The following is a 57,671-nucleotide window of genomic DNA, read 5'->3' as shown; positions in this document are numbered from 1 at the left end:
ATCGTACAGACATCCGCTCTGTACTTTGCTCACAAGGTGACCTGGTACAACTTTCCTGGTCGTCATTATTTCCCTATTTTGGAAACATGTTTTGAGTGTCACAGCACCTCATCCTTTAGCGAATACCACTGGTAAAGGAATCGCTGTCCTACTCGTCGAAATGGTGCAAACATCTCTGACTCCACCACTTCCCTCACGTTTGGAAACGGAAGTTTTGATTCGAATATGGGTAGATCCAGTTTGTGTCCTTCTCCGCCAATCCATTGAGCCAGACGTTTGCCGGCTTGTGCGGAATACATCACACCATTACCGCCGTAACCTAAGGCGTAGAATATGGATTGCGATGGATTGGGCTGATAGATCCTTGGCATCATGTCGTGGCTTACATCCACCCATCCCCACCATGAGTAATCGATTTTGATCTGATCTAGGGCTGGGAATTTACGCGTGAGATCGGCGCGCAACATATCTTCATATTTCTTCTCTGGCGCATTTTTACCTGTAATAGCACTGCGAGTTCCTATCTGAACTCGATTGTCTGGTAGTAAGCGATAGTAATGACGAAGAACACGCGTATCGGTAATCACCTGATTGGTTTTGAAATTACACGCGGCAATCTCCTGTTGCGTCAAAGGGCGCGTAACCATTGAATTGGACAGCACTGGCAACAAACGGTTTTTTAGCTCAGAGTGCAGACCTTGACTGGTGTAGCCACCAGTGCAAACCCCAACTGAACGAGCCTTTACCACACCACCTGGTGTTTTAAGGTAGTGCACGCCACCGCGAGTTTCCCATCCCATAACAGGGCTTGACGGGTGAACTTTCACACCCAATGCTCGTGCTTTTCTCAAGTAGCCAAACGCTAGTTTACCTGCGTGAATGCCGATGCCTTCTGGCTCGTGCATTGCACCTGCGGCTTCTTGATCGCCGACGTAATCGCGTTTTACTGTCTCAGCGTCCAAAATTTGCGCATCGTAATTGAAGGTGTCACGCAGCAGTTTTGCTTCTTTCTCTAAACCTGGCATCATTTTGGGTCGGTGCGCCACATAGAGGTGACCACCAGGCTGTGGGTCGCAGTCGATATCTTTGATTAACTCTTTGAATGTGTTCATACCATCAACGCATTCGCGGTGCATTTTCAAAGCCGTTTCTAGACCCCAGCGTTCAATCCACTGAGAGCGCTTTAGCCTCCCTGAAGCACATTGAGCCTGACCACCATTTCGAGTACTGCAGCCCCAACTTAAGCGATTCGCCTCAATAACGGTTGCTTTAATACCGTACATTTCGGCAAGGTGTATAGCCGTACTCAGCCCAGTAAATCCAGAGCCAATAATGGCAACATCAACGTCCATATCGGACATTATTGGCCCATCATCTTCTGGTGGTGCACCTGCCGTATCAACCCAGTATGTTGGCGCATACTCTTTACCGTGACCTGGCGTTTTGTCTTTTAGAGGATCATATTTCGGGTCGTATTTATCTTTGGCTTGGGTACTTTTCGCTTTAGCTTCTACAGCATCTACTGCTGGTTGTTCCATTACTAAACTCATAATTCGACTCTCCTAGTCATAACACGTGAACGAAAAATGGTTGCCGCGTTTACTTATTGGGAGTGATTACTGGTCGAGTTTTTCTAAAGGCGTTCTTAACACTGATCTTCCCTTCACGTAGCGTGAAAACGTCCACCATACGAGCTTCGATAACAGTGCCATCTGGGTTAGTTGCGGAGAATGTAGATTCTGTTACTGCTCTATCGCCGCAAACAAAGTGCACAGGGTCGCTCCAAGCTGCATCTGGAAAGTTTTGCCATACCAACTCAAAACTATTGCGAACCGCTTCGTACCCTTCAATGGTGTTTCCTAGCAAGCCATCACCTGCAACAGTGTGGAACACACAATCATCGGTCATAAATGACATTAAGGCTTCGATATCGTGGTTATTCCACGCATCACTAAAGGACTGTAAAAATGTCGTATCGACTTGGTTTTCCTGCACTAATGTCGCGGCATTGGTTTGCATATTCATATTCCAGGGTCCTTTTATGTTTTCGTTATTGGTTTAATACAAAGCAGTTTTAGACTGCCGTTTTATTAGAGTATTTAAACTAGAACTATAGTAAGTTAACAAGTTTGCAACATAACTCCAACTCTAACTTTGAGTTATGGCATGTACAAACTTTAAGCTCACAGATTTAGTTTTTTTTATAATTTAATTATTGACCTCGTTAGATTTAAAAGCATTTATCACTCACTGATAATTCAAACGCTCGTTTGTTTTATCTGCTTATTTGTTTCTAGTCGAAATCAAAATCTTGATGATACTTACGTCCATATTGTTCCAGTTTTCTATCATGAACAATTACTTCAAGGTCGTTATTTATTTCACCCTTATTAGTCTTACCGTTATTATCTACATTATGTTTGGAATCTATATTCGTCATTTTTTCTTCAACTGTTATTGAAGTTTTGTTTAATGCACTCATGGATATTAGCTCCTTTAATAAGTTATTTTTTACCGATGGCGATATGTAAATAGATATCAAATCCGTTACATACCGCTGATCATCATAAAGAGAAAGAAGGCTGCCATTTCTTTCCTTTTCAAAAGGATGAATTGAGTACCATTCATCGTTTTTCGTCGTTCTAAAATCGCAGTCGGTCTCTTTAAATATTTTCGTATTTTCAATGTCATGGGGAGATTTTATAAAATTCACCTTATGACAGTCCCGGACCTTAAGGATATTTACACAGTCCTCTGTTGAGCTATTACAAACCGACCACATTACGTTAAACAGACTGTCAGTCCATTCAAGTAAACGCGTTGGAAACCCTTGCTGATTGGATAAACACATTAATAGCCATTCATTGATGTCTCGAGAGTCCAACATCGGTACACCGTAAACTTTCATAGTTGAAAGAAGCTCTTGCTCTACCCGCCTTAGATTATTACTATTTACTTTACCCAAGCTTGGAATTAGTCCGCCTTTTGAGCATTCTTCCACTCGATATATCAAAGGGTCATTATTATTGCATTCAGAAAATAAATTCACCACTTCATATAGTTCTTCTATTGTATTTATATAATGCTTATCATTCATAATGAACACTCTTGCTATCGAAATATGAATTAGCTAATTAAATAATTCTCTGGGTGTAAATTACCGCCAACATATACCCGGCAATGAACATTGCATTTAGTAAAAGCAATATAATTGGTTTCCACCCTAATGAGAAAAGCTTCTCAAATGATGTTTTTACGCCTAAAGCTGCAATTGAAATAACCAAGCACCACTTAGATATTTCTGACATACCTTCCGAGACAGAATCAGGGACAAGGTTAAAGCTATTAACAACAATCAGAGCAATAAACACCAATAGGAAAAAAGGGATTATTGGCGCATTAATATGGTTTTCCTGTCCGTCACTTTGTTTTTGCACTCGAAATGACAACGCGATTATCAGTATCACTGGCATTAGCATGGCTACTCGAAACATTTTCGCCAACGTTGATGCGTCACCGATCTCTGTCGACAGCATAAAACCTGCACCAACAACCTGAGCGACATCATGAATTGAACCACCTAAGAACATGCCTGCTTCACTTGGTGATAGTTGCAATGAGGTCACCACTAATGGGTAAAGCACCATAGCAATCGTTGAAAACGCGGCCACACCAATTGCAGTCATTAACGTGTACTGCTCATTCTCTTTGTTTTGCGGTATCGTAGATGAAATGGCCATCGCCGCAGAAATACCACAGATTCCCGTTGCGCCACCTGCAAGTAATCCAAATGTGCCAGAAACATTCAATAGCTTGGCAAAAAGTAGGCTGAACATGATGGTCAACACCACCGCACCAGCAAGAATACCAACGCCATCTAATCCGATAGTGCTGACATCGCTGTATGCAATGCGTACCCCTAATAAAGCAACACCTATGCGCACCAATTTTTTAGCTGCAAACTCGATACCTGCACCACATTTTTCATGGTCAGAAAGAAAATGCAGAGAAATACCAAGCAACAATGCATAAAGAAATTTGGGACCACCATAATGGTCGGAGACGAACGTCGCGGCCGCAGCTATTACTATGCTGAGTAATAAGCCAGGTGCGATACCCGTCGCTTCTCCATACAGCGTTCTCGGCATTTTCATGGTTTTCGAAATCATCGCGCTCACCTTTCCGTGTGTTCGTATTGTCCGGCCAAACATTGGCCGGACAGTCTTCCCGTGACCTATACGTAGTCTTTGTATTTATCTAGGAAGCGAACCGGTTTTGATAGCGCATCACGACGGAACGGGTCGCCCAGTTCTTGTGTACACATGATTTCAATAACCGTCGTTTTGCCTTCGTTCATCTGCATGTCGATGGCTTTTTGAAGAGTAGGGCCGACATCTTCTAGTTTATCAACCGTGATCCCTTCAGCGCCCATCGCACGTGCAATTTCCGCGAAACTTTGGTTATCTAACTCGCCTGCAACGAATCGGCGGTTGTAGAAATCCACTTGGTTTTTCTTCTCTGCGCCCCACTGACGGTTGTGGAATACTACTGCAGTCACTGGAATGTTGTGACGAACACATGTCATGGTTTCCATCAGGCTCATCCCCCACGCGCCGTCACCGGCATAAGAAATAGCGGGACGATGTGGTGCAGCAGCCTTCGCACCAATAATGGTTGGGAACGCGTAACCACAGTTACCAAAACTCATTGCTGCAAAGAAGCTACGTGGCTTTTCAAAACGCAGATAGCTGTTAGCAACCGAGTTGATGTTACCAATGTCGGTAGAGACCATGACATCTTCTGGCATCGCCTTTTCCAACTCACGAAGCACTTGGCGAGGGTGGAGATATTCACCACCAGAGAACGGCGTTTCTTGCGCGTTTTCTTCAATCATATCTAGGCTGAATGGGTCACGTTCGTGCGTCCACTCATCCAATTCCTTCTCCCAGAGTGCTTTTTCTGTTGCGACTGTGTCTTGGCGAGACGCTTTATTTTCGTCACATAGCAGTTCGCGACCTTCCAGACGCTCTGTTAATGCAACTGCTGCCGCTTTAGCATCGCCACAGATGCCCACGGAGATTTTCTTAACCAACCCAAGCATCTTGTTGTCGGCATCGATTTGGATGATCTTCGCGTTCTTCGGCCAGTAATCCATACCATGCTGAGGTAAAGTACCAAATGGACCAAGACGGGTACCAAGAGCAATAACAACGTCTGCTTGCGCCATCAACTTCATGGCTGCTTTTGAGCCTTGATATCCAAGAGGACCACACCATAATGGGTGACTTGCTGGGAAGGAATCGTTGTGCAGGTAGCTGTTTACAACTGGTGCACCAAGTCTTTCTGCTAATGCAGCACATTCTTCGACAGCATCTGCCATCACCACACCACCACCAGAAATGATGACTGGGAACTTCGCTTCAGCAATAAGGTCTGCAGCTTCATTCAGAGATTTTTCGCCACCTGGCCCTCTATCTAAACGTGCAGGTTTTGGAATTTCCGTTTGAATCTCACCATAAAAGTAGTCACGCGGAATGTTCAATTGCGTTGGACCCATCTCACTCATCGCGCGGTCAAAACAACGACCCGTGTATTCCGCCATACGGTCTGGGTGCGTCACATGACCTTGATATTTAGTGAACTCTTGGAACATAGGAAGCTGGTTACACTCTTGGAAACCACCTAATCCCATTGTTTTTGTTCCGGTTTCTGGCGTGACGATAACCACTGGACTATGTGCCCAATAAGCTGCTGCAATCGCAGTAACACAGTTACTGATACCCGGACCGTTTTGTCCGATAACCACACCATGACGACCAGATACTCGTGAGTAACCATCCGCCATATGAGCAGCGCCCTGCTCGTGAACCACTGGAATTAATCGAATGCCAGCAGGAGCAAAGATGTCCATTGCGTCCATAAATGCTGACCCCATGATGCCGAACATGTCAGTAACATCATTGGCGACCATAGTTTCAACAAACGCTTCTGATGGTGTCATCGTTGTATTGCCGGAAACAACCGTGCGTTTTTCTTGCTCGCTCATCCTTCCCTTCTCCTTGAGTTGAACTAAAATTTCATTTTTCGGAATGAATTGTCTCTTTTTTAAATTCACATTCACCTTAGTAGTAGAATTTTTGCGCGTCAATTTTTTATCTTAAATTGGAATATTTCATTCCAATTAATAAAACTAGATCACATTATTGATAGTTTTTTGTACAAAAAGTATCGTTAACTCAAGCTACGCTGTTCATAATCGATGAACATCACCAACCGTTAGCGGAAATTTGCACGCTATATAGAGGGAATGAGCAATGAAAGAAAAGGAATGGGTACCGACGAAACAGGTTAGCGTTAGAGAGTACTTCGGTATTGATAGTGACTTAACCGTGTGGGCGTTTGAGGAAGCTGGAGAATACGTTCCACAAATCGACCCCAACTACTGTTTTGATCCCGAAGTAACGTTGGCCATCCTAGCTGGCTTCTCATCTAATCGCCGAACTTTGATTCAAGGTACGCACGGTACCGGTAAGTCTTCGCATATAGAACAAGTTGCTGCCCGACTCAATTGGCCTTGTTTGAGGATCAACCTTGACGGTCATCTAAGTCGATTAGATTTCATCGGCAAAGACAGCATAGTTATAAAAGATGGAATGCAAGTGACCGAATTTAAAGAAGGGATTCTGCCACAAAGTATCCAACAACCTATCGCTTTGGTATTGGACGAGTACGATGCAGGGCGACCAGACGTGATGTTTGTGATTCAACAGTTACTTGAGCAAGATGGCAAATACACGTCTCTGGAGCAAAACCGTGTCATCACTCCGCATCCTTATTTCCGGTTGTTCGCTACCTGTAACACCCTAGGTCTTGGCAACTTCTCGGGTTTATATTCCGGTACTCAAGTACTCAATCATAGCCAACTAGACCGATGGAATATCATTGCGACTCTGAACTATCTCGACCCTAAACACGAAGCTAATATCGTGTTATCCAAGAATCCGGAACTTAATAATGAGCTTGGCTTAGCACTCATCGAGCAAATGATTGCGACAGCAGGAATGACACGCAATGGATTTATGGCAGGCGATCTTTCTACCGTTATGTCCCCAAGGACCGTGCTGACTTGGGCAGAGAACATTCGAATCTTTAATGATGTCGCAACAGCGTTCCGGCTGTCCTTCCTAAATCGATGTGAAGAAGAAGAAAAGCAACTTGTTAGCGAGTACTACTTCCGATGCTTCGGCGAACCTTTGATTGCGAGCACTTCCTCCTCGACTATGGAGCAGACAAGCCATGGCTAATGTGTCGTCTCGACAGAAGAAGATTCTTGACCTAAGCGTTTCTGTTGCCCGCGCAATCAGCGGTGATGCCACGCTAAACTACCGTGGTGAGCGATTGTATAAAGGCGACCAACCTTGCTACTGTCTCTCAGCGCATGCTAACGATCTCACGTTTGTTTCTCGACATGAGTTAACAAAAAGTAAACTGGCGATGCAGGGAAAGATAGACTCTTCAGCATTCCGACTATTGATTTCTGACGCAGAATTACATTATTCGCTGCGTCCAAGTCATGAAGTAGAACGGCTCCTATTCGACTTTTGCGAACAAGTACGTATCGAGTCGCAAATCCCGCATTACTTAGCTGGTATTCAGACCAGCACTCGATTTAATTTCAGTTATTGGAGTGAGCAGTATCATCAAAACGGCTTTACCGAGTCTCGTCTCGGGATGCTTCTTTTCACTCTTATGCAAGTCATTTACACACGTATGATTGGCATGCCGGTTTCAGAGCCTATAGCCGAAGTGATAGAATCTACTCGCGCAGGGATCGTGCCGATAATCGGCACCTGTTTAGTTCAGCTTAAAAAACACCGTTGCGATCAACAACTATATGCTGCTTACGCTAAGGAGCTTGCCGCGCTAGCCAGTGAACTCATAAAGCAAGAGCAGGAACAATCCAACAACCAGCCCACACCAACAGTAGAGGAAGACATTAAAATCCTCGCGCAACTTGCCTTGATTGTAGACGGCGATATTGAAGATCATGACGTCGAAGCAGACATCACTGGCAACAGTAAAGCTTTTCAATTGGCTGGATCAAATTACCAAGTGTTTAGTCGGGAGTTTGACAAAGAGGTTAGAGCCGACACTTTGGTTAGACGAGCATTACTACTGGATCTGCGGCAAAAACTCACAGATGACATGATGGCTAGGCAAGTGAACACTCGCCGGTTGGCCGCTATCTTGTCTAGTATTGTACAAACTCCTCAGCACAATAAGCGCCAAGACCATCTCGAAGAGGGGGTAGTCAACGCCGACACTCTCACGAAGCTGGTTACGTCACCTCTTGAACGCAGCATCTTTTCACAGCCAGAACTAGGCATCTCCCACCAATGTGCAATTACCTTTCTAATGGACTGCTCTGGTTCTATGCAAAAGCACAGTCACAAAATGAGCTTGTTGATGGATACTTTACTTAAATCGGTAGGGTTAGCCGATATCCCTTTCGAAATCCTTGGTTTCACGACCGGTAACTGGAATGGTGGAAGAGTATATCGACAGTGGCTTCAGCAAGGCCAGCCAAAACACCCTGGCCGTCTGAACGAGCTTAGACATATCGTCTTCAAAGACTTTGAGACACATTGGCGACGCGCTCGACTCGGCATCGCCAGCTTACGAAAGGCTGATATTTTTAAAGAGGGCATCGATGGAGAAGCCGTCCAGTTCGCCACCCAACGTTTAACATCGCAAGGGGCGCAACGAAAAATCCTCATCATCTTCTCAGATGGTTGCCCTATGGACACCGCCACCAGCACCGCCAACGATCAGTTTTATCTAGACAATCACCTGAAGCAAACCATAGAGCGAGAATCCCACCGTAATAACATCGAGATCTACGGCGTCGGCATGGGCGTCGACCTGAGCCCCTACTATCGCAACAACATCACCCTAGATGTGCAAGAAAGTTGTTTGTTTAGTTTATGCCGAGAGCTGTTTGGGATGTTGAGAAAGTACACAGGTTAGAGTAACACTGTGGCAACTAAACATAGCTTATTTGAGGGTTTATGGGACTGTAACTAGATGGGGGACTTTTCATACCAACGCCGAAGCAGATACCCCCATTAAATACCCTCCAATAACCATCAAGACACCGAACACCGTCTTTCTCAACTGATCGTTTGATAATGGAGGCGGATAACGCCTAGCGATTAGAGTGACCAAAGCCACCAGCGGTACGGCAATGACAGATAACCAAAGGATACTGACACTCAAGCTACCGTCGAAATACACGTAAGCGGTGCGCGAAGCCGAGGTACAAGCGAAAACCATCAACAGCGTGCTGCGCACTAATTCAATAGAAAAAGGTTGGCGATAAAGATGGTAAACAATTGGTGGGCCCGCCATACCAAATAGGCCGCCAGTAAGCCCCGAACCAAAGCCAGAAAATAGAAAAGACGCAGAAGCAGAACGCCGTGTTAACGTTTTCGGTTTAAACATGAAATTGAGCCCAGCCGCTAAAATCATGACACCAAGAAGACCACGCAATATATTGGTTGCCGATTCACTGAGTTGATCAAGCAAAAATACTCCAGCAACCACACCTGGTATGATGCCAATTACCAGAACCAACATGGTTTTAAGATCACCAGATAATGGTTTACCGACCAATGCCACCAAACAATTGAACAAGGTAACAATACTCACCACCGCCGCAATCACAGGTAAAGCGACTAGATTTAAGCTCACCGTCAAACCAATGACAATGATGCCAAGACCAAAGCCAGTTACTGTCTGAAAATAGGTGCCAATGACTATAGTGGCAAGAATGGCAAGTAACGTCGGTAATTCCATTTGTTTCCCTAGTTAGTTATCCCTTCTTTTATTGAAGCGAGTGGAGTGTGTTTGATGTTTCGATCTTGTTGGGCTTGCACTGCAGTAACCGCAATAACATGAAGAATATCCTCGGCGCTGCATCCCCTAGATAGGTCATTCGCAGGCTGATTTAACCCTTGCAACAACGGCCCTATAGCTACTGCACCACCTAATCGCTCCGCCAACTTGTAACCTATGTTTCCGGCTTCCAAATTGGGGAATATCAGTACATTTGATTTGCCCTTGACTTGTGAGTCTGGCAGCTTCTTTGCAGCAATTTCAGTAACAATTGCCGCATCCAACTGTACATCTTGATCAACAGCGATGTCAGGGCAGCGCTGCTTTACAAGTTGTGCGGCATTACGAACTTTGTCAACGGACTCATGTTTAGCGCTGCCGTTGGTGGAAAACGACAACATGGCAACTTTAGGTTCTTCCATTAATAGCGATTTGGCGCTGGCTGAAGCTGAAATCGCAATAGACGCCAGCTCTGCTTCATTCGGATCAATGACTAATCCGCAATCACTAAAAATCAGACCACCTTTGAGGTTATGAAAAGGCTCACATAACATCATTAAAAAGAAACTCGATACTAGCTCGCTATCTGGAGCAGGACCGATGATTTGAAGCGCTGCACGAACCACATCAGAAGTAGTGTACACAGCACCATTTACAGTACCGTCGCCTAGCCCTTCTCTGACCATTAGGTTGGCGAAAATAAGCGGGGTTTGCACTTGTTCGAGCGCGTCGTTGTAAGACATACCTTTTGCTTTACGCAGCAGATATAACCGCTCTGCTAATACTTCTTTAAGCGGTGAACTCTGTGGTGAAACAATATGAATGCCAGCGAGACTCACATGATGTTGCTCTGCAGCCTCTGCAATGGTTTGTTCGTCGCCAACTAAGGTAATGTATGCCAATTGCTTATCGACAGCCATGCGAGCAGCGGTAAGCACACGAGGGTCTTCTGCTTCACTCAACACCACCCGCTTACGATCTAAGTGAGCTTTGTTGATAATCCTTTCTATCGCCTTCATATAACAAACTCCATTTATCGAGACATATTGTTCCATAATTTTATTTAATGTTAATGACACTAATACAAAAGATCAAATTTTATTCAGAAAATGGATATATACTAAATTGGAATGTACAATCTTAGACTTCGACGTATCGCAAGGATGAATGACTCTATGCCAACAGAAACACCACAAGTTCAAGGAGATACTCCTACGCTCAGACTTTTTGCACTATTAGAGGTGATAGCGCAAAAAGACGAGTTCATATCTCTACAAGGATTAGTAGAAGAAACGGGATTACCAAAGCCAACCCTACATCGTATGCTGCAGCAGTTAGAAGCCGCAGGCATCATTCAAAAAGATGGGGATGAAAAGCACTATAGCTCTGGAATTCGTTTGAGAAAGCTAGCCGAGAATTTGTTGCTAAATAGCACCATGCACAGTGCCCGCCGCACGATTCTTGAGAATCTAAGAGCCGAAGTGGGCGAAAGCTGTAACCTGACGGCGCTATCTAGTGGCGAAATCATTTACCTCGATAGAGCAGAGACTGAAGCCCCGCTTCGCTTCCACTTACATCCAGGTTCGCGTGTTCCTGTTCACTGCTCTGCAACAGGCAAACTGTTTCTCGCACATATGTCGAAGTCACAGCGTAGACGCCTGATTGAAAACGTTCCGCTTACTCAATATACCGTGAACACCATCACCGAATACTCAGAATTGGAAAAAGACATTGAGGAAGCAAAGATTCAAGGTTTCGCTATCGATGATGAGGAATTCTTACCTGGCTTGGTGTGTATTGCGGTTCTGGTACCCTCTCCAACCGGGCAATCTAACCTCGGTTTAGCGATACAGGCTCCGGTTATTCGCGTTAAACCGGATGAAGCCATCAAGTTCTTGCCTGCACTACAAAAAGCAGCGAAGGCACTGGCAAAAATAGAAGCCGATAATTGGGGTAATGATTAACCCCAAACCTGATGAAAAGGCACCGAGAGCACTTAGCCCGGTAGAACTACCAAACCCAGTGGCTCTAAAAGCTGCTCTTGTTGCCAGTCGCAAATTTTTACCCCGGTGAGATCCACTCTTCTGGGATCCAGCCCCTCAAGATCTACATGACACAAATCCGCTCCTTGAAACCGAAACTGCGACCAAGCGTCCGCTGAGAATACCCCACGGCTGAGATCTGATTCTTTTAATGACGCTCCCATTAAGTTAGCCCCAATCCAACGGTTCTCAAACAGCTCGCACTTTTCTAAAACCTGTCGCTCTAGGTTGGCATAAGACAAGTTACAACCCGTGATATACGCAGAACAAAAATACATAGTGTGACTGACTTGATTGGCAAATCTTGCACGCTGGAAATTCGCCCCTTTCAAGTCACATTCACGTAGCTCTATGCCAAAACAATCAGCTCCTTCAAAATTACACATGGCTAACTGGCAATTATTAAAACTGGCATCCTTCAGATTGGCATAGTCAAAATGACATCCTTCTAGGTCCGAGGTTTCGATGAATTTACAACGCTCAAACCTTGCATCCGTGAGATCTGCCCGAGCAAAGTCACAGTGAAAAAACTGACAGTTTTCAAAAACGGCTCCAGAAAGATCTTGCCGAGAAAAGTCATGGTGTTGGAATACTTTATCTTTCAGATTCATAGTGTTGCTCCTCATTATGCTGCGAGACTAACACTCATAACGCACAGTTCCTAGAAAAATAAACCTTTAAAATACAGTACATTACCACCCCTATAAATCGACAATTTAAGGCCTCTAGAAACGCTCCTAAGCTTATTAAAACTTTCTCATCGGATGCTCGTACTCGAAAAAAAGTTTAGTGACTCTTCTGGGCGATTAGGAGTTCTTTATGATCGTTCCGTACACGTGAGCTCACGAAATACTTCAATCACTTTAACTGAACGATCGTTCCAAATTATTTTGAACGAATGCTCAAAATAAAATTAATAGCGAAGAACATCATATTTCATTGTTTTTAGTGTTTTTTAAACTGTTGTTTTCTCCCATCGGTGTCTGATTATGGACAGAGACGAGACAATGGCATGCTCACCTTACAACAACTACGTGAGGTGGAAAAATGAAAAATAAGTTAAGCGAAACCAGAAAATCTGATATTTGGGTCGGGTCAGAATGGGGGGCTCTGAAAGAGGTCATCATTGGACGCGCCGACCAACTCGCCTACCCGGTTATCGGCAAGACTTTAGCCAGTCGCATGGGCATCTTTAATAAAGAAGACCGAGACAAAATAATGGTTAGTGGCGGTAAGTCCTTTGCTGACGCCGATCCGGTTCGTTTTAAGAAAATTAAACAAGAAGTCGAAGATTGGGTCAAACTGCTTGAAACTAGAGGTATTAAAGTACACCGTCCAAGATTGCTAACCGAACAAGAACTACTCTACAAAGAATCCGGTGTAGGCTCGTTGTTTGTGAAAGATCCACTCTCAGTAGTTGGTAACATTGTCATCGAAGGTGCTAATCGCTTCCCAATGCGCCATAAAGATGTGTTCACATATCGCCATATTCTTAATGAACGTGTCGCAGGGACCGATGCTAAATGGGTCAATATACCAATGCCGGAAACAGATATGGGGTGTTCGGAGGGCGGCCAAGGTCCATTTTTAACCGGTGGTGACATATTCGTTATGGGCAATAATAACGTGTTGCTGGGCTACAACGGTATTGACTCCAATATGAAAGGGTTACAATGGGCGGCAGATCTCCTGCATTCGCAAGGTTGGACCGTTCACTTTGTCGAATATAGTCCAGAGGTAATGCACCTTGACTGTTGCTTGTCCTTACCTCGAGAAGGCTTAGCATTAGTCTGTCTAGATGCCTTCCCGCACGGCTTGCCAGATCTGATTAAAGACTGGGATATTGTCAATTGCACATTGGAAGAAGCTCGAATAGACGCCTGTAATGGTCTCCCATTAGGAAAAGGGGTTTATGCCATGTCGAGCGAGTTCAAGCATATTGGTGATCAGCTTGAAGCTAAAGGGATCGAAGTCCTCTACACAGATATGACTGAAACCAATCACGCCACTGGTGGTGGAATGCGTTGCAGTCATGCCGCATTGGTACGTGAAGACTAACCCATTAGCACACAAGAACAAGCACCTAGGGTTAGCCCGTTTTAAGGCTAACCCTGCGTTGACTAACGCTTTTCATACAGCGGGACATTCTCTCCCACAATGTATTTCTGTCTCAGAATACTCGATACCTTATCCAGACCCATGATGATGGCGACAAGAACTAGCGTAATAAACGTCACTACATCCCAATTCCACAAGCGCATGTTCTCCGCATAAACTAAGCCGATACCGGCAGCACCAACAAAACCTAATACCGCTGCAGAACGAGTATTTGATTCCAGTTGATACAAGGTTAATGCAAGAAAAGTCGGAAATGACTGAGTAAAGATGGCAAAGCGATGTTTCTGCAGATTATTCGCTCCCAACGCGGTTAAGCCACGTGACGGTTTCTTATCTGCTGACTCGTGACTCTCTGCATACAGTTTCCCGAATAGCCCTAGATCTTGAACGAATACCGCCATTACACCAGCAAGAGGCCCTAACCCCACGGCACGCACAAAGATCATGCCCCAAATCGCCATATCAATTCCGCGTAAAACATCGAACACACGGCGCATGAAGGTAGCAATAAAGCGAAATGGTCCCGTCATCACGTTACGAGCAGCCATAAATGACAAAGGCAACGCCACAAGAGATGCCGTTAACGTCCCGCCAAATACAATCGCCAGTGTTATCGCTATTTGCTTAAAGTAATAGGCAAACGGCCAATCCCAAAAGTCTCTCCATACAAACATATGCAGGAAATAGCTCATAATTTTGCTATTGCCCATTTCAAACTGCTTTGAAGACACGCCAAAAAACGTAAAGAACAAGAAGTAATACACCAAAACGCTGCTCGCAAGCACTGCAACAATGGTTAAATATCGTTTTTGTTGCGAGAAAATCGCTTTATTTTCTTGTTTGATTTGCTCTAACGTTAGTTCCGTCATTTTACATCTCCACTGATGACTTTTTTGCGTAGCACACCAGACGTCATGTCTATGAGCGCGACGACAATGATGATCAACAACAGCGTGATGCTGACCTGATCATGTCGACCCAAGCTAATGTTCGTCATCAACTCTTGACCAATACCACCCGCCCCAACTAAGCCAAGAATGGTCGATGAGCGAAAATTGATTTCAAATCGAAGAAATATATACGACAGAACTGTTGGCTTAATCTGCGGCCAAAAGGCAAAACGTAGTCGTTGGACTGGTGTTGAACCACACGCCGTTAAACCTCGAACTGGCTTATCAGAAATGGTCTCGATGGATTCATAAAACAACTTGGTCAAGCTGCCTATCGTATGCAGTGTCAGTGCAACGAACCCTGGGAACGTTCCGACACCATAAGCCATCACAAACATCACCGCCCAAGCAAGCTCCGGCATGGTGCGCAAGAAGGCAACAAAAGAACGCACTGCCACTCTGACAGATGCAGGCGCATAACCATTACTGGCGGCTAAAAATGCCAAGATAATCGCAATAACTGATGAGACTAGAGTCGCGGCGATCGCAACATTAATGGTTTCCCACAATAGAGGGATTTGAATCGGTAGTCGGTAGCCCCAATAGATGAGTGAACCCGGAACCGCACGGCCAGTCTCATCACGACTGGCGAATAAGACATCCCATGACAACTGAGGAAGTGTGTCGTAGATATAATCAAAAAGTGCAGGCGCGTTATGTAAAATGGTTGAAAGGCTAAACTCTGCATAGTGCCCAGAAAGCAAATAAAGCAGCATAAACATGGATGACCACATAAGTGCATCCATCTTCTGCTTACGACGAGCCTGTTGGTAATATTGTTCAAACTGCATGAAATTGACCGTAGAAGTAATAAGCTGGCAGCGCCTGCCAGCTTTTAATTGGAGGGGGGATTAACGCTGAGCGAATTTGGTCGCTTTAACTAAGTCGATGATTGACTGGTATTCAGCAACACTGGTCTCTTCTAGGTGAAGCGATCCACCCGCCGCTTTGCTAAAGCAAGCGTTGTCTTCACGGTCCAGTTTCTTCACAGCAGCAACAAGCTTATCTTTGAAATCGGGGTCTAGGCGGTTGCTAACAATAGTTGGGCCATTAGCGATAAGTGGCGATTCCCAAATAATGCGGATTTTTTTCATTAGGTCAGCGTCGTGGTCCATATAACGTAGCAACGCCCCAGCGCTATACCCTTTATCTGCATCGCCCACCATTGATGACCAAGTTACCGCAGCATCAAACTGACCGTTAAGAACACCAACGATATCTTGCTCATGTCCACCAGAGAAGTTGACCGATTTGAAAAAACCATCAAATTGATTATCCATATTTCCACCCAGAGTGTTTTCTAACTGGTTGTTTGGAATAAGGAAACCTGACGTTGAATTTGGATCAGCGAAGGAGAACACTTTACCTTTCAAATCTTCAATGGACTGATAAGGGCTATCTTCTTTAACTAAAATAACCGAATGATAGCCGCGAGAGTTGTCAGTGTTATCTACTGTGATACCTACCAAATCTACCGCTTTAGGGTCGCTCAGATATATTTCAGCATAAGATTTTGGTGACATGTTGATAACCAGATCAATCTTCTCACCTAACAAACCTTGAATCACAGCATTGTAGTCACTTGAGTTGCGGATATTAGTTTTTACACCAAGCTCGGCATTGAGAAAATCAGCAACACACTGGTTATCACCAATTTGGTCTGCTGCATTTTGACCACCTAGAATACCTAGATTGATTTCACTTGGAGCAGCCGCACTTGCGTTAAAAGTCATAGCAGACGCAACAGCGATACCAATAGATAGAAGCTTTTTCATCACTTGTCCTTAAAATTTATTGTGTCCAGTTTTCCGGTTGGATTAGTTGATTTGGTCGATCTCATCGCCATAGAGACGATGTAAAACATCATCATTGAGGCCAGAAGGATGTCCGTCGTAAATCACCTTACCTTTGGCAAGACCGATTACGCGGGAACAATACTCCTGAACCAGTTCGATTGAGTGAAGATTTACCATTACCGCCACACCGTCACGGCTGACTTTTTGCAGCGCTTCCATAATGCGAACGGTATTTTTTGGGTCTAACGAGGCCACTGGCTCGTCGGCAAGCAGGATCTTGGGGTTTTGCATCATCGCACGGCAAATTGCCACACGTTGTTGTTGTCCCCCTGAGAGGTTTTCTGCTCGTTGTAGTGCGTACGGCAACATGTTGAGCCATTTAAGCAGTTGGATAGCTTGAGCTTTGTCTTGGTCGCTGAAGATTTTAAGCAGCGATTTAAGCGTCGAGGTATGGCTCAAACGTCCAAGTAAGACATTGGAAATCACATCCAAACGAGGCACTAAGCAAAAATCTTGGAAAATCATGCCACAGTGAGTACGCCACTCACGGATTTCTTTTCTCGACATCGATAGTACATTGTCAGTCGATAAGTCTTTATGCACATTAAGAATTTCGCCGCTGGTCGCGGGTATGGTGCCATTCAACGTATGCAGCAACGTAGACTTTCCTGCTCCAGAACGGCCTACCACCGCAACAAATTCACCAGCGTGAAGATCAAAGCTGATTCCATCTAGAACCACTTTTCCTTGTTGGTAAGACTTAGTCAAAGCGCGAGTTTCAAGAACTTTTCTACCCAGTTGCGGCGATGCAAACTCTTCTGCATCCGATACAACCGTCAGTTCAGGCATGGTCATGGCCATAAGTTTCATTCCAGTCAATAGTAGTTATTGATTGAATATTAGAGCGTGGATTTTTGACGAATTCGGGATAGTTTTGTGACTAATTTATGAACAAACAAAGTGCACCATTCAATAGAACCACACCAATAACTACTTTTAATTCAATATATTAAAGAGCAAAAACTGAGCATCTATGATTTTTGTTCTTAGAACAAAAACTCAAAACTGTGACTAATTAGTTGATCTAATCAACTAATTAGCTAAAATGGTTGACTAGATCAACTAATTGGCCTTCATTGATGACAATAGACTATCGAGCAATTAATCACGCCTTACGTGAAATTCGAATGAAAACCCGCGGCAAGATGGTGGCGGAGATCACCCGTCAAAAAGTCGAGTTTTCCCCCCTTGAGCATAAAGCTATGAGTGATATTCGTGCCTTCGGCGGCGCCTCTCAGCAGAAGTTAGTCGAGTCAATGAACCGAGATAAAGCCCAAATTGCGAGAATTATCGCAAGGCTTCATCGTCAAGATCTCATCATCAAACAAAGTTGTCCTAACGACCGACGCTCCGTTGCACTATACCTCAGCCAAAAAGGGGAAAAGCTGCTAGAACGCCTCGACCAAGTCGAAATGGAAATGATAACGGAAATGCTAACTGGGTTTTCTCAGGCCGAAGCAAGCACACTGAAGCAGCTATTAGAACGCGTTAACGACAACTTGAGTTACTAATTTCACCCACAGGAGAATCATTTGAAATCAACACAACCCATCCTTGGGCAAAAAGGCACTCTATTTTTTCTCGTTATTATCAGTGCATTTCCACCATTAACGATTGACCTTTATCTGCCAGCTTTGCCTACTATGGTCGATATATTTAGTACCACTAAATCAATGGTAAACCTCACGTTAAGTAGCTATTTCGTTACTTACGCGATTGGTCTTCTATTCTGGGGGCCGCTAAGTGAGAAATTTGGTCGCAAGCCAATTTTATTGATAGGTATCGGTGCTTACATGCTTGCTAGTATTGCCTGTGCGATGGCAGGAAGCATTGAGCACCTCATTGGCTCAAGGGTACTACAAGCGTTTGCTGGCAGTGCCATTACTGTCGTCTCTACCGCCATCGTCAAAGATATGTTCGAAGGACGTGAGCGCGAGAAAATCATGGCCACTATCATGTCGCTCGTGATTATTGCGCCAATGGTCGCTCCCGTACTCGGTGCGTTTCTTCTCAAAGTCGCTTCATGGAGAATGATGTTCGTGACCTTGGCAGTATTTGGCGCGTTTGCCTCCATCTTAGCCATGTGTTACCGCGAAACACTGCAAAGTCAGTATACAGGCTCTTTGGCTCGCTCTTGGACTCGACTTGGCGTGGTAATGACGAATCCAAGATTCGTGATGCTGCTGTGTATTTTCTCAATCGCACCCATGGCCCTTATGGCCTTCTTAGCGGCCGGTTCGTACATTTACATCAATGGTTTTGGCCTGACTGAGCAAGAGTTCAGTTACTATTTCGCATTCAATGCGATGTGCGCCTCTTTAGGCCCTTCTATTTACATGAAGTTATCCCGCCATATTTCAGTGCAAAAAGTGATTACTTTGTGCTTTTTTATTTTGGCACTGATGGGTGTGTTAACGCTCAGTATTGGTTCTACCGCGCCTTGGGTCTTCGCATTAATAGCCGCTCCAGCGACGCTAATGGTTATTATGATGCGAGTGCCTGGTACCAACTTGATGCTTGATCAGCAAGACAAAGACACCGGCTCCGCTGTGGCATTGATTCAGTTTTTTGCCATGATTTGTGGCTCTGCGGGCATGTTGCTGGTTTCCATGCGTCCCGACGCACTCATCGCCAATTTAGGTATGATTCAGCTCTCAATCGGCATTGTGGGTGGTCTATTATGGTTTGTGGTTCGCAATCGAGCATTTGTCACAGACAAGCTGGTCAAAAGTGTCTAATTAGACTCCTAAAAATCAGAAAAGGGGCAAGCGCTCCTTTTTTTGTGACTTCTCATTGCAACAAAATCCAGACCCTTTAAGCTAAAACGAACAACATCAGAAAACATTAGGGAAGTACTAGATAGTGAAGTTATTGATTTTTCTCGGCTCTGTAAGAGAAAGTACCCCACCTCGCCCCGCACGACTGGGCGCAAGAGTCAGTGATGCCTGTCAGTCTCTGCTAACACGCTTTTATCCCGAGATTAACGTGGAAATCATCGATCCTCTTACTTTGAGTTTTGATGCGGTTTTTAAACCTGAATTTGCTTACAGCCGAAGTAAAGTACCAGAAGACTTAAAGCAACTGGCAGCGAAGATTGAACAAGCTGATGGCTATGTGATGGTCTCACCTGAGTACAATCACTCTATGAGTCCAGCACTTGCTCACCTTCTTAACCACTTTGGCAGCTCTCTGTTTTCTTATAAACCCAGTGCAATTGTGACCTACTCTGCAGGACAATGGGGCGGCGCTAGAGCAGCCGTTTCAATGCGAACTTTTCTCTCCGAGCTAGGCTGTTTGCCAGTATCTGCCATGATTCACATTCCCAATGCTGCTAGCGTATTCAATGAAAAAGGTGAGGTGCTAAACGAAGCATCTCAACAAGAGTGGGATAGCTATATGAACCGAACGCTTGCTCAACTTATTTGGTGGGCGGAAGGTGCCAAAGTTCAGCGCAGCGCCAGCGATCCAGCCGAACTTATTCATGCGTTTCAACGCGATCCTTCACAGAGGAACGCGCCAAAATAGTCAGCACTTGAAGCTATTTTTTGTACTTATGCAAAATAGCCTTGGGGATATGACAATAATCATTGGGGTGAAGAGTGAGTCGATCTTGATGCTCGTCATCACTCTTTACGTAATTACTAAGTGGCAACACCTCTACCACGATTTTATCTGCATCGGAACGCTCGGCAATGTAGCGTTTCGCTCGCTCAAGATGTTCTGGATTTACACTATAAACTCCAGTGCGATACTTCTCTCCTACATCTATCCCTTGCTTGTTGACGCTATAGGGGTCAATGATTTCAAAAAAGAAATCCATAAGCTGCTCAATTGACACTTGGTTCGCATCAAATTGAGTTCGAACACACTCAGCGTATCCATCGTAATCACACTGTGTAGTACTCGCACTGCCATTGGCTCTACCCGCTTCGGTATTTATGACCCCAGGTAAATGTCGCATAAACTCTTGGACGCCCCAAAGGCAGCCACCAGCGAAAACTATCTCTTGCATCGTAAATTCAGTCATCCACGTCTCAAACTGTCGGCTACTTTAGCAGAATTATGCCAACATCAACTCCAACCTGTTGTTAAAGTAATACAGAAACTCTACTCCTCGACCCAGACGTTCTTAATATCCGGCCAGCCCCAAATAGTCATGGATACGCCTTGCAGCTGGTCAGCAAAATTCAGAGTTTGCTTATGGTGAAACAGTGGGATTATCCATCTATCAGAGACTAATGTCGATGCGATCGGTTCAAGGACCGTCATATATTCCGTAGATTGATTCTGTTGTCTCACTTGTTCAAGCTCATGTTGCAGCCATTGCTCCGTGGACGGTGTCAGGCACTGTCTTAACACTCTATCCGTCGCAAGCCAAATAAACGCCGAAGACGGTCGGTTGTCATCCAAACTCATGCTGGTAAGGATAATCTCTTCCTCAAGATTATGACGCGCGCACAGTTCGTAAAAGTCGGCATAACTGTATTCGTTAATCTGACAGCTCACACCAACCCGCAGCAACAAATCGGCAACTACTTGGGCGCTTGCGCGTAAAGCATGATGTTGGTAGATGGCGATATCTAGCTGCTTCGGCAAAGGAGATGTCTCTGCTGGAGGAATCAATACTTTCATCCAGCTTGGCAAAAGGTTGTATGCCGCAATGCCCTGAACTCTGGCTGCGTCGTTATTGGACAACTGCTGCAACACCGGCCTTGAATTCATCAACTGACCAAGATAGTGACGCTGCGTGCTATCCAAAGCTGCAGAGTGGTTGAACATCGCCAGTAAGCAGCCATCCTCAATCCGGCTCTGAGGAGTCGCCTGAGTTGATGGTTCAGTACCGCTTTCAGTTGAGACCAAATGACTACAAACAGCATCATAGGGTGTAGGTAAATCATAAGTAGCAAGTGAGGTAGAACAACTGCTTGTTCCTGCTTTTGGGAGTTGCCAGATCGTCACGCTGTCTGATAGTGCACAAAGGCCGTGATAATGTTCAAACGCCTGTAAATCAAGCTGTTCCTGAGAATGCTCGACTAGCTTAAAGGGACCACTACCAATACGAACGGAATTATTTTCTAATTGAGCGCTCGGTAATACAGAAAATCGGTAATCCGCTAGCAGTGCAGCAAAGCTTGGCTCTGGCTGAGACAGAGTGAACTCAATACACAATCGCCCCACGGCGCAGATCGTCACAACATTAGCTAACAAAGAACAATAATTAGGGTGCTGTTTAAGACGCATGAAGAATTCAGCAATGGTCTCTGCATCTATTGGTGCTTCGTCATGAAATCTAAGATGAGGTCTTAGGTAAAATCGCCAAGTTAGCGCCTGCGTGTCATAGTGCCAATGATGAGCCAGATCGGGTTCGACATTTCCCTCACCGTCACAGCGCGTCAAACAAGAGAATACTTGTCGGGTTAGGAATCGCTCACTATTTCGTAACGAGTTGGTGGTATCCAACGGTGACAATAAGCGGTCATAAGTAAGCTGAATATGAACTACGCCTTCTCTTACTTGCGGACCGGCAGTTTGTTGTAACACTTGTCCGAATAACGCTTTATCCCCACCTAACAGTTGCAGTGCTTTTTCATAGTGTCCTTGCAAGATATGCTCTGACGCAACATTGACGACCAACGTGCTCTCAGAATGGTTGAGATGAAGTATCGAGCGTTGATTCCGTCCCACTTTGGGTTGCCAATCGATCCACCCTTTCTCGTCAAGCTGTTTAAGTAAGGTTCGACTATGCCGCGTACTGGTAAACATCAGCTCCGCAAGCTTATCTATTGTGGTACTGATGTCTTTATTCGTTCCTAATACCGCTAGACGTTGATAATACAGCAGTGCTCTATCGTTACTTATTTCCGGCATTTCTATATCACCTTAGTTCCACATAAGACCAAAAATCAGGCAAACATAACCTCATCCAGACAAATTAACGTTAAATGTGGAACTAAACAACACCAATCACTCAGTTTTTGCCCTCCTATTAATTGTTCATAATCTATCTCGAGTCTTGAACACCAACAGCTCCACACCACATGACTGTGCCACGATTAATGAGGACTAAATTATGTTGAAAGCCATCAAAAACGCACTCACATTCAATCTTTCTGAAACCGATCTCGATGAAGCGATAGTCTGTATTGAGCAAGCCGTCAGCGAATACACAAATTCATTAATGGCTCTATATGAGTGGGAAGAAAACACCAATGAGAAGCGGCTGTCAGATTCGAATTAAACCTTTCGAAGTCTGTGGCTTATGGATAAATCGTAGTGCTAGGATATCGATCATTATCCAATACCAGCTTAATAGTGAATACTTACATGAATCCAATGTCAAAACTGCACAGTCAAAATGTCTATGCTTATGATGAAGCGCTTGCTGAACGTCAAACCGAGTGTTTAGAAACACTGTATGACTTTAATCATACCCGCCCTAGTGAGACCAAAAAACGTGAGCAAATAATGCAAATTTTGTTCGCAGAAGTTGGTGAAGATTGTTATTTAGAGCCTCCTGTACATGCTAATTGGGGTATCCATACCCATTTTGGTAATAACGTCTACGCTAACTTCAATCTCACGCTGGTTGACGATACCCACATTTACATTGGTGACCATGTAATGATTGGGCCTAATGTAACCATAGCAACGGCTGGACACCCTATTGAGCCAGAGCAGCGCAAGGTTCTAGCTCAATTCAATATACCCGTTCACATTAAAAATAACGTTTGGATTGGTGCTAATACTGTCGTGCTTCCGGGCGTGACTATTGGAGAAAACAGTGTCATTGGCGCTGGCAGTGTGGTGACGAAAGATATTCCTGCCAATGTGGTGGCAGTTGGTAACCCTTGTCGAGTACTCAGAGAGATTAATGACCGCGATAAAACCTACTTTTACAAAGATCGTCGCTTTGATGAGTAGAGCTTAAAACACTTGAGTGACCTTATGACTGAAAGAGAGAAAATGCTTGCGGGACTTCACTATGACCCAAGTGAGCACACCTTGGCGACGCTGCGCACTGCAGCGCGCGATCTAACCGAACAATACAACCGTACTTCTCGTCACCAAAATAATGATAGGAAGCAATTGCTCCAGCAGTTGTTTGGCACTATTGGTGGTGAGATTAAAATTGAACCAAACTTTCATTGCGATTATGGCAAGAACATTCATGTTGGCACCAATTTTTACATGAACTTTGGCTGTGTCATTCTAGATTGTGCCGAAGTACGAATCGGCGATAACTGCTTTATTGGCCCTCAAGTAGGGCTATATACCGCTTGCCATCCACTGGACCCTACAACTCGGAACTCGGGTATTGAGTTCGCTAAACCCATTACGATTGGAGATAACTGTTGGATAGGAGGGCACGCAACAATTAATCCTGGCGTTATCATTGGTAATAACGTTGTCGTTGCCTCAGGTGCAGTCGTTACAAAAAGCTTTGCAGATAATGTCGTGATTGGTGGAAACCCAGCACACATCATTAAACATCTCGAAATAGAAGAGGCGTAGCCAATGAAGAATCAACATATTGGAGAGCTGGTTCTCAGTACAGAGCAGGTACAAGACGGCGTGATTGCGATTGCGGACGTGCTTAATAACGATTTTGAATCTGCGGTCATCATCAGTGTTGTTCCGGGAGGCATACTGTTTACTGCCGATCTCGTCCGTCACCTCACCTTTGACATAAAAATGGACTATATTTCCTGTCCTCATACTCCTGGCGATAGCAACAACTCTTCAGAAATTGTTTATCATCAGAACATAAGCATTGAGGGTCAAGACGTCATTGTTATCGACGATGCGATTGAATCAGGAGGGACGATGAAGCGACTGGTCCAGTATCTTGCTGAGAATTTTGCCCCGAAGTCGGTCTCTATTGCCACTCTGTTCGTAAAACCCGGTCGAGTGGATATCCCATTCCAACAGTTTTACGCCTATGAAATGGAAAACGACGACTTGCTCGTTGGTTATGGCTTACCGTGGCAAGATAAACTCAGAAATGTGCCTTATATTTCTAAGTTGGTGAAATAGCCTAAATCCTTACTAAATTACAACAGGTAGAGGAGAACTAAGGCTCTCCTCTATTGATAGACCAAAATTAGATTATTTCTCAATAACCGATGCAAATTCTTCAGCAAAAGCACGGAAGGTTCTTGGCTTTTTGCCGGTAACTTGCTCAACGGTAGTTGTAACTTCTGCGTAATGACCCTCACCAAACCACGCCATTATCTCCGCAAGTTTTTCAGCACTCCAGTCATCCATCCCCGCCTCTTTCATTGCCGCTTCTGCTGCTTCTTGTGGTACAGCAACGTAGTCAATTTGCTTTCCGGATACTTGCGTTAATATCTCTGCTTGCTCGGCAAACGTTAAGGCCTCAGGACCGGAAATAAGATAGGTCTGATTCTCATGTCCAGGTTGAATTAATGCCGCAACCACAACAGCCGCCACATCACGAATATCAATCACACTCTGTTTTGCTTGCGCAATCGGTAAGAAAAACTGTCCCATTGCGTTGATCGTCCCAAGACTGCCATATAGGTTTTGGAAAAATGAGTTTGGTTGCACGATGGTATAAGCAATGCCCGATACCTTAACAATGTCGTCTGTTACTACGTGCGTGCGAATAATTTCTGACCCCGCGTCAGCTTTCGCTCCCATACCAGATAGTTTTACAATAAGCTCAACACCTGCTGCCTTGGCTGCCGCAACCGTATTTTTCATCCACTGCTGATTGTTTGGATGGGCTGGCATTGCTACATAGATCTTTTTAATGCCTTTCATTGCCTCAGTCATGGTATCGACATCGTCGTAGTTGCTCACGCGAACTTGATCTGGGTTGAGTTCTAACTTGGTAGCAGCGTCGAGATTTCGTGCCATAACACCAAAGCTTGCACCAACCTGTTTAAGTTGACGAACCACTTCTGAACCTGTGTTACCTGTTGCGCCTAGTACTAGAATTTCCATCGTGAACCCCTTAATCGTCTTATCTATTGAACCTTATAGTGCAGCATAGTTTGAGAGTGCCGCGTCGGTATGTCGTAACTATAGCCAATACCAAAAACATTGATTAGAAGGTTAAAATGAACTTTACTATCCCATATATGGGATTAATAGATAATCAATACAATGAAAGAACTCTCGGCTTTACCGTTGTTTGCCAAAGTTGTAGAACTCAGTAGCTTCGCTGAAGCAGCACGACAGCTCAATGTGCCCACTACAACAGTCAGCCGCAAAATACAGCAACTTGAACATGATCTTGGTGGCAAGCTGTTGAATCGTTCCACCCGCTCCCTGTCTTTGACCGAATTGGGTATTCAAGTTCTTCCAAAAGCTCAGCTTATCGCCGACACGGTCGCCGAACTATATAGCGATGCAGAAGACATGGCCAATCAGCCTATTGGTACATTGACCATCACCGCACCGAAAGCTCTGAGCCAAGATTTACTTGCTCCTATGTTTGCTGAGTTCAGAGCACTATATCCAACCATTCGCATTAACTTGGCATCATCAAATCGCTATCAAGACCTTACCAAGCAAAGTATCGACTTCGCTTTTCGGCTTGGTCCATTGCATGATTCCAGTCTCGTGGCGTTAACTTTGTCTCCTGTGAAATACGTATTAGCCGCTTCAACGCAATACATAGATAAATATGGAGAACCCAAACACCCTTTAGAGCTATATCAAAAACCGTGTATTAAGAATCACGTCGAAGGCTATTTTCTCCCTTGGCGTTTTGCTCGCAATAGCGAAGAAATAGAAATCGCCCACAACTCAGAGTTGATATCCGATGACTTCAACGTCACAAAAGAACTCGCCCTTCACCATGCTGGGATCTGTTACTTACCCTACTCGCTGCTGCGCCAAGAGATCCAATGCGGTGCTATAAAAACACTTCTTGAACCTTGGGTTCCACAAGATCGAACCATGTTGTTGGTGTACCCAGACAAGCGTCATTTGCCACTTAAGTCTCAGCTTTTTATTGAATTTATACGTAACAAGCGCAGCGAATTTAGTAAAAAGTTGGCGGGGACAACAGATTAGAAATTCAGTTGAGAAAAACTCGTGACTTCATGATCTCATCACCTATTTTGCTGGAAACATTTGCTATATGATTAAAAGATACAACACAGGTGATATTATATGACAAATGTTTTTCAGCAAGCTGCCTCTGAGCTGCTAAGCCGCCGTGTAGCGGGAACCAAAGCGCCACGACTGAATGAACTGCAACGTCCAAATACCTTGGATGACGCACTACAAATCCAATCTTCAATGATCGATATGCATAGCGATGAAGTTGGAGGATGGAAGTGTCTTCTACCTCTATCCGATGACCAATTTGTCGTTGCGCCAATTTTCTCTAATAGCGTGCAACGAGGAGAAATCTGCGAGCTCTTTGCTGACAACAATACCGTACGAGTCGAGCCAGAAATCGCATTCATCCTATCAAAATCGTTACCCGCAAAACCTGATGGCTATAGTGAAGAACAGATCAATGATGCCATTGGCTCTTGCCATATGGCATTGGAACTGATGCAATCTCGCTATGCCGATGATAGCGGCGCTGAATTTTATGAGAAATTAGCGGACTGTTTGGTTAACCAAGGATTGTTTATTGGGCCAGAAATTGCTCGTGAACAAGCTTTTGATGCTGCAACCATCCAAATCACCGTATCTCAAGATAACAATGTGCAGACGTTCGCCGGAAAACATCCAAACAAGCTAGCACAGACTCCGATCTACTGGCTCATTAATGCAATGACTCGTCGTGGTATTGAGTTTAAAGCGGGTGAAGCAATTATTACTGGATCTTACTGTGGCATTATTGAAGTAGATTTTGATAAGCCTACGACAATTGACTATGAAGGGTTAGGTATGTATCAAGTGACCTTTAAAGAGAAAAACTAACACATCAACCAAGTGGCTATCTTGGTAACCGATTAAAGGTAGCCTCTACCAATCTCTCACTATTTAATAAGCTTCTTGGATAAGAGCAGAAGCGCTATCTACTTTCCTGTAGCACATCCTTTCCAATTTAATATGCAACCAACATAATAATGAGCTACGTTTAACAAACTAAATTCCCGTCTCTCATTTACTAGTACAGCGAGGTTGCTATGGGCAAACAGAGAAATTGGAAACGTGAGCATCAGGAAATGCGTCAATTTAGCTCAGAAGCTAGGCATTACTTGTATCAATGCAAAGGCGAATATTTAGGAAAGATGATGGCGTTTGCATTTGATGGTAAGCAAGCAGTATTCGAAGCAAGTGGTTACATTCCCGGCAAGAATTATCAAGAGTTTGCACGTGAGTTTGCCACTGAAGCTCCTTGGAGAAGTTTAATTCGAAAAAACCTAACCCGACAATTTTGCGACTGTGCTGAAGCCCATGTTTAGTTTGAAATAGTAGCCAGAGGTAAAAACCCAAAGAACTACATTATCGGAGCCCTGAACGAAAGAGGAAATTTTGCCTCCCCTTGTCAAAACTGTGCGCTTTGGGTCGATAGCACATTTAAAGCCGCCAGCCTATGAGGGTAGAACGAAGCAGGTTCCTGGGGCATAGTCGTGATAAGAAAATAGATTGTATTTTGAAGATAAAAAAGAGCCGCTTCCAAAGCGGCTCCACATCAAAAGTCTAACTCATCACCTTCACTTTTTCAGGCTTCACGTTAGGCTCTTCTCCTGCTTTGATATCAAAGCGTTGCTTAAGCTCTTTCTCAATACTCTCTAAGCTTCGATTAGCCGTTTCTGGCAGGATTTTGATTGCGAACCAAACTTGTCCGAGTAAGATAATCGCGAACATAATGAACAGTGCAGATGTTCCAAATGACTCTCTAAATGCCGGCGTAAATGAGTTTAGGATGACACCTTGAATCCAAATTGCAGCTGTCGTAATCGACACGGCACGACCGCGAACTGACGTTGGTAGAATCTCTGCTGAAATTGTGAATTTCAGTGGTCCTAACCCAAGCGCAGTAAAGGCTACAAAGAATGCCATTAAACCGACAATTAACATTGGTGGAGTGTCTGGCTTATCGAAGAATACCGCCAAACCAATCAGACATACGAAACAACCAAGTGCCGACGTGATTAGCATTTTTCTTCGGCCTACCTTATCGATAAAGACCATCGATAAAGAAGTGAAGATAACGCTCACCAAGCAGATCCAACCAAAACCACCTAGAGCCGAACCTTGGTTACCCATAATCTCTTCCAGCATAACTGGTCCGTAATACATTACGACGGTTACACCCGACCACTCAGACCAAATTGCCAACAAAATACCAGTCATTAAACCAAAGCGCATTACTGGGTTCTTCACTAATTGCTTATAAGAACCTGTTTTTTCCGAGCGAATCACTTGGCGACATTCAATAATGGCTTCCTCTGCCTCACCTTTATTAAGGAACTTTCGTAAGACCCCAGCAGCTTCCTTTTCTCGATTCTTAGAAATTAACCAACGAGGTGACTCTGGGAAGAAAGCAACAAGAGCAAGGAAAATAACAGCAGGTAGAAACTCTACAGAGAACATACCGCGCCAATTTTCCACAATAAAGAAGTGATCAAGATACTGGCCAGTAACCGCTGTTGTTTGGCTATAGTTAACAATCAGTGTATTACTGATTACAGAACATGTTAAACCAATAACGATTGCTACTTGGAACAAGTTACTTAACTTTCCTCGGTGCCTGGCCGGTGCGACCTCGGCAATGTACATAGGGCATACCACCGTCGCGATACCAATACCGAAACCACCGATAATACGAGCCCAAATCAGCATATTGAAGGAGCTAGCATACATACAGCCAAGCACGGACAGAATCGCTAAAAAAGCCCCAAGCATCAACGGTTTCTTACGTCCTGAGTAGTCTGCAATTGGCCCTGCGATCACGCTACCAAATAAACAACCCACTAATGCTGAAGATACATACCAACCCTGTTGTAGCGCGGATAACTCAAACTGCTGGGTAATTTGAGTTATCGTGCCGCCGATCACTATGGTATCCATACCAAATAGAAACCCACCAATTGTGGCGGCGGCACAGATGAAGGTTAAAAAGAACATCTTCTTGTTATTTTCATTGAGAATCATTAGTTCTCTCCTTGATAATTGTAGGGTACAGAGGACGCCGTTCTAATGCGTCTGGATCACGTAGTGCGCGTTGGTTTCGTATCGTTTTATTTTTAACGCGTTCACTAGGTCCACTCTTTCGGTTTTGTCATAGGCCTCTTGCTTGGGTTTACCACCAGCAAGGTGTCTGGCGATAAGCCGTTCTCGCAGCACTTCTTCGCTTGCTGTTAGGAAAACTTTTAGGTCTATCAAATCACTTACTGCCTGCCATTCATTCTGATCTGAGAAAATATAATTTCCCTCTAACAGGATGATTTGGGTATCCGGCTCAATTAAGAACCCCTCCGCAACTGGATCATGCAGTTCACGACAATACTTAGGCCAATAAAAAGCCTCACCATCTATTTTCAATGCCATAGAGAGCAAACGAGCCAAAGAGGACACATCAAAGGTTTCAATACTTCCCTTGATCTCCATTAGCCCCCTTTCTTTCAGAACCTTGTTGGAATAATGAAAGCCGTCCATAGGACATAGCTGTGCTTTAAGTCCTAATCGAGCTAACTCAGAAACAAGCTTTTCTGACAGGGTTGATTTACCCGTTGCGGGGGCACCTGAGATACCGACGACGAAAGTAGGTTTACCACTTTCGAAATAGGTTCGCGCAATCAACTGTGGAAAGGCTGCGATGTCGCTGATGTTTATTGGATATGTTTTAGCCATGAGCGCGTTCCTAGTTCGGTACATGAAAGTGCGGCTATTTCACTTGCTTTACTGAGGGACTCTCGAAAATCTTGACTCTGAGAGTAATAGTGACAAAAAGCACCATGGAAAATATCACCAGCACCAAGTGTGTCGATAGCTTCAACCATAGGGGCTGCAATAATGCCACTGCCGGACTCATCGCTATAAAAGACTCCTTTTTCACCTAATGTCATCGCCCACTTTTTAATGCCATGCTTATCGCATAGCGATTGCATTTTTTCTCGGTCACCACCGGTAAACTCCTCTGACACAATAGGTATTGTGCACAGCGATAAAAAGAGCTCACTTTGGGGCTTCCAAGTCCCGGCATCTAGGACGATATCACCTGGAAACTCTGAAAGAGCTTGCTCATTTGCAACAACAAATGGATATTCATACTGATCCAGCAACACCAACTTGGTCTTATCCAACCAACTAGGGTCAAGGTTGACTACTGACTCGCAATCCGGTTGACTAGCGTTCACAATAAGTCGAGATGCGGTCTGCTTAGCAGAGATAATATTGGACAAAGGCAATTGATAATTCTCATCTAAGCTCAGGTCAATCGTTGTAACTTGATGTTCATCCAGTTCCGCTTTCACGATTGATTTATACAGGTGTTCTTTTCCTAAACTCGTCCACAGCTGTACATTTGAGCCCAAAGTATTACAAGCAATCGCAGCATTCAGAGCCGAACCACCACCTCCAATAAAGTCTGCAAGTGCGTTCACTTTTTGGTCTGGACCAGGCATGACGTCTACAAAGCTCATTAAATCAATCGTGCTTCTACCTATAAATACACAATTTTCCATACTCGGAACCCTCAATTACAGCTCACCGCTAGCATAGCGTACTGCCATGTCATCGAGTGAAATTGGTGTAATTTTGTCGCCATGACCCGCACAACCAAAACGTTCAAAGCGGTTTAAGCAGAGCTTCGAAAGCTCGTCCATTCCTGCTAGCAGAAACTTTCTTGGATCAAATTCTTGAGGGTTATTCATCGCTAACTCTCTGAAACGACCTGACATAGCCATGCGGCAGTCGGTATCGATATTAACCTTGCGAACACCGTGCTTGATACCACGCTCGATTTCCTCAATTGGAACACCGTAAGTTTGTGGCATCTCACCACCATGTTCGTTAATCATGTCTTGCAGATACTGAGGCACCGACGATGCGCCATGCATTACTAGGTGAGTATTGGGAAGCTTTGAGTGAATTTCTTCGATAACATTCATCGCCAAGATATCGCCATCCGGCCTACGAGTGAACTTATACGCACCATGGCTAGTGCCACATGCAATTGCCAGTGCATCAACTTTGGTCTTGTTAACAAAGTCGACAGCTTGGTCTGGGTCAGTCAGCAACTGACTCTTTTCAAGAACGCCAGTAGCACCAACCCCATCTTCTGCCTCTGCTTCACCAGTTTCCAATGAACCAATACAACCCAACTCACCTTCAACTGAAGCACCCACCCAGTGTGCCGTTTGAGCAACACGAGAGGTAATATCAACATTGTAATCATAGCTGCTAGGTGTCGAAGCATCACGTTCCAACGAACCATCCATCATCACGGAAGTGAAACCATGGCGAATAGCCGATAAGCATGTTTCCTCGCTGTTACCGTGATCTTGGTGAAGAACGATAGGTGTTTTAGGGAACATTTCTGCTAGAGCACACACCATTTTGTAGAGCATCACATCACCAGCATAGCTCTTGCGCGCATTAATACTTGCTTGAAGGATAACCCCCGAGTTGCATTTAGCCGCTGCACGAACAATAGCCAGACCTTGCTCCATGTTGCTGATGTTAAACGCTGGTACGGCATAACCATTTTCAGCGGCATGATCCAGTAGTTGTCTTAGGGTAACGATAGCCATTTCTTTCTCCATAATAGATTTAATTGCTTCTTGCAATTAAATCTATTTCATTTAATTGCCAGCTGCAATTAATTAAATTTTAGAATGTGAAAGAGATCGAGTTTTTACCGGGGAAGATCTTCGGAGATAAGCTGAGAATGTACCGATAACGTACTGAAAGTTGAGCTTTGAGATCAAAAAAGCCCGGCATCAAGCCGGGCTAAAAAGGTTGAGAAGCAAGATTTCAACTACTCTGCGACGTTTTTCATACCGAAGGTTTTCAGTGTATCGATCTTAGCGTGACCATTTTTCGCATACACATATAGACCAGTGCTGTCTTCATTGGAGAAAATGTTGTTGGTCATTACCGTACGACCGCCGTCTGTAAACATTTCAACCGAAATACTATCCATGAAAATACGAATATTCGCACGATCTTTACTAGCACACTCTAGTGGACACGTTCTGCGCAAAGCAGAACGACTGCCAGATTGGGTGCGGTCAAACGCCAGTTCGCCCTTTTTCAGATCCAGTTCAATTAGTGTCTTCTGTTCGCCTTTGCTGCGAATTTCAAATACTACGCTCTCACAATCACTTGCAGCTAAGTCGATATCTGCAATAATCTCACAGTGAACATTGTCACCAGCCTCAAACGCATACTTCTCGCCATCATTAAGTAAGATTTGACTATGTCGTTTTGGTGAGTGACGAAGTTTCTCTACTTCTTGTACAGGGGTAAATTTCAGCTTTCCATCGTGACAAAGTGATACTTCACGAGCCAGTGTAATACTGCCATACCAACCTAATTCGCTCGTGTCATACGTACCATCACACCAAGGCATAAACGGCCACGAACCAATCCAAGCTTGGATCAAAGTTCGACCATTCTCGTCGTCGAACACTTGCGGAGCATAGTAATCAAAACCCCAATCTAATGAACCCATCGTCGACCAATGGAATTTACCTGTTTGGTAATCAAGATCACCAACCAAATACACTACTTGACGCTGCTGCATACCCATTGGGGAGTACATTAAGACGTGCTTGTCACCAAGCTTGAAGATATTGGGACACTCAAGCATGGTTCCGAGCTCACCAAGGCTTTCTACGCAGTAGCCCACAAACTCCCAATCAGTCAGGTTTTCAGAGCGATGCAAACAAACCTTACCAAAACCGTTTGTTTCATAGTTTGATGCGTTAATAAGATCGCTGACTCCATCTGTTACGCCTGTCACCATGTACCACAATCCATCATGTTTCCAAACTTTAGGATCACGGAAGTCATGTAGGTTAATCCCTTCTGGTGGATCAGACAAAATTGGGTTGCCATCGTATTTATCAAAGTTAATACCATCTGTTGAAGTTGCCATACACTGAACTTGCCTAGCTTGCGCGCAGCCTGTGTAGAACAGAGTCATGACACCATCATTATTAACCGCACTACCCGTAAAGATACCGCCCCCATCCCAACCGTCATAATCTTCACTTGGAGCTAGGGCTTCGGGCAATGTTTCCCAGTTGATCAAATCTTCACTGACAGCATGCCCCCAGTGCATAGTGCCCCATTTACCGCTGTATGGATGATGCTGATAAAACAGGTGATACTTACCTTCGTATTGGATCAATCCATGTGGGTCGTTGATCCAACCAACTGGTGCTTGGTAGTGGTAATGTTCACGCCAGTGGTGTTGTTTAACCGTCTCTTTATGCTCAGCGATGTAATCTTCAACTTGATCAATAATTGCCTGATGCTTCTTCTTGTCGAATGCCACAAGGACCTCCAGTGTTATCGAATATATTTAATTGCAACTTGCAATCAAATATATTTCATTTAATTGCAGCTCACAAATATAGTATGATGAACTTGAGATTGTGCTCACATAAGTAGCATAGACCACCATGCTAACTACATGATTTTATTGAAAGTTGGTTTTTTCGAGATATTGTGTGGATGAGATCTATAAAAAAACAATGCCATTTAGCTAGGAGAACTATGAACAAGTCCATAAGAAACGCACTAGGAGTATCGCTAGATGATGTCCAAAATCATAACAAACGCGTCATTCTTAATGCACTTCACGACAAAGGCAGTTGCTCCAGAAAAGAGATAAGTCAGTTAGTTGGACTTGATCAAGCCACGGTGACTCGAGCCATTAAGCCTCTTATCGAACAAGGTTTAATTGTCGAAACTGGCGTTAAAAAAGCCGCTAGAGGCCGAAGCTCAATTTATCTTGGTTTCAACACACAACACCTGCGAATTGTTTCAGTACGAATTCAGCGTACCAACTTCTCTATCGACACCTATGACTTAAATGGAACATCCCTTGATAACATAACGAGGCCAATCAACACTGAGGATACTCCTGAACAGCTCATTGAATACCTCACAGATCATGTTAGTCATGTACTGAAAAACCTCGATGGTGAAGCACTTGGTATTGCTGTTGCAATGCCAGGCCCCTTTTTGGAGCATAACAATAAAATTATCCTCATGACCGATGCAAAGAATTGGCAAGAGGTTGATTTTATTTCCCATATGCGTGAACAATTTTCTGACTATCCAATTTACGCAGGTCACGATGCAAAACTGGCGTCACTTGCGGTGTGGCGTCAGCTACAAAGCCAATACGAACCGAGCGTCTTGCTCTATATCTCGCTAGGTCAAGGAGTAGGCTCTGGTTTAGTAATTGAGGGACAGGTCTATCATGGCAGCTTGGGTACTGCGGGAGAAATTGGCCATACATCTATCGACTTCAATGGTCCTCAATGTATATGCGGAAATATTGGTTGTCTTGAACTGTATAGTTCAACGTCAGCACTGGTTGGCCGTTATAGAGCCGCATCTGGTAACCAAGCATCAAGCTTTGATACCGTCTTGGCTGCTTTCCAAAGCGGAGAAAGTGAAGCAATCGCTGCCGTTGATTACGTTGCTAGATGCCTGGCACATGGATTAGTCAATAACATTAACCAACTCAATCCGGATCTAGTAGTTATCGGTGACGAACTAAGTCTGCTTGGTGAGGAATTCTTGAATCTCGTTAAGAAACATACGACTAAGTTATTACTTCCCGACCTTGCTAACAACGTCAACATCATTCTTGATGATAGTAATGAAGACTTTGTACATAAAGGCAACTACCACAATGTGATGTCCAATGAGCTTCTTCTTCCTTTGTCGCATCTAGGGATAAAAGCTCGTTAACGATCTCACGGAGCAACTGGTATATTTAAAGTCGGTAACACATCTAGCTTGTTACCGACTCTGAACATACTTACGTATCTAGTCGTCTTCACCCTGATTATCATGAATCCGCTCTAACGCCTCAATCCTTCGCCACTGATTCTTATCAAACAGCGGTTCTCTAAGGTCGTTAATAGCCTGAACTTTTTCTGCATCATTAAATGATGCGTTATTCAATATGTCGGCTCTCGCTACTAGATAAGAGTCGAACTGCTGGTCAAAATCAGCACGTTTTTGGTCGAGCGTCATTAACCTTTCTGCGGCTTCACTACCCACCAGTGCCTCTCGAGCTATGTACTGACTTTGCGTATCCATAGCATTGGTATCATTGAGAGCCGTCAACACTGTGGCATTACGAAAGCTGTTTTGCAGCTCTGGTGACAGTTGGTTGAGTTCATTCTCCCAACGCTGTTGATACTCCTCTGGGGTTTGTGCCGACTCTTTAATGGCTTTTTTAGTCAGGGCGAGTTCACGCAGTAGATTCTCTTCACCAAACAAACGCTCTTGTTCATCCGCAGTGAAAAATTCACTTTGCATTAGTAAGATTTGCTGGTGCAGATCTTGAAAATTTGTAGCTTCGTCACCGTTTCGTTTGAGCGCAGCTAATGCAGCTAGTGCAGCTTTGTATCGCATATATTTTTCGAACAACTCTGGCTCAAGCTGTTCAGAGCCATCCCGTTGCTGACTGTAGCGTTCAAACCGCTGCTCTATCGTATCGGTGTCGTTGTCGACAAGCCCCGAGATAAAATACTCGAAGGTATCACGCTCTGATGCGTTGTCGATTTGAGTATCAAGCTGAGAGCTCACTTTGAGCGAGTCATGATCATCCGCGTCGAACACAGAGAACAATCCTGCTACTATCACCACCAATAAGGCCATCACTGCTGTTGTTTTGGAGAACCTGTTCATGGCCTAAAGTCCTTGTTGCTGCAGACGGTTAGCATGCTGTCGATACAAGGTCTTAGGATCCGTTTCAAACAGATGGTGGATACCGAGTAGACCATTGATTTCATCTAGGTGGTTCATCTTGTAATCATCACGGATGACTCGACCTAAATGAGTACTGCACCTTCCTACTAATCCATCATTAGGTTCATCAAACGTTAAACCTAGGATAAACATTGCGGGATCAGCCGGGTCTAGCACATTAGTGTAAGTCGAAGTCCCGGTCCATGAGTAGTAGTACACACCGTTTGTAGCTTGCCATTCACCATCACCACAAGACGACTTTGGCACGCCTTCTGGATAATGCTCATTAAAGGCCAGCGACCCTTCTGTGGTGAGCGCCTGCAATGAGCTCAAACCATCTTGTGGTAAGTCACTACCTCCAGATAACACACCAATGATCGTCGTAAGTGCACTAGCCAATTCAACAGCGATTGCCTCAGACACTGAGTCTTCCGGTACGGTATTTCGCACTATATCCGCAACTTTCGACCCTTTATTCACGCCTCCAATACTGGTGACTGACGCGATCATTTGCGGTGCAACTGATGCAACATATCTCGCCGTTGGCGCGCCATGGCTATGACCTATTAGATTTACTTTGTCGGCACCCGTGATCGCCAAGACATTTTCCACTTGTGCTAGAAGCTGTTCACCCCGTACTTCCGAACTGTTGGTCGCCGAGATTTGGGCAACATAAACCTTTGCTCCGCTTTTGCTCAATGCTTGAGGGATACCATAGAAATAATCGAACCCTGCTAGTGAATCAAAACCAAATAAGCCATGAACCAATACGATTGGGTATTTGGTTTCGGTATACCCTTTGCTCGACCAAAAACTTATCGCCTGTGCATTCCATGCGATTACGCTACATAAAATGAATGTGAAGAACGCTTTCATTTAACACCTCCTTGTCAGACCTCCGATGAGTAATTGAGCGTAGATTGCACAATTCTAGCCCGCCAAGTTAGTGTTACAAAATTGTGAGGTTATGCCGAAAAATATGCTGTAGATACACCAAAAACGACACCCAAGATGATAAGAATTGGAGAAATAGCGTGGTTTGTTCTAGCGAATCACATCAATCTTGAATAAGGATCACAATTAAATAACAAAATGAGCAAGTTTTATTTGCTTAATTCAAATTTAACGCTTGAGTAACATTTATCAATCAGAATCATTACTCTAACTCAAACCATGGATAAATAAGATGAAGTTTTCACAGTGGAATCTTTTACTCAGTGGCTTAATCGCCTTGCCTGCCTTGGCAGACACTGATGTGTACCTAACCAATAACTCAGATCAGCCGCTAACAATCCAGATCAGTCATGAAGGCACTGATTTACTGGAAGAGGGAGAGGAATGGCAGCAACATGTTCAAGTTCTAGCTCCTTGGGAAACAAAGTCGATACTGAGCTTTAATCGTTGGGAAGGTGTGAAATCAAATCAGACTTATCGCTTCGAAACCATAGTCTCGAATCCTCAAGGTGAAAGCGTATCGCTTAATCAAGTGATGGAGGGTCACTGGTACAATTCAACCATAGAGTATGGAATGTCCGCTGCCGATGTCGACTTAACCTTAAAAGATGATCGAAATATTCATCGCCAGAACACAAACTCATTTGGCAGTCTCAATACAGAATTGGCGTTCAAATCAGCAAAGACCGCACGCTACGATGACTTGTACTACACCATTACCCCTGCTCATGTTGATGAAGAGGTCGATAACGACGAACAGAACTTAAAGCTAATGACCTATAACATCTGGGCACTTCCCGCTATCGCCTCTCATATTGGAGACCGATATGAGCTAATTCCAGAATATGTGAAGGGTTATGACGTACTTGCGCTACAAGAAGTGTTTGCTAGTGGACGCGACGCATTCTTAAGAGAGCTTGCCAAAGAATACCCTTATCAAACGAAAATGTTGGATAAGGAAGGGATCAATATTTACGACGGGGGCGTCATCATTGTTAGTCGCTACCCCATCGTTAATGAAGCTCAGTACGTATTTCCAGATTGCTCCGGAACCGATTGTTTTGCCGATAAAGGAGTAAACTACGCAGAAGTCATTAAAGGTGGTCAGGCTTATCATGTATTTGCAACACATACCGCATCATTTGATACCGACACCGCTCGTGATTATCGTCAGCGCCAGTTCAAACAAATACGTGCATTAGCCCAATCTCTCGATATCCCAGCAAATGAAGCGGTAATCTACAGTGGTGACTTTAATGTCAACAAACTCAAGTTCCCTGATGATTATCAACAAATGATGACAAACCTAAACGTCTCTGAACCGCAATATTCTGGCTATACCGCATCAACATTCGACCCACGGATCAATGATTTCGCCGGTGGGGCACTGTCAGGTGGTGCTAATGTTGAATATCTCGATTACGTCATGGTCAGCAATGAATATGGTACAAAATCGTATAACGACAACCGAGTTGATGTGCCTCGCACAACGGATGAGAGTCTATGGAAACACTATAATCTCTCGGATCACTTTCCCGTTACGGCTGTTATAAAGCCATGAACAAATTCACGCTAATCATTGTGTCCGCCATCTTGGTGGGCACGGTTTGGTGGTCATTCGACAACAACCATCCACAAGTCAAACAAGCTACGGCATCCGTTGACATTACCTCAACGATTTCAAAAACAACGACAGCCGACATTCTAGTACCTGTAGAACAAACATCGTTTACACCATCCATAAATAAACAAGGCGAATCCGACATTCAAGCGACCGCAGCAGCTTTCAATAAGGCGAGAGGTCGCGATTTAATCGCTGACATCGAGTCGTTTTGGCGTCAATGTAACTTAGCTGATAACTGCGATGTGTTACTAGATAATCTGGCTCTATTTCTCACACCAGAACGGTTTTATCTTATTGAAAACTATCAACAACTGAACAACCAATGGCAACAAACGCTCGGCAATTTATTGTTTGATGAACAAATATCATTAGCTGCACGTATCGAACAATTAAAAGCAGAGGCGAGAAGAGTCTGGGGTCAACTGGCTGACGTCATGTTTGAAGATGAATTTGCGCTGTATGATTTTACCATTCAGAGTAAGCATTTGGAGGTGGAAGCTCCAGAGTACATTTCGGCAGAGGATTATATTCAGAATTTTGAAGACCTGATGCAGGCATGGCAGGAAAGAGCAGAATCATTAGGACTGGTGAGCAACCAAGCTAAGTTTGAACAGGCCGTTGCTCTTGTACCTGACAATCTCAGTGAATCAGAGCGTGAAGCTTTGATTAACGAGCTAGAACACCATTTCCTGACCCCCCAACAGAGTGCAGAGATCGCAACTCGGCAGCAGCAGGTCACCCAACAACAAGCCGTCGTCAGTAACTACCAAAGTGAACTACAGCGCCTAGAAGCTTCCCTTGAACAACAAAGAGTGACGCAATTTTCGGGGTTATCACAGGATGAGTGGCAACACTACTACGCCCAGCAAGTTGCTGATTTTCGTCGGACGTTTTTTTCTCAGTAACAAAACGAAAAGCGCTGCTCTCAGTTGAGAACAGCGCTATGAAAATAGGTTATTTGACCTTAAGCCGTTTCAGCCTGCTTCACAGGAGCCGGATTACGAATCAAGAAATCAAACGCACCCAAACTAGCTTTTGCCCCTTCACCCATAGCGATGATGATTTGCTTGTATGGAACAGTAGTGACATCACCTGCCGCAAAGACTCCCTTCATGCTGGTCGCACCATGAGCGTCTACTTCAATTTCTCCGCGAGGTGACAACTCAACTTTTGTCCCTTTCAACCATTCACTATTAGGAACTAGGCCGATTTGTACGAAGATGCCAGCAAGTTCAATATGCTTGATTTCATCCGTATTGCGATCTTTGTACTCAAGACCAGTAACACGCGTACCATCACCCAGAACTTCTGTGGTTTGTGCCATTGTGATGATGTCGATATTCGCCATGCTATTCGCTTTGTCGATAAGCACTTGGTCAGCGCGAAGTGTATCAGCAAACTCCAGAACCGTTACGTGCTCCACAATACCCGCAAGATCAATGGCTGCTTCAATACCAGAGTTACCACCACCGATAACCGCGGTACGTTTACCTTTAAATAGTGGGCCATCGCAGTGAGGGCAGTACGCCACACCTTTGTTACGATATTCTTGTTCACCCGGTACGTTCATTTCACGCCAGCGAGCACCAGTACTTGTGATCACAGAGCGAGCTTTTAGTACTGCGCCGCTTTCTAGTACTACGTGGGTGTAACCGTCATCGGTATCTTCTGAATCGATGATGTTTGCAGCACGCTGCTCAGTGATGACTTCAACGCCGTACTCTTTAACGTGCTCTTCAAGGCTTGCCACCAGCTTAGGACCTGTGGTCGCTTTCACTGAAATAAAGTTCTCTATTGCCATGGTGTCCATCACCTGACCACCGAAACGGTCAGCAACCACACCAGTGCGAATACCTTTACGAGCTGCATAGATAGCCGCTGAAGAGCCCGCAGGGCCGCCGCCCACGACAAGAACATCAAACGGTGCTGTTTCATTTAACTGATTAGCTTTTTTCTCCGCTGCACCTGTGTCGACTTTGTTTAGGATTTCATTCAGTGACATACGACCTTGGCCGAACAGTTCACCATTAATGAACACGCTTGGTACTGCCATGATGTCGCGCTGCTTCACTTCATCTTGGAACGCTGCACCGTCGATCATAGTGACGTCTACCAGCGGGTTAATTGCCGCCATCATGTTGAAGGCTTGAACTACCTCTGGACAGTTCTGGCATGATAGAGAGATAAAAATCTCGACATCTAGCGGTGAGTTCAGCTCTGCGATTTGCTCAATGGTTTCCGCTTCTAGCTTGATTGGGTGGCCACCTGTGTGCAGTAGCGCTAGCACAAGTGACGTAAATTCGTGACCCATTGGCAGACCGGCAAAACCAATAGCGGTGCCCTTCTCTGGGTTAATAACGCGCATGACTGGCTTGCGAGGGCTTGCAGCGTCGTCGCGAACGACGTCAATTTTGCTGCTAAGTGATGCTATGTCGTTAGCAAGAGATTCGATCTTGCTCGCAGTATCACTGTCATCAAGGCTGAGAACTAATTGAACTTGGGTTTTTACGTTTTCTAAATACGCTTTTAGCTGCTGCTTCATTGCTTGATCTAACATACTGATACCTATTCTATAAGACTGCTTAACATCAGAAGGAATTAAAAAGGGGAAAAATAAAAGGGGACCCTTTTGATGTTTGGTTATTCACTAAAATGATGGTTTAAGGGTGCACGCCCCCACTTTTACCTGCCAATGGTAGAAGCAATAAAAGTGACGACGGGGCGTGCAACACGGACTCGATATTCCGCTTAAGCTAGAGTGTGATTAGCTTAGATTTTGCCAACTAGGTCTAGAGATGGCGCTAGTGTTTCTTCACCTTCTTTCCATTTCGCTGGGCAAACTTCACCTGGGTTAGCCGCTACGTATTGTGCTGCTTTCACTTTACGCATTAGGTCTTCTGCGTCACGGCCGATGCCTTCTGCAGTGATTTCCATTGCTTGGATGACGCCTTCTGGATCAACTAGGAACGTCGCGCGGTCTGCTAGACCTTGACCTTCACGCATCACACCGAAGTTGTTAGTGATAGTGCCTGTTTGGTCACCAACCATGTAGTAGTTGATTTTGCCGATAGTGTCTGAGCTGTCGTGCCACGCTTTGTGAGTGAAGTGCGTGTCTGTGGATACTGAGTAAACTTCAACACCGCGCTCTTGAAGCTCTGCGTAATGGTCAGCTAAATCACCAAGCTCAGTTGGGCATACGAATGTAAAATCTGCTGGGTAGAAGAAAAATACTGCCCACTTACCTTTTACATCTTGCTCTGTAATTTCTACGAATTCGCCCTGTTTGAATGCAGTTGCTGAAAATGGCTTGATAGTTGTGTTGATCATAGTGATTACTCTCTCAAAGTGTTCGTGTTGTTTGTTTTGGCACTGTCCTGCGCCGATGTATGTATATTGCAATGAGAGCGTGCTTTTGAAAATTCGTCCTTTCCTATCTATTTGATAGGGGTTTCCTATCAAAATACTTTCTTGAGTAAAAAGTAGGTAGAGACGAAGAGGGGCAAAAACAATTAAAACAACACACCGTTAAGCGATACAATACTCTTGCTGCACGGCCGTAGCATGAAATACTCACTCACAGAAAGGTCCAAAGTAACTGCCTATGTCTAAAGATTATGATTTCACTACAGAATACACGCTCGACAAGACCTTTTTTGCGGAATGCTTTGATCAAACTAGCCAACCCGCTACATTTCCAAAAGCTTATTATAAAGGGATGCTTTTTCTTATCTTTGGTGTAGTACTCGTAAAATTTGAGCTGCTTCCAAGTGGTTACGTGGGTTGGTTCTTTATTGTCTTGAGTATTGTTGAAGCTTTAAGTGTTTATTTTAAAAGAACTTGGTGGTTGTGGAGGCAAACACTCAGTGCGAGTTCTGGCGGTAAAGTGCAACTTAAGATTAACTCTGACGGTATGAGTTATAAAAGCGGCAAGAACACCCGAAACATCACTTGGAATGATATTGATCAGCTTGAACAAAGCGATTTGGGTTTTATCCTTCATATAGGCAAACAACGCCAATACGTCAGTAAATCTTGCTTAAATGATGAGGTGATTGACTTTATGATCGAGCAACACTCAGAATCAAAAATGAACTAGCATCGATGTACATAGGATAGGTGCGATGAAATGGAAATGAACAGGGGTGTCATTTCCAGTCAGTTAAGCGTGTTAGGACAGGCAGTCATTTAGTTAAAGTGGCCGCATCGTATCACTGATAGTTTGGATGACGGCAACTTTAGAGCAATAGAACTAAGGCACTGTGTAGTCTCAACAAAGCTGTAATCTCAACAAAGCTGTCTAAGTTTAGTTATCTTACATGTACCTAAGGAAAAAGTTAGTAATCGCCAACTCAGCTTCTGCTCCATCTGGGCAATGACCTGAGTTACCGAAGTACACCACTTCACCTCTTGTTGAAAGCCCTGCTGTATACCTCATTTCTTCCGGCGGGTTCACCATGTCATCTTTGGTATTAATCGCCAATACAGGAACATCGGTTTCATTAGATTTAAAGCCTTTAGTCATAAGTGCTAATGGAATCGTCCATTGTCCGTAAGAATTAAGATCACTGACGTCTTTGACACCAATTCGATAACCGTAAGACATCGATGACATGAGAGGGGCGTGGTGAAATACCTGCGTATCTGTCAGTACATCAGTCACTACTGCACAGCGAGCAACACCTGCTTTGAGTTGTGGAGTGTTGAGAATGAATGTCATCAATGGAACGCCACCACCCGATGAACTCAGCGCTCCGACATTATTGCTATCCAGCCTTGAATCAGATTTAACGTACGCTAATGCCGCTTGGTGAGCCTGATCTTCTTTACCCAGCTCAATAAAGATGTTGTTGTTCAAGCCGCCACCCGGAATATCAAAAGTCAGCACAGCAAAGCCTTGCCTCAAAAGGGTATCAATTGCATCACGGTGTTCAGTCAGAATTTTATCGACCCCTCCTGTGTAAAGGATAACGCCGGGCTTCTCGGCACCTTTTGGGATATGTAATAAACCCGTGATCGAACCTTTAGTCGTGAGCGGCATCTCCACGCGCTCTACATCAATAGTAGGGCTCAATGCTTCTGCTTTAAGATACATATCAACCGATCGCTCTATGGCTTCGTGTTCGTGCTCTGTCATGTGGTTTGGGTATGAAGCAATTAAGTACATCATGGATGCCTTACGATACGACTCATAATCACTTGCTGAGTTTGCATAATCATCAGCAGCTTGAGCGAATTCATATGTCCAGTGGCCCCCTTCGTTTGTGTTGATGAAATCGCGCAGCGGTTCACCCGAATCAATCTTAACTAACGTATCTCGTATGTCTTGCTCGGGTACAACGTGAGTCCAATTTTCCATTCTTAGCTCTCGAAACCATTGTGATTGGTCTACTTCAAGAGCTTGTTCTCCTCGGAATTTCTTATGTGCGTCAATGTTGTTTGAAGTAGTTGCAAAAGCCAGTGTCGACAATGTCATTAGGCCTAGTAATACGCTTAGGGAGAGATGTTTCTTTTTCATACCATACTCTTTTCATGTCAGTGGATTAATTCAATACATGTAGAGTATTCCTATGAATGTCGAAAAAACGTCGATATATGACTCTCAATTCAAACAGTATGTGGAAAGTACCGTAGACACACTGAATTTACATCACCGCTTGTATTAGTCGATGACAAGCAACTTCAAATACTTGCCAGCATGGTAAACGCAGAGTGAGTTGATCATTTACGGTGTCTCTGAGAGCACTAACTCTTAAAGGGTACCCTCTCAGCGTTCTTGTTTGACATTGAAGCATGGCAGTTTCGACGATCACATTTCGACACCCAACGAAGTATCCATAAATTTGGTCGTTACAATAAACGCACCAATCCAATCAGATTAACGAGAATAAACCATGATTGCTGTGATCTTCGAAGTTCAAATTGCCAAAGGCCAGTCTGACGAATACTTAGATATTGCTAATAATCTAAAACCATTACTATCTGAAATAAAGGGGTTTATTTCAGTTGAACGCTTTCAAAGCCTAACCAATGAAGGAAAAGTCCTTTCTTTGTCATTTTGGAAAGATGAAGAGTCTATTCAAGAGTGGCGCGCTTTAGAAGCCCACCGATTTGCGCAATCCGAAGGACGTAACACCATATTTGAAAACTATCGACTAAGAGTGGCAGGTGTCGTCAGAGACTATGGTATGAATCAACGCGCCGAAGCGCCTGAAGATAGCGTTCACACTCATGGATAACGTACTAATTGGTCTTAAACATTTGATAGTCATCCGTAGTCGCTATACAGTGACCGTCTAGGTCAGAACAGCGTAGGTAACCCATACGTGAGTAAACAAGATCCGTTTTTTAGTGAAACTAAAGTCCACAGCCAAGAGGCCAATATGGCAGCATTAGCTGCTGCCATGTCTGATGTCTCAAGGATGAAGATTCTATGTGCTCTTATGGACGGGCGAGCCTGGACTGCGACAGAGTTAAGTGCCGTCGCTGACATTTCTCCATCTACAGCCAGCTCACATCTAGCTCGTCTAATGAAAGCCAATGTTGTCACTTGTTTATCCCAAGGTCGACACCGGTACTTTCGCCTTTATAGCAGTGACATTGCTTCATTACTGGAAAGTATGATGAATATTACTTTTCAACCCAACAACCCTGCGCGTTCGAAAATCCCAAAAGAGCTCGTGAAAGCAAGAACTTGTTATGACCATTTAGCCGGAGACGTAGCAGTAAGACTCTACAACTGCCTAATATCAAACCATTGGCTCGAAAGTGATGGAAGCGACCTAACCCTACAAGGTAAAGAGAAGTTTCTGAAACTTGGTATTACCGTCGATGCCAAAACTAAGCGGAAAAAATGTTGTCCATGTTTAGACTGGAGTGAGAGGACATTTCATCTAGGCGGCTACTTAGGCGCCTCTATCCTTGAATTTTTAGAAAACAATGGCTGGATTGAAAGAGTTCCCGGATACAGAGAGGTGATAATTACACCTAAAGGCCGCCAGGAACTTAAACGGCATTTTTCCATCAGCATATGACTCTGCGCTGGTATTCATCATAAAAGCTAAATAAAAACATGCCCCAATTCGCTATGCGATATTGGGGCATGCAACACGGACCCGATATTCCGTTTAAGCTAAGGCTTGTATGACTTAGATTTTGCCAACTAGGTCTAGAGATGGTGCTAGAGTCTCTTCACCTTCTTTCCATTTCGCTGGGCAAACTTCACCTGGGTTAGCCGCTACGTATTGCGCTGCTTTCACTTTACGCATTAGGTCTTCTGCGTCGCGACCAATACCTTCTGCAGTGATTTCCATTGCTTGGATAACACCTTCTGGGTCAACTAGGAAAGTCGCGCGGTCTGCTAGACCTTGACCTTCACGCATTACACCGAAGTTATTAGTGATAGTACCCGTTTGATCGCCAACCATGTAATAGTTGATTTTACCGATAGTATCTGAGCTGTCGTGCCATGCTTTGTGAGTGAAGTGAGTGTCTGTTGATACTGAGTAAACTTCTACACCGCGCTCTTGAAGCTCTGCGTAGTGGTCTGCAAGATCACCAAGCTCTGTTGGGCAAACGAAAGTAAAGTCTGCTGGGTAGAAGAAGAATACAGCCCACTTACCTTTCACGTCTTGCTCTGTGATTTCTACGAATTCGCCCTGTTTGAATGCAGTTGCTGAAAATGGCTTAATAGTCGTGTTGATCATAATTTTACTCTCTCAATATGGTCTTGTAATTCGGGTTGGCGCTGTCCTGCGCTGATGGGTTTATATTGCAATGCGAGAGCATATTTGAGAATTCGTCCTTTCCTATCTATTCAATTGGTAAAATCTATCAAACGAGCTTGGTGGTAAAACTTCGCTTAAAGCGGTGTGTTTAATAAGGAATTAACTGCTACAATCCCCGAGCGGCTGCACACTTCATCAGTCAATTAATCAATCTAATCAGAGAGAACTCTATGATTGTCGAAAATGTGCTTCCCAAAGATTACGCTGAACTGCTTGATGTTTGGGAAAATTCTGTCCGAGCGACTCATGACTTTATAACAGAACAAGATATTGAGTTTTTTAAACCCATCATTATCGAGCAAGCATTCCCTGCGGTAACATTGAAATGTGTTAAGAATACCAAAGGAGCAATTGTTGGTTTTGTTGGTGTTCATAAGAATAAGATCGAAATGTTGTTTGTCCTAGACCAACAGCGTGGACAAGGTACTGGCACAGTACTCTTGCGATACGCAATAGAAAAACTAGGAGCAAACAAAGTAGACGTTAATGAACAAAACCCTAGTGCTGTTGGCTTTTACCAACACATGGGCTTTAAGATCAGCTCTCGATCACCTCTTGATGAGACGGGAAAACCTTTCCCAATTCTGCATATGACGTTGTAATCATCTCGGTACGTAAAACCTTGTCCGTGATTGACAAAATGCCAGAAGAAATGCCCAAAGCTAATAACTTTGGGCATTTCCGTATTGGTTCTTATGATCTCGCTCCCCACAGGGTTGCTTGCATATTACATGGTCAGGGAAAATCACAACAAAATCGTGAACGTACTACCTACACCACATTCTGATTTCACCATCAACTGTCCTTCAAGATTCTCCACCATAGCAAGTGCCAACGATAAGCCAAGACCATAACCCTCGATGTTGCTTCGGCTACTATCCACTCGATAAAGTCGCTCAAAAATAAGATCTTGGTATTTGGGGTCAATGCCAATACCGGTGTCTTGAATACTTATCTTCGCCTTAATGTTCGAGCTTTGTTCCGCTTTAATCGTCACACGGCCACCGGTTTCGGTATACTTGATCGCATTGTCAACAAGGTTAACCAGTACTTGAGTCAGTTTATCCGGATCGGACTGGATAATAAGCCCATCGGCAACGTCACTGACTAACTGAATCTGTTTATCTTCCGCCACATCGTCGTACCAACTTACTACCTTGGAAATCACTTCGGACACTTGAGTATCCACCTTTTGTGACTGGCGCTTTCCGGTCACTTCATCGTTTAGTTTCATTAATGCGGTCAACATATTGCTGGCCTGCATGGCATGCTCTGCACAATCGGCCAAAGCATCACGCATTGCTTGCGGATCAGCGTTATTCAGCAACGCACTTTGAGACGCGAGAGTAATTCGCGATAGCGGCGTACGTATATCGTGTGCGATAGCATCTACCGTCGTGTTTAACGTGGTGGTGACATGCTGTAATTTGGCCACGGCAGAGTGAACGCTAGAGCTAATAACCGTAAGTCCTTGGCCACTCTCTGGCTCTGGTTCAGCGAACTCTAACTGCCCTTTTTTGAGCTTGTCTAACAGGTCTCCAAACGTCACTAACGGCGACATGGCACTTTGGATGATTTTACGAGTGAAAACAGTCGTCACTATCACCAATGCAATCAGTGCATAGAATGTCATTAACCATTGATTGTATGCGATATAGTCTCTGGCACGATTATCCAGAACCAACCAAAACTGCTGTTGCTCCCCTTTGATGCTTAAGGTCATATACGGATTGACAATAAAGGTGTCAAACCAAGAACGACTCTCATCAATCTGATAGTCAGCAAAGGGCAGATTAAGCACAACATTTTTATCACCCGCGACAAACGTTGGTCGAGACGAATTGTCTTGCTCCCAATAGGCAGCGATGTTGTTGTCGACCAGTCGGTGAGGGTTGGCTTCTAAAACATGAATTAAACGGTCACTCGAATCGTAGGTCAAAATACGCTGATACTCGGTCGACATGGACGTTAGAATCTTCTTTTCTGTTTGAAACAGATCGTAGAAAAATATCGCGCCTACAATTAGCTCCACCAGTAATAAACACAGCAGTAAGGTCGCCATAAAGCGCACCAAAAGATGTCGCTGCGTACCCGCAAGAGCTTGTTCAATACTATGACTTGAGGACATAACCGACACCTCTCAGTGTATGTATTAATGGTGTCGCGAAGCCTTTATCCACTTTGCTGCGCAATCGGCAAACTAACACATCCACAACGTTAGTTTGTGGGTCAAATTGATGCCCCCACACATGCTCAAGAATTGCAGTTTTCGACATGACGGTTTCTGGGTTTTCCAACAGTAACTTCATCAACATGAACTCACGTTGATTGATGGCGATATTTTGCTGTTCCCTTTGCAAAGTATGCTTCAGTAAATCCAAATTAAGAGGGCCATAATTCAGTTCTAATGCTTGAGGCGAAGGTGGCTTGCCCCGGCGCATCAAGGTTTGACACCGAGCGAGTAGTTCAGGAAAAGCAAATGGTTTAACTAAGTAATCATCCGCACCCGATTGCAGTCCTTGCACCCGCTCTTCTACAGAATGCTTGGCACTCAATATGATGACTGGGGTAGCATGTCCTTGTCCTCGCAGCTCCGCCAACACTTCAAAGCCGTCTTTTTTAGGTAGCATAATGTCGAGAATAATGACATCAAAGTCTGCGGTAACGGCTTCGTATAATCCGTCTACACCATCTGTTGCATGCGTTACCGTGATTCCTTCTTGCTGGAAGCCATTCACTAGAAATTTCGCGATATGGCTATCGTCTTCGATCAGTAGAATTTTCATTAACGTCCATGTACCTCTTAACCTTGGTCTGAATATACTTTATCAATATCCTTTCTCGAATATAACCAAGATTACAACTTTGTAATGTTCTAGAAAGCCTGTCGCAATCCTCCGTTGGTTACTATGAACTCGTTGAATAAAAACACGCTATTAACGGAGTAAACATGAAAACGACAACACTGACTGTATTCGCTGCAACCCTTGGTTTTCTGAGCCTTTCTAACAACGCGCTGGCCTCAGATGCACAAACAGTATCAATCACTCAAATTTCATCAAAAGCGGCATTCGAGCTGGCTCATGAAGCAGTAAATCAATGCGAAGCGGATGGCTATAAAGTCTCCGCGACTGTTGTCGACCTATCAGGGAGTGTGATTGCTCAGCTTCGTTCTGATGGTGCTGGGATCCACACACTGGATAGCTCACGTAAAAAAGCCTTCACAGTGGCGAGTATGAAACAACCGTCAGGTAACTTAATGAAGCTGATTGCTGACAAACCTATCATGCAACCGCTACAAAATATGGACGACAATCTGCTGTTCTTAGCAGGCGGTGTACCCGTTCAAGTTAACAGCGCAATGATTGGTGCGATCGGTGTTGGAGGCGCACCAGGAGGTCACCTTGATGTCGCATGTGCCGAAAAAGCCATTAAAAAGTTCTTCTAAAAAGAATCAGTTATAACCACAGCCTTTAGAACACGCATTTTGTTATGAATGCGTGTTTTTTTGATTTTTATGAAAGAGAATCGACATTGCTACGGTCTGCTCTAATCAACGTATCACCAATTTGCTGTTTACTAAAACGTGAATCACACTCGGGGAAGATTATGTGGATCAAAAAGAATCATCGCTGGGCTCTGTCTGAAAACGAAGCAACGCCAGAGTCTGTCTACAAAGAGCGTCGAGACATACTAAAGAAGCTCGGTATTGCTGTCGTCGGCATGCCTATCGCGGCTAATGCCCAAGCGGGCATACTGGATATCTTTTCTTCCGATGAGAAACCCGTCACTGATAGTCGAATTGATCTTAAAGCCACTAAACCACAACAATACCAAGCCGACCTTTCGTTAACACCAGAAAGTAAGGTTCTGAAATACAATAACTTCTATGAGTTTGGTACTGATAAATCCGACCCTGCGAAGAACTCGTCGGAGTTTGTGGCAGACCCTTGGACCGTAGAAATCGATGGGCTGGTCAACAACCCAATGAAACTCGACTATGACGACATATTTAGTAAATTCACGTTAGAAGAACGCATCTATCGCCTTCGCTGCGTTGAAGCATGGTCAATGAACATTCCTTGGATTGGTTTTCCACTTGCAGACATCATTAAAATGGCCGACCCAAAAAGTAGTGCCAAATATGTTGCTTTTGAAACCCTCTACGACCCCAAACAGTTCCCGGCTCAAGGTTCATTTAGTAGCATTGAATACCCTTATGTAGAAGGACTTCGCCTTGATGAGGCCATGAACCCTCTAACTCTGATCTCGGTTGGTTTATATGGCAAAACACTCGCCCCACAAAATGGCGCCCCGCTTAGACTGGTTGTGCCATGGAAGTATGGATTTAAGAGCATCAAATCGATTGTTCGTATTCGTCTCACCGACCAAGAGCCACCAACAACGTGGAATCGTCTGGCTCCTAATGAGTATGGTTTTTACGCCAATGTGAATCCTAATGTCGACCACCCGCGTTGGAGTCAAGCCAGTGAGCGTTTCATCGGAGAAGGTAGTGTCCTCAGTACACGCAGGCAGCCAACCCTAATGTTCAACGGCTATGAAGAAGAAGTGGCGCATCTATACAAAAATATGGATCTGAGGAAGCTCTATTGAGAAAGCTAACGCCAAAAACGATCATCGCGCTAAAAGTCGTCATCCACGCTGTATTATTGGCATTTTTAGCATTGCTTGTCATTGCTATTAATACCGATAACTTAGGTGGCGATCCGGTACAAGGCATCATCCATTACACTGGTATTAGCGCGTTGAATACCTTGTTTATTACTCTGCTGGTTTCTCCTTTGGCAAAATGGACTAAACAAGGTTTGCTTCTTCGCGTAAGACGGCTATTGGGACTGTACAGCTTCTTTTGGGCAGTGCTCCATTTGGTTGCCTTCGCGACGCTAGACTTAGGATTAGATTGGAGCTTATTGGCCTCTGAGATCGTTAAACGTCCATATCTCACCGTCGGAGCGGCAGTGTGGGTGATTTTGTTGCTGCTAGCGGTTACATCCACTCAAGCAATACAACGTAAAATGGGCGCAAGATGGCAGAAACTGCATAATTGGGTCTATTTAGCTGCCATCTTGGCACCGATTCACTTTTACTGGTCGGTAAAGTCAGAAGTGGCAGAACCTACTATCTACATCGTAATCGCTATAGGTCTACTTCTCGCCCGTTGGAAGACATTGAAACAACGAGTGTTTCGAAAAATGCTATCCAGTTGAGCGATTGATGATTCTTAGACTAAGCTGAATATGCAACCAAGGCATTAATCTAAGAGGCGCTCAATGGTAGATTCAAACCAATCCCCACAAGCTCAGTTCCTTTCAAAAGGATGGAAGTATTTTGTTACTGTAGGCATCGTCGTTTCCCTCGCGGGTATTGGGGCAATGGCGTTACCTGTATTTGCTGGTGTCACCATCTCAACCATTATCGGTGCCGTACTCTTGTTTAGTGGGCTTGTGCAGGCTTATCACACCTTTTCGATAAATGCGTGGGGACAAAAGCTGTGGTATGTCTTAAGCGCGGTACTCTACATAATCGGCGGTTTATTCATCTTATTTAAGCCACTTGCAGGACTGATCACCATTACTATGCTGATGGTGTTGGTGATGATATTAAACGGACTGACACGAATCTTCTTTGGGCTCGCCAATCGCACCCTTCCAAGTAGTGGCCTCATAATTTTTAGTGGACTTCTGTCCGTCATCATAGGTGGTTACTTCTTCACGTTACTTGAAGACCCCGCTTTCTCCACTTCATTGCTGGGTACTTTCATTGGCATTTCTTTGCTAATTGAAGGAGTCAGTTTTGTCTTTTTAGGTATGAAGTTAAAACAGCTAAACAACTAACACTGGAAACGAGATTGCGAGAGGATTATAGCTTTACATGGCCTAGGTTAAGCTGGTCGAGTTACTTATGACATTGTAGTATTGAGTGAATACACATGACGCGGGATACCAGCCCAGATGGATGATAACCTATTAAGAAGGCTAGACTTTAATACACTAAAGCTGCTGAAAGTCCTTGGTGAAGAACGCAACACCAAACGCGCTGCCGACCGCATGTTTTTATCACAGCCTGCGGTCAGCAAGCAGCTTAAAAAGCTCAGAGAAGAATTTGCCGATGAGCTGTTTATCCGCAAGCAGTATGGATTAGAACCCACACCCTATTGTTTGGAACTGCTGGAAAAGCTACCTGCTCTGTTCGAGCTATTGGAAGATCTATTCTCTCGAAATCAACAATTCAATCCAGCGTTGTATACCGGTGACATTAGCATCGCCATCAATACCACTCTATACAGACCAGTATCCAGGCGCCTGTATCACCACCTTCGTCCTTTGCTGCCTAACGCTACGCTCAAAATCATCAACTGGGGGCAAGATACCGAGCACGATCTTAAGCTTGCACGCCTTCATATTGGCATCAATTACTTACCTCTAGATGTCTCCAAACAGGTGATACAGAAAAAACTGACTCATTGCTATTTCAAGCTAATTTGTCGAGACGGGCATCCAGTCCTTGAAACACAAAGAACCACACAAGATATTGGACAATATCCACTCGCATTGCTTCAGCTTCCTGACTTCAATAAGAAAGAAAACTTAATTGAAACCAAACTGCGAGAAGTTGGAATTACGCCGCAAGTCGGGCTTAGAGCGGACCAACTCAGTATCTGCCTACATGTCGTTGCTCAAACCGATTCGATCTTGCCTTGTGTCGACATTTTTGATGCTGATTTACCGCAAGGGACTCAGTTCTTCTCAGCTCATAAAGAACACCAACTAGGCAGTGATATTGGTGCCTTGATTCCAAGCAAACTCTCCAATGCGCCATTGGTGAAATGGTTATACAGCGAAGTTCGCACCGTATTTGAACAGCAGGAAAAGACTGAGCAAGAGCATTAATACCACAAACCCCACTGCGAACTAGTTTCCGTAACTAGCTCATTTACAGTGGGGCAAAAAGTATCAGCGTGGTTGTACGCTCAGTTAATTACCATAGTTAAACGTCGCTTTAGGAACCATCAAACTTTCCAGCTCGGTTCCCTTGTAGATAATACTTTGCGCAGTATTACCTGCAAGACCCGCTTGAGGCAGGTAATAGCGGACCACAAAGTAATAATCCTCCCCATCAACTACTGGCATCCAATAAGTCCCATTTTCTGGGTTGTCGCTTGAGAAAGTAATGGTGACATTTCCTTCATCGTCTGGCGTAGTATTGCCACCAGCCCATACTTGACGGTCGGACCCGCCTATCTTCGCTGGGTCCAGAGGTAAGCGCGTCTCATCAGAATAACGCGTCACCGACCAGAACTTACCCACCGCTTGGTCATGAGGCATGGTCAATACAAAATCTTCTGAACCATTCAACTGCTTACCTTCAGGCGTCATTGGAATTAGCTCATAATAAGCGTGCTCAGCAGGGAAGCCTAAGTGACCTAAATGAGTCAACAGCGAACGACGTCGCTCATCAGCAAGGTCATCAGCATGTCCTGGGTGCTCAAAACCGGATAAGTTATTCACCACCAAGCCAGATGTTCCTAGTTCGTGTACGTAATTGCGAACCTCATTAAGTCTTTGTTTATCAAAGCTGTCATCGGAAATAATGGTTTGCATATTACTGTGCGTTTGTGCCCAACCATCTGAAATCTCATCAGCAAACTCAATTACAGCATGAATATTGTTGCGATCTGGCAACGCAATCTCAGACTTCGGCGCAAGGTTGTTAACCTCAATCTGTTTACGCCAAACATCGGCAACACCACTATCGCGATACTCAAATGTCTGGACACGAATGAAAGAGAAAATAAGGTCGTCTTTCACCGTAATTGTATCGATATAATCGCCTTGTGGAATCGTATAGTCAGCGCCTTCTCGTACGATTAGATAAGTACCGCCAACTTCTGGTGTCACTTCGTGATAAACCGAGAAGTGCTCCGCATCCACCAAGTGCAGAGATGCGTAACGCTCTGATTCACGAGGGGGAACCGTCAACTCCACAGGACCTGCTGTTACATCCAGCATCGCTTTGCCATAAATATGGTCCAGTGCAGGGGTAATGACATCCCATGTGTGGTCTGCCAACCCTGGGAACTCAAAAGTATTCACTCCATTTTGCTCCATAAACGCGACCATATTTTCCATATGATGGTAGACACGTTGACCCGTAAGTTCTGCATCCGTAGGAGTGGTATCTGCGGCGCTGACTACAGAGCCGAAAGACAAGGATGCTACTAATAAAGAGAGTGTTGTTTTTTTCATCGTCGTACCTATAAAACCGTTTGTGATTGCCTTAGCAATTCATTGGATTGTCGTCTTGATGGGTGGCAAGAAAGCCAGAGTTAGAATTGGTAGTTGTATTCCACTCTAAAGTCCGTGCCTTGTAGCACTTCGCCAAAGTTCCAGAATGCTCGCAGGTTACTTCGGTTGTTCAACTGATAGCTCGCCGCAATTTCATGCTGCCAGCCATAAAAGTTGCTGAAAGACTCCACTCCACCAAGTTGAGTGGTGTACATCGGGTTGTAGTTCAGCCAGATATCATCGGTAATTTCGATTTTTGAGTAGAAACCCACTAGAGCAAAACTCGAGGGGATGGTGTAACCGATAGAACCGTCATAATCCGGGCTCGATTGAATCAAAGACGAATGAACATCCGCCACATTAATGCCAATTCCCGCTAGTGGATAAAACTGTACGGCGCCCATTTTTGGTAACGCTTGAATCAAGGAATAGGAAGCTGAGCCTAATTTGTTATCAAAGTCCCAGCTAAGATCAACTTGAGAGCCCAGCCCACTATTGATGTCGACATTAAAATGTCGATAGCGTAGTGAGTCGAAACTATCATCCCCCTTTAGCCCCAAGCTGTCTGCAGCAAACCCTTTCGCTTCTAGTACATGCATCGCCATGGTTGAGTCATTATTGGTATCGTAAGCCTGACCAAACTTAAAGTTGATGCCTTTATTGGTCACGCCCATACCCGCTTGCGAATACACAGCTAGTGGGTCAGACATATCCTGATATTCGTCTGCCGTTACTGAAACTGACGTTAAAGAAACCAATGCTGTTAAAATCGTCCAACTCAGCGGACTTTTTGCTGTTTGTAAATTCATAATTACTCTGATTTATTTCAAAAGCCCTCCTTAGCAAAAACAAATTATTGGACTTAATTACTTATTAAATTCAGGCAATTAATTCCAAGCAAACTCAGGCAAGCCATACCTTCACCTGACAGAATGAATAATAAAACAGAGTTAACTGGCGTCTGAAATGACTCATTAAACTTAAAATATTACCTAAAGTAATATCTCGGATTTAACCGTAGAATGGATAGGTAGATGCGGCGAATAATGTGCAGCGACACCAATGATGTCGCGCTTATTCGAGCATCTATAGATAATCAGGTAGGAAGAAAGTGGGTTACTGCATATTTTCAAAGTAAGCTAAAAATTCTCGAGTATCCTTTTGAAACAGCGGCAGCGCCATCGCGATTTGCTCGTCACTCCAGTTCCACCATGCCAGAGCCTCTAAGCGGGGGCCGAAGCTGTCATCATCAAAACGGGGACGAAGGACTCGCGCCGGATTACCGACCACAATTGAGTAAGCTGGGACATCTTTTGTGACTACGCTCCCCGCTCCAATAATCGAGCCGTTGCCTACGGTCACTCCGGGCAAAATGATCGCGCCGTGGCCAATCCAAACATCATGACCTATCACTACCTTGTCTTCTTCACGCCAACTGAACACTTCGTCATCCAATACCGATGGGTTATCTCCCAAACCGTATTTACCTGGGCGATAAGTGAAGTGGTGCAGAGTTGGCCTCCACCATGGATGATTGCTTGGATTGATGCGAACGGCGGCGGCGATAGACGTGAACTTTCCCACCTCGGTAAACATCAAATTGCAATCATTTTGGATATAACTGTAATCACCAACGGTGACGTTATTTAACACGCATCGCTGCGCAATCTCAGTCCAACGACCTAATTCGGTACGATGTAATTGGCTGCACGGCGATACGCTCGGCTCAGCAGAGAGAGTTGGTGATAGCGGCTGGTTCATAGTGGGATCTCCTGTCCGTCATGAAGAAGCTGAAAGCTGTCAGAAAAACACTGTGGATGTCGCTTGGCCCAAAGCAAAACGTTGTGACCTAAATGAATCAGGCCAATACGTTCAGGTTGACATTGCTCAGCGATGTACTGCACTTGGTAGATATCGTTATGGTTATTGCTAAGTCTTGTTTGTTCGCACTCGATAGGGGGAAAGCTGCAATCAGTGACAATCCAGTCCACTGTGCGCTGTTTAAGCCACTGCGTCGTCGCTTCTGGCAGCCCATTGGTATCGGTCAAGTAAGCAATGCAATGGCCATTCAGCTCAAAGGCATAGCCCACACAAGGTCTAGAGTGGTTGAGGGGAAGTGGCGTTACAGTGATATCTTGCCATATAAAGGATTGAAACGGCAGTGAGCGCTGCGAGAAATCCAACACGCCGGGGTGTTTGTACAAATCATCACACCCTTGCTCGTCCTCAGGTGCATGTACGGGAATGAGCGCCCCCTTCCCC

At 44.4% G+C, this 57,671-nt stretch carries 58 protein-coding genes (1 of these 58 only partly in view); 26 read left to right on the top strand and 32 right to left on the bottom strand.

The genetic code is table 11. The annotated features are described in order from the left end of the window. Positions 1-98: 98 nt before the first annotated feature. The 5 genes from L2W36_RS02655 to xsc all read right to left on the bottom strand — a co-directional run bounded on the left by L2W36_RS02655 (position 99) and on the right by xsc (position 6,046). On the bottom strand, positions 99-1,550 hold the full coding sequence (locus L2W36_RS02655) for an NAD(P)/FAD-dependent oxidoreductase (protein WP_006069825.1): 1,452 nt from the start codon (positions 1,548-1,550) through the stop codon (positions 99-101). 49 nt (positions 1,551-1,599) lie between these two features. After that, positions 1,600-2,025, bottom strand: a complete 426-nt coding sequence (locus L2W36_RS02650; protein WP_006069824.1) for a nuclear transport factor 2 family protein — start codon at positions 2,023-2,025, stop codon at positions 1,600-1,602. 268 nt (positions 2,026-2,293) lie between these two features. Next, entirely contained in the window at positions 2,294-3,106 is an 813-nt protein-coding gene (locus L2W36_RS02645; protein ID WP_236109259.1) for an FRG domain-containing protein, read from the bottom strand. A 28-nt stretch (positions 3,107-3,134) separates the two neighbouring features. Further along, positions 3,135-4,169, bottom strand: a complete 1,035-nt coding sequence (locus L2W36_RS02640) for a YeiH family protein (protein ID WP_236109258.1) — start codon at positions 4,167-4,169, stop codon at positions 3,135-3,137. 65 nt (positions 4,170-4,234) lie between these two features. Beyond that, positions 4,235-6,046: a sulfoacetaldehyde acetyltransferase gene (xsc, locus tag L2W36_RS02635; protein WP_006069821.1), complete on the bottom strand. Its 1,812-nt coding sequence runs from the start codon at positions 6,044-6,046 to the stop codon at positions 4,235-4,237. 268 nt (positions 6,047-6,314) lie between these two features. Between xsc and L2W36_RS02630 the strand changes: the two genes are divergently transcribed. Both L2W36_RS02630 and L2W36_RS02625 read left to right on the top strand, forming a co-directional pair. Further along, positions 6,315-7,304 carry an AAA family ATPase gene (locus L2W36_RS02630; protein ID WP_088877884.1) on the top strand — a complete coding sequence of 330 codons (990 nt, stop codon included), beginning with the start codon at positions 6,315-6,317 and terminating at the stop codon, positions 7,302-7,304. After that, complete coding sequence (locus L2W36_RS02625; protein WP_236109257.1) at positions 7,297-9,027, top strand: cobaltochelatase CobT-related protein; 1,731 nt, start codon at positions 7,297-7,299, stop codon at positions 9,025-9,027. The genes L2W36_RS02630 and L2W36_RS02625 overlap by 8 nt, the downstream gene beginning before the upstream one ends. Before the next feature lie 69 nt (positions 9,028-9,096). On the opposite strand, the gene L2W36_RS02620 is transcribed toward L2W36_RS02625, so the two are convergent. Both L2W36_RS02620 and pta read right to left on the bottom strand, forming a co-directional pair. Beyond that, entirely contained in the window at positions 9,097-9,855 is a 759-nt protein-coding gene (locus L2W36_RS02620; RefSeq protein ID WP_107306121.1) for a sulfite exporter TauE/SafE family protein, read from the bottom strand. Positions 9,856-9,863: 8 nt separating this feature from the next. Next, positions 9,864-10,913, bottom strand: a complete 1,050-nt coding sequence (pta, locus tag L2W36_RS02615; RefSeq protein ID WP_236109256.1) for a phosphate acetyltransferase — start codon at positions 10,911-10,913, stop codon at positions 9,864-9,866. A 156-nt stretch (positions 10,914-11,069) separates the two neighbouring features. Here pta and L2W36_RS02610 point away from each other — a divergent pair, with 156 nt between their 5' ends. Then, positions 11,070-11,858, top strand: a complete 789-nt coding sequence (locus L2W36_RS02610; protein ID WP_006069816.1) for an IclR family transcriptional regulator — start codon at positions 11,070-11,072, stop codon at positions 11,856-11,858. Between the two features lie 32 nt (positions 11,859-11,890). Here the strand turns inward: L2W36_RS02610 and L2W36_RS02605 are convergent, their stop codons facing one another. Beyond that, positions 11,891-12,547 carry a Qnr family pentapeptide repeat protein gene (locus L2W36_RS02605; protein WP_006069815.1) on the bottom strand — a complete coding sequence of 219 codons (657 nt, stop codon included), beginning with the start codon at positions 12,545-12,547 and terminating at the stop codon, positions 11,891-11,893. Between the two features lie 436 nt (positions 12,548-12,983). On the opposite strand from L2W36_RS02605, the gene L2W36_RS02600 reads away from it, so the two are divergent. Further along, positions 12,984-13,994, top strand: a complete 1,011-nt coding sequence (locus L2W36_RS02600; protein WP_236109255.1) for an arginine deiminase-related protein — start codon at positions 12,984-12,986, stop codon at positions 13,992-13,994. A 62-nt stretch (positions 13,995-14,056) separates the two neighbouring features. Here the strand turns inward: L2W36_RS02600 and phnE (L2W36_RS02595) are convergent, their stop codons facing one another. Genes phnE (L2W36_RS02595) through phnC form a run of 4 tightly spaced genes read right to left on the bottom strand, consistent with a single transcriptional unit; the run spans position 14,057 to position 17,661 of the window. Then, positions 14,057-14,923 (bottom strand): phosphonate ABC transporter, permease protein PhnE, encoded by an 867-nt coding sequence (gene phnE, locus L2W36_RS02595; RefSeq protein WP_236109254.1) that lies wholly within the window; start codon positions 14,921-14,923, stop codon positions 14,057-14,059. Beyond that, positions 14,920-15,795, bottom strand: coding sequence for a phosphonate ABC transporter, permease protein PhnE (gene phnE / locus L2W36_RS02590; RefSeq protein ID WP_062456353.1), 876 nt, complete (start codon positions 15,793-15,795; stop codon positions 14,920-14,922). Before phnE (L2W36_RS02590) ends, phnE (L2W36_RS02595) begins: the two co-directional genes overlap by 4 nt. Positions 15,796-15,855: 60 nt before the next feature. After that, positions 15,856-16,779 carry a phosphonate ABC transporter substrate-binding protein gene (phnD, locus tag L2W36_RS02585; RefSeq protein ID WP_006069811.1) on the bottom strand — a complete coding sequence of 308 codons (924 nt, stop codon included), beginning with the start codon at positions 16,777-16,779 and terminating at the stop codon, positions 15,856-15,858. Between the two features lie 42 nt (positions 16,780-16,821). Next, a complete protein-coding gene (gene phnC, locus L2W36_RS02580; RefSeq protein WP_038227561.1) occupies positions 16,822-17,661 on the bottom strand; it encodes a phosphonate ABC transporter ATP-binding protein in 840 nt (279 codons plus the stop codon). Between the two features lie 278 nt (positions 17,662-17,939). Between phnC and L2W36_RS02575 the strand changes: the two genes are divergently transcribed. The 3 genes from L2W36_RS02575 (at position 17,940) to L2W36_RS02565 (ending at position 20,385) form a co-directional block, all read left to right on the top strand. After that, positions 17,940-18,371: a MarR family winged helix-turn-helix transcriptional regulator gene (locus L2W36_RS02575; RefSeq protein WP_236109253.1), complete on the top strand. Its 432-nt coding sequence runs from the start codon at positions 17,940-17,942 to the stop codon at positions 18,369-18,371. A gap of 21 nt (positions 18,372-18,392) precedes the next feature. Further along, a complete protein-coding gene (locus tag L2W36_RS02570; RefSeq protein WP_236109252.1) occupies positions 18,393-19,598 on the top strand; it encodes a multidrug effflux MFS transporter in 1,206 nt (401 codons plus the stop codon). Between the two features lie 124 nt (positions 19,599-19,722). Continuing rightward, positions 19,723-20,385 carry an NADPH-dependent FMN reductase gene (locus L2W36_RS02565; protein WP_107306125.1) on the top strand — a complete coding sequence of 221 codons (663 nt, stop codon included), beginning with the start codon at positions 19,723-19,725 and terminating at the stop codon, positions 20,383-20,385. A 13-nt stretch (positions 20,386-20,398) separates the two neighbouring features. Here the strand turns inward: L2W36_RS02565 and L2W36_RS02560 are convergent, their stop codons facing one another. Together L2W36_RS02560 and L2W36_RS02555 are read right to left on the bottom strand one after the other, a co-directional pair. Continuing rightward, entirely contained in the window at positions 20,399-20,872 is a 474-nt protein-coding gene (locus L2W36_RS02560) for a peptide-methionine (S)-S-oxide reductase (RefSeq protein ID WP_171392992.1), read from the bottom strand. A gap of 95 nt (positions 20,873-20,967) precedes the next feature. Beyond that, on the bottom strand, positions 20,968-22,728 hold the full coding sequence (locus tag L2W36_RS02555; protein ID WP_236109251.1) for an SgrR family transcriptional regulator: 1,761 nt from the start codon (positions 22,726-22,728) through the stop codon (positions 20,968-20,970). A 202-nt stretch (positions 22,729-22,930) separates the two neighbouring features. Between L2W36_RS02555 and L2W36_RS02550 the strand changes: the two genes are divergently transcribed. The 4 genes from L2W36_RS02550 to L2W36_RS02535 all read left to right on the top strand — a co-directional run bounded on the left by L2W36_RS02550 (position 22,931) and on the right by L2W36_RS02535 (position 24,894). After that, positions 22,931-23,098, top strand: a complete 168-nt coding sequence (locus L2W36_RS02550; protein ID WP_006069804.1) for a hypothetical protein — start codon at positions 22,931-22,933, stop codon at positions 23,096-23,098. Between the two features lie 86 nt (positions 23,099-23,184). After that, complete coding sequence (locus L2W36_RS02545) at positions 23,185-23,781, top strand: sugar O-acetyltransferase (RefSeq protein WP_096443520.1); 597 nt, start codon at positions 23,185-23,187, stop codon at positions 23,779-23,781. A 24-nt stretch (positions 23,782-23,805) separates the two neighbouring features. Continuing rightward, positions 23,806-24,372, top strand: a complete 567-nt coding sequence (locus tag L2W36_RS02540; RefSeq protein ID WP_236109250.1) for a sugar O-acetyltransferase — start codon at positions 23,806-23,808, stop codon at positions 24,370-24,372. Between the two features lie 3 nt (positions 24,373-24,375). Then, on the top strand, positions 24,376-24,894 hold the full coding sequence (locus tag L2W36_RS02535) for a phosphoribosyltransferase (protein ID WP_236109249.1): 519 nt from the start codon (positions 24,376-24,378) through the stop codon (positions 24,892-24,894). Between the two features lie 72 nt (positions 24,895-24,966). Here L2W36_RS02535 and L2W36_RS02530 read toward each other — a convergent pair whose 3' ends face one another. After that, on the bottom strand, positions 24,967-25,827 hold the full coding sequence (locus L2W36_RS02530) for an SDR family oxidoreductase (RefSeq protein WP_236109248.1): 861 nt from the start codon (positions 25,825-25,827) through the stop codon (positions 24,967-24,969). Between the two features lie 162 nt (positions 25,828-25,989). On the opposite strand from L2W36_RS02530, the gene L2W36_RS02525 reads away from it, so the two are divergent. From L2W36_RS02525 to L2W36_RS02515, 3 genes are all read left to right on the top strand, one after another. Next, complete coding sequence (locus L2W36_RS02525; protein WP_006069799.1) at positions 25,990-26,904, top strand: LysR family transcriptional regulator; 915 nt, start codon at positions 25,990-25,992, stop codon at positions 26,902-26,904. 99 nt (positions 26,905-27,003) lie between these two features. Next, positions 27,004-27,768 carry a hydratase gene (locus L2W36_RS02520; RefSeq protein ID WP_236109247.1) on the top strand — a complete coding sequence of 255 codons (765 nt, stop codon included), beginning with the start codon at positions 27,004-27,006 and terminating at the stop codon, positions 27,766-27,768. Positions 27,769-27,977: 209 nt separating this feature from the next. Continuing rightward, complete coding sequence (locus tag L2W36_RS02515; protein ID WP_236109246.1) at positions 27,978-28,256, top strand: hypothetical protein; 279 nt, start codon at positions 27,978-27,980, stop codon at positions 28,254-28,256. Positions 28,257-28,494: 238 nt separating this feature from the next. Here the strand turns inward: L2W36_RS02515 and L2W36_RS02510 are convergent, their stop codons facing one another. The 5 genes from L2W36_RS02510 to L2W36_RS02490 all read right to left on the bottom strand — a co-directional run bounded on the left by L2W36_RS02510 (position 28,495) and on the right by L2W36_RS02490 (position 34,303). After that, positions 28,495-29,952: a sugar porter family MFS transporter gene (locus tag L2W36_RS02510; RefSeq protein WP_236109245.1), complete on the bottom strand. Its 1,458-nt coding sequence runs from the start codon at positions 29,950-29,952 to the stop codon at positions 28,495-28,497. A gap of 42 nt (positions 29,953-29,994) precedes the next feature. Beyond that, positions 29,995-30,651 carry an AAA family ATPase gene (locus tag L2W36_RS02505; protein ID WP_236109244.1) on the bottom strand — a complete coding sequence of 219 codons (657 nt, stop codon included), beginning with the start codon at positions 30,649-30,651 and terminating at the stop codon, positions 29,995-29,997. Then, entirely contained in the window at positions 30,630-31,484 is an 855-nt protein-coding gene (locus L2W36_RS02500; RefSeq protein WP_236109243.1) for a PfkB family carbohydrate kinase, read from the bottom strand. The genes L2W36_RS02505 and L2W36_RS02500 overlap by 22 nt, the downstream gene beginning before the upstream one ends. 15 nt (positions 31,485-31,499) lie before the next feature. Next, positions 31,500-32,552 carry a class II fructose-bisphosphate aldolase gene (fba, locus tag L2W36_RS02495; protein WP_236109242.1) on the bottom strand — a complete coding sequence of 351 codons (1,053 nt, stop codon included), beginning with the start codon at positions 32,550-32,552 and terminating at the stop codon, positions 31,500-31,502. Between the two features lie 227 nt (positions 32,553-32,779). Continuing rightward, entirely contained in the window at positions 32,780-34,303 is a 1,524-nt protein-coding gene (locus L2W36_RS02490; RefSeq protein ID WP_236109241.1) for a glycoside hydrolase family 32 protein, read from the bottom strand. A 221-nt stretch (positions 34,304-34,524) separates the two neighbouring features. Between L2W36_RS02490 and L2W36_RS02485 the strand changes: the two genes are divergently transcribed. Then, positions 34,525-35,733, top strand: coding sequence for an ROK family transcriptional regulator (locus L2W36_RS02485; protein WP_236109240.1), 1,209 nt, complete (start codon positions 34,525-34,527; stop codon positions 35,731-35,733). A 78-nt stretch (positions 35,734-35,811) separates the two neighbouring features. On the opposite strand, the gene L2W36_RS02480 is transcribed toward L2W36_RS02485, so the two are convergent. Beyond that, the gene (locus L2W36_RS02480; protein WP_236109239.1) at positions 35,812-36,681 is read right to left on the bottom strand and encodes a lipase secretion chaperone; all 870 of its coding nucleotides are present in this window, start codon (positions 36,679-36,681) and stop codon (positions 35,812-35,814) included. Between the two features lie 3 nt (positions 36,682-36,684). Beyond that, positions 36,685-37,617, bottom strand: coding sequence for a lipase family alpha/beta hydrolase (locus tag L2W36_RS02475; protein ID WP_096443534.1), 933 nt, complete (start codon positions 37,615-37,617; stop codon positions 36,685-36,687). Positions 37,618-37,927: 310 nt separating this feature from the next. Between L2W36_RS02475 and L2W36_RS02470 the strand changes: the two genes are divergently transcribed. Together L2W36_RS02470 and L2W36_RS02465 are read left to right on the top strand one after the other, a co-directional pair. Beyond that, positions 37,928-39,256, top strand: a complete 1,329-nt coding sequence (locus tag L2W36_RS02470; RefSeq protein ID WP_236109238.1) for a sphingomyelin phosphodiesterase — start codon at positions 37,928-37,930, stop codon at positions 39,254-39,256. Then, a complete protein-coding gene (locus L2W36_RS02465; RefSeq protein ID WP_236109237.1) occupies positions 39,253-40,224 on the top strand; it encodes a chromosome partitioning protein ParA in 972 nt (323 codons plus the stop codon). The genes L2W36_RS02470 and L2W36_RS02465 overlap by 4 nt, the downstream gene beginning before the upstream one ends. A 59-nt stretch (positions 40,225-40,283) precedes the next feature. Here the strand turns inward: L2W36_RS02465 and ahpF are convergent, their stop codons facing one another. Beyond that, a complete protein-coding gene (ahpF, locus tag L2W36_RS02460; protein ID WP_236109236.1) occupies positions 40,284-41,876 on the bottom strand; it encodes an alkyl hydroperoxide reductase subunit F in 1,593 nt (530 codons plus the stop codon). A gap of 212 nt (positions 41,877-42,088) precedes the next feature. Continuing rightward, the gene (gene ahpC, locus L2W36_RS02455; RefSeq protein WP_006069782.1) at positions 42,089-42,646 is read right to left on the bottom strand and encodes an alkyl hydroperoxide reductase subunit C; all 558 of its coding nucleotides are present in this window, start codon (positions 42,644-42,646) and stop codon (positions 42,089-42,091) included. 274 nt (positions 42,647-42,920) lie between these two features. Here ahpC (L2W36_RS02455) and L2W36_RS02450 point away from each other — a divergent pair, with 274 nt between their 5' ends. Beyond that, positions 42,921-43,415, top strand: a complete 495-nt coding sequence (locus L2W36_RS02450) for a YcxB family protein (protein ID WP_236109235.1) — start codon at positions 42,921-42,923, stop codon at positions 43,413-43,415. 216 nt (positions 43,416-43,631) lie between these two features. On the opposite strand, the gene L2W36_RS02445 is transcribed toward L2W36_RS02450, so the two are convergent. After that, the gene (locus tag L2W36_RS02445) at positions 43,632-44,834 is read right to left on the bottom strand and encodes an alpha/beta hydrolase (protein WP_236109234.1); all 1,203 of its coding nucleotides are present in this window, start codon (positions 44,832-44,834) and stop codon (positions 43,632-43,634) included. A 376-nt stretch (positions 44,835-45,210) separates the two neighbouring features. On the opposite strand from L2W36_RS02445, the gene L2W36_RS02440 reads away from it, so the two are divergent. Together L2W36_RS02440 and L2W36_RS02435 are read left to right on the top strand one after the other, a co-directional pair. Further along, positions 45,211-45,555: an antibiotic biosynthesis monooxygenase family protein gene (locus tag L2W36_RS02440; protein ID WP_062456400.1), complete on the top strand. Its 345-nt coding sequence runs from the start codon at positions 45,211-45,213 to the stop codon at positions 45,553-45,555. 87 nt (positions 45,556-45,642) lie between these two features. Further along, the gene (locus L2W36_RS02435) at positions 45,643-46,350 is read left to right on the top strand and encodes an ArsR family transcriptional regulator (RefSeq protein WP_236109233.1); all 708 of its coding nucleotides are present in this window, start codon (positions 45,643-45,645) and stop codon (positions 46,348-46,350) included. A 114-nt stretch (positions 46,351-46,464) separates the two neighbouring features. Here the strand turns inward: L2W36_RS02435 and ahpC (L2W36_RS02430) are convergent, their stop codons facing one another. Beyond that, positions 46,465-47,022, bottom strand: coding sequence for an alkyl hydroperoxide reductase subunit C (ahpC, locus tag L2W36_RS02430; protein WP_006069782.1), 558 nt, complete (start codon positions 47,020-47,022; stop codon positions 46,465-46,467). A 251-nt stretch (positions 47,023-47,273) separates the two neighbouring features. Here ahpC (L2W36_RS02430) and L2W36_RS02425 point away from each other — a divergent pair, with 251 nt between their 5' ends. Beyond that, entirely contained in the window at positions 47,274-47,705 is a 432-nt protein-coding gene (locus L2W36_RS02425; protein WP_236109232.1) for a GNAT family N-acetyltransferase, read from the top strand. Positions 47,706-47,848: 143 nt separating this feature from the next. Here the strand turns inward: L2W36_RS02425 and L2W36_RS02420 are convergent, their stop codons facing one another. Both L2W36_RS02420 and L2W36_RS02415 read right to left on the bottom strand, forming a co-directional pair. Continuing rightward, positions 47,849-49,231 carry a sensor histidine kinase gene (locus L2W36_RS02420; RefSeq protein ID WP_236109231.1) on the bottom strand — a complete coding sequence of 461 codons (1,383 nt, stop codon included), beginning with the start codon at positions 49,229-49,231 and terminating at the stop codon, positions 47,849-47,851. Then, positions 49,215-49,889, bottom strand: coding sequence for a response regulator transcription factor (locus tag L2W36_RS02415; protein ID WP_236109230.1), 675 nt, complete (start codon positions 49,887-49,889; stop codon positions 49,215-49,217). Before L2W36_RS02415 ends, L2W36_RS02420 begins: the two co-directional genes overlap by 17 nt. 164 nt (positions 49,890-50,053) lie before the next feature. On the opposite strand from L2W36_RS02415, the gene L2W36_RS02410 reads away from it, so the two are divergent. The 5 genes from L2W36_RS02410 to L2W36_RS02390 all read left to right on the top strand — a co-directional run bounded on the left by L2W36_RS02410 (position 50,054) and on the right by L2W36_RS02390 (position 54,014). After that, a complete protein-coding gene (locus L2W36_RS02410; RefSeq protein WP_096443548.1) occupies positions 50,054-50,551 on the top strand; it encodes a GlcG/HbpS family heme-binding protein in 498 nt (165 codons plus the stop codon). A 161-nt stretch (positions 50,552-50,712) separates the two neighbouring features. Then, positions 50,713-51,717 (top strand): protein-methionine-sulfoxide reductase catalytic subunit MsrP, encoded by a 1,005-nt coding sequence (gene msrP / locus L2W36_RS02405; RefSeq protein ID WP_124941585.1) that lies wholly within the window; start codon positions 50,713-50,715, stop codon positions 51,715-51,717. Next, a complete protein-coding gene (gene msrQ / locus L2W36_RS02400; protein WP_236109229.1) occupies positions 51,714-52,331 on the top strand; it encodes a protein-methionine-sulfoxide reductase heme-binding subunit MsrQ in 618 nt (205 codons plus the stop codon). Before msrP ends, msrQ begins: the two co-directional genes overlap by 4 nt. Before the next feature lie 63 nt (positions 52,332-52,394). Next, positions 52,395-52,958, top strand: coding sequence for an HdeD family acid-resistance protein (locus L2W36_RS02395; RefSeq protein ID WP_088877836.1), 564 nt, complete (start codon positions 52,395-52,397; stop codon positions 52,956-52,958). A gap of 117 nt (positions 52,959-53,075) precedes the next feature. Beyond that, entirely contained in the window at positions 53,076-54,014 is a 939-nt protein-coding gene (locus tag L2W36_RS02390; RefSeq protein ID WP_088877835.1) for a LysR family transcriptional regulator, read from the top strand. Between the two features lie 84 nt (positions 54,015-54,098). On the opposite strand, the gene L2W36_RS02385 is transcribed toward L2W36_RS02390, so the two are convergent. From L2W36_RS02385 to phnP, 4 genes are all read right to left on the bottom strand, one after another. Next, a complete protein-coding gene (locus tag L2W36_RS02385) occupies positions 54,099-55,370 on the bottom strand; it encodes a DUF1254 domain-containing protein (protein ID WP_236109228.1) in 1,272 nt (423 codons plus the stop codon). An 80-nt stretch (positions 55,371-55,450) separates the two neighbouring features. Continuing rightward, the gene (locus L2W36_RS02380) at positions 55,451-56,218 is read right to left on the bottom strand and encodes a hypothetical protein (RefSeq protein ID WP_236109227.1); all 768 of its coding nucleotides are present in this window, start codon (positions 56,216-56,218) and stop codon (positions 55,451-55,453) included. Between the two features lie 307 nt (positions 56,219-56,525). Next, positions 56,526-57,170 (bottom strand): DapH/DapD/GlmU-related protein, encoded by a 645-nt coding sequence (locus tag L2W36_RS02375; protein ID WP_038227585.1) that lies wholly within the window; start codon positions 57,168-57,170, stop codon positions 56,526-56,528. Then, a protein-coding gene (phnP, locus tag L2W36_RS02370) for a phosphonate metabolism protein PhnP (protein ID WP_236109226.1) crosses the window boundary here: on the bottom strand, positions 57,167-57,671 show its 3' portion. Its footprint extends 263 nt past the window's final position; 505 of the gene's 768 nt are visible here — the last part of the coding sequence; the start codon falls outside the window, past its right edge; its stop codon occupies positions 57,167-57,169. The genes L2W36_RS02375 and phnP overlap by 4 nt, the downstream gene beginning before the upstream one ends.

It is taken from the genome of Vibrio sp. McD22-P3, assembly GCF_021568915.1.
In the GTDB taxonomy this organism is placed as follows: Bacteria; Pseudomonadota; Gammaproteobacteria; order Enterobacterales; family Vibrionaceae; genus Vibrio; species Vibrio mediterranei.
Note: the sequence above shows the minus strand (reverse complement) of the source record. Positions and strands in the feature narration are given on the sequence as shown.

Excerpts from the sequence above, each read along its gene's own strand:
- L2W36_RS02655 (WP_006069825.1), bottom strand. The coding sequence starts at position 1,550 with ATGAGTTTAGTAATGGAACAACCAGCAGTAGATGCTGTAGAAGCTAAA.
- L2W36_RS02545 (WP_096443520.1), top strand. The coding sequence starts at position 23,185 with ATGAATCCAATGTCAAAACTGCACAGTCAAAATGTCTATGCTTATGAT.
- phnC (WP_038227561.1), bottom strand. The coding sequence starts at position 17,661 with ATGGCCATGACCATGCCTGAACTGACGGTTGTATCGGATGCAGAAGAG.
- msrP (WP_124941585.1), top strand. The coding sequence starts at position 50,713 with ATGTGGATCAAAAAGAATCATCGCTGGGCTCTGTCTGAAAACGAAGCA.
- L2W36_RS02415 (WP_236109230.1), bottom strand. The coding sequence starts at position 49,889 with ATGAAAATTCTACTGATCGAAGACGATAGCCATATCGCGAAATTTCTA.
- L2W36_RS02420 (WP_236109231.1), bottom strand. The coding sequence starts at position 49,231 with ATGTCCTCAAGTCATAGTATTGAACAAGCTCTTGCGGGTACGCAGCGA.
- L2W36_RS02555 (WP_236109251.1), bottom strand. The coding sequence starts at position 22,728 with ATGCCGGAAATAAGTAACGATAGAGCACTGCTGTATTATCAACGTCTA.
- L2W36_RS02470 (WP_236109238.1), top strand. The coding sequence starts at position 37,928 with ATGAAGTTTTCACAGTGGAATCTTTTACTCAGTGGCTTAATCGCCTTG.
- L2W36_RS02440 (WP_062456400.1), top strand. The coding sequence starts at position 45,211 with ATGATTGCTGTGATCTTCGAAGTTCAAATTGCCAAAGGCCAGTCTGAC.
- L2W36_RS02605 (WP_006069815.1), bottom strand. The coding sequence starts at position 12,547 with ATGAATCTGAAAGATAAAGTATTCCAACACCATGACTTTTCTCGGCAA.
- L2W36_RS02550 (WP_006069804.1), top strand. The coding sequence starts at position 22,931 with ATGTTGAAAGCCATCAAAAACGCACTCACATTCAATCTTTCTGAAACC.
- L2W36_RS02510 (WP_236109245.1), bottom strand. The coding sequence starts at position 29,952 with ATGATTCTCAATGAAAATAACAAGAAGATGTTCTTTTTAACCTTCATC.
- L2W36_RS02650 (WP_006069824.1), bottom strand. The coding sequence starts at position 2,025 with ATGAATATGCAAACCAATGCCGCGACATTAGTGCAGGAAAACCAAGTC.
- phnE (WP_236109254.1), bottom strand. The coding sequence starts at position 14,923 with ATGACGGAACTAACGTTAGAGCAAATCAAACAAGAAAATAAAGCGATT.
- L2W36_RS02475 (WP_096443534.1), bottom strand. The coding sequence starts at position 37,617 with ATGAAAGCGTTCTTCACATTCATTTTATGTAGCGTAATCGCATGGAAT.
- L2W36_RS02575 (WP_236109253.1), top strand. The coding sequence starts at position 17,940 with ATGACAATAGACTATCGAGCAATTAATCACGCCTTACGTGAAATTCGA.
- L2W36_RS02535 (WP_236109249.1), top strand. The coding sequence starts at position 24,376 with ATGAAGAATCAACATATTGGAGAGCTGGTTCTCAGTACAGAGCAGGTA.
- L2W36_RS02560 (WP_171392992.1), bottom strand. The coding sequence starts at position 20,872 with ATGCAAGAGATAGTTTTCGCTGGTGGCTGCCTTTGGGGCGTCCAAGAG.
- L2W36_RS02410 (WP_096443548.1), top strand. The coding sequence starts at position 50,054 with ATGAAAACGACAACACTGACTGTATTCGCTGCAACCCTTGGTTTTCTG.
- fba (WP_236109242.1), bottom strand. The coding sequence starts at position 32,552 with ATGGCTATCGTTACCCTAAGACAACTACTGGATCATGCCGCTGAAAAT.
- L2W36_RS02520 (WP_236109247.1), top strand. The coding sequence starts at position 27,004 with ATGACAAATGTTTTTCAGCAAGCTGCCTCTGAGCTGCTAAGCCGCCGT.
- L2W36_RS02640 (WP_236109258.1), bottom strand. The coding sequence starts at position 4,169 with ATGATTTCGAAAACCATGAAAATGCCGAGAACGCTGTATGGAGAAGCG.
- L2W36_RS02620 (WP_107306121.1), bottom strand. The coding sequence starts at position 9,855 with ATGGAATTACCGACGTTACTTGCCATTCTTGCCACTATAGTCATTGGC.
- pta (WP_236109256.1), bottom strand. The coding sequence starts at position 10,913 with ATGAAGGCGATAGAAAGGATTATCAACAAAGCTCACTTAGATCGTAAG.
- L2W36_RS02395 (WP_088877836.1), top strand. The coding sequence starts at position 52,395 with ATGGTAGATTCAAACCAATCCCCACAAGCTCAGTTCCTTTCAAAAGGA.
- L2W36_RS02385 (WP_236109228.1), bottom strand. The coding sequence starts at position 55,370 with ATGAAAAAAACAACACTCTCTTTATTAGTAGCATCCTTGTCTTTCGGC.
- L2W36_RS02390 (WP_088877835.1), top strand. The coding sequence starts at position 53,076 with ATGGATGATAACCTATTAAGAAGGCTAGACTTTAATACACTAAAGCTG.
- L2W36_RS02515 (WP_236109246.1), top strand. The coding sequence starts at position 27,978 with ATGGGCAAACAGAGAAATTGGAAACGTGAGCATCAGGAAATGCGTCAA.
- ahpC (WP_006069782.1), bottom strand. The coding sequence starts at position 47,022 with ATGATCAACACGACTATTAAGCCATTTTCAGCAACTGCATTCAAACAG.
- phnE (WP_062456353.1), bottom strand. The coding sequence starts at position 15,795 with ATGCAGTTTGAACAATATTACCAACAGGCTCGTCGTAAGCAGAAGATG.
- L2W36_RS02600 (WP_236109255.1), top strand. The coding sequence starts at position 12,984 with ATGAAAAATAAGTTAAGCGAAACCAGAAAATCTGATATTTGGGTCGGG.
- L2W36_RS02480 (WP_236109239.1), bottom strand. The coding sequence starts at position 36,681 with ATGAACAGGTTCTCCAAAACAACAGCAGTGATGGCCTTATTGGTGGTG.
- L2W36_RS02465 (WP_236109237.1), top strand. The coding sequence starts at position 39,253 with ATGAACAAATTCACGCTAATCATTGTGTCCGCCATCTTGGTGGGCACG.
- L2W36_RS02380 (WP_236109227.1), bottom strand. The coding sequence starts at position 56,218 with ATGAATTTACAAACAGCAAAAAGTCCGCTGAGTTGGACGATTTTAACA.
- L2W36_RS02625 (WP_236109257.1), top strand. The coding sequence starts at position 7,297 with ATGGCTAATGTGTCGTCTCGACAGAAGAAGATTCTTGACCTAAGCGTT.
- xsc (WP_006069821.1), bottom strand. The coding sequence starts at position 6,046 with ATGAGCGAGCAAGAAAAACGCACGGTTGTTTCCGGCAATACAACGATG.
- L2W36_RS02505 (WP_236109244.1), bottom strand. The coding sequence starts at position 30,651 with ATGGCTAAAACATATCCAATAAACATCAGCGACATCGCAGCCTTTCCA.
- L2W36_RS02525 (WP_006069799.1), top strand. The coding sequence starts at position 25,990 with ATGAAAGAACTCTCGGCTTTACCGTTGTTTGCCAAAGTTGTAGAACTC.
- L2W36_RS02530 (WP_236109248.1), bottom strand. The coding sequence starts at position 25,827 with ATGGAAATTCTAGTACTAGGCGCAACAGGTAACACAGGTTCAGAAGTG.
- L2W36_RS02445 (WP_236109234.1), bottom strand. The coding sequence starts at position 44,834 with ATGAAAAAGAAACATCTCTCCCTAAGCGTATTACTAGGCCTAATGACA.
- ahpC (WP_006069782.1), bottom strand. The coding sequence starts at position 42,646 with ATGATCAACACAACTATCAAGCCATTTTCAGCAACTGCATTCAAACAG.
- L2W36_RS02425 (WP_236109232.1), top strand. The coding sequence starts at position 47,274 with ATGATTGTCGAAAATGTGCTTCCCAAAGATTACGCTGAACTGCTTGAT.
- L2W36_RS02500 (WP_236109243.1), bottom strand. The coding sequence starts at position 31,484 with ATGGAAAATTGTGTATTTATAGGTAGAAGCACGATTGATTTAATGAGC.
- L2W36_RS02450 (WP_236109235.1), top strand. The coding sequence starts at position 42,921 with ATGTCTAAAGATTATGATTTCACTACAGAATACACGCTCGACAAGACC.
- ahpF (WP_236109236.1), bottom strand. The coding sequence starts at position 41,876 with ATGTTAGATCAAGCAATGAAGCAGCAGCTAAAAGCGTATTTAGAAAAC.
- L2W36_RS02540 (WP_236109250.1), top strand. The coding sequence starts at position 23,806 with ATGACTGAAAGAGAGAAAATGCTTGCGGGACTTCACTATGACCCAAGT.
- L2W36_RS02630 (WP_088877884.1), top strand. The coding sequence starts at position 6,315 with ATGAAAGAAAAGGAATGGGTACCGACGAAACAGGTTAGCGTTAGAGAG.
- phnD (WP_006069811.1), bottom strand. The coding sequence starts at position 16,779 with ATGAAAAAGCTTCTATCTATTGGTATCGCTGTTGCGTCTGCTATGACT.
- L2W36_RS02485 (WP_236109240.1), top strand. The coding sequence starts at position 34,525 with ATGAACAAGTCCATAAGAAACGCACTAGGAGTATCGCTAGATGATGTC.
- L2W36_RS02375 (WP_038227585.1), bottom strand. The coding sequence starts at position 57,170 with ATGAACCAGCCGCTATCACCAACTCTCTCTGCTGAGCCGAGCGTATCG.
- L2W36_RS02610 (WP_006069816.1), top strand. The coding sequence starts at position 11,070 with ATGCCAACAGAAACACCACAAGTTCAAGGAGATACTCCTACGCTCAGA.